Genomic DNA, 54516 nt, shown 5'->3' with positions numbered 1-54516 from the left:
GGCGGACGTGGGTCTGTCCAGCCAACGGCTCTGTCCCGTAATCGGTGGTGACGTTGAGTGTCCTGCTGTTGGAGCAGGATGCTTGGCGGAGGAGTGTGAACCCGGCTCGGCCGTGCATCTGCCTCATGATTCTCTTCGTCTTCGTGTTGACGCCTTCAGTGCGGCCGTTGTGGTACGGGAGCGCAAGGCCGGCGTCGACGGCGGCCCGGTCGAGTTCGAGGCCGTTGGCGAAGGCGTGCAGGTGGGGCAGGTCGGCGGCCCGGACTGCGGTGATCCACTTGGCGAGCCTGGCGTCGTTGCCCGCAGCCGGGGTGAGGAGGTCGGCGAACAGTCGGACGAAGTCGGCCAGTTCGGTCAGCTGAGGGCAGGCGGCGGTGAGTACGCCCAGGAGTTCGCTGTCCTTGTCGCGGAGGCTGTCGGGCCTGGTGAGCAGGAGGCGGGCGAAGCGTCGCGGGGTGATCACAGGCCGGTTGCCTTCGGCGCGGCCCTGGGTGATGTAGCGGTAGAGGAGGTTGAGACTGCCCGTGTAGCCCTGTTCCTTGATGTCGCGGAAGAGCTGGAGCACGGGGACGGCAGGGTCGGCGGCTCGTCATGGTCACAAGCGCGGATGTCGGTGACCGCGCCGCCGTCCAAGTCCTGCTGCACCAAGTCGCCGACGCCCACCACCTGCTGACCCTCATCTGGGCCGACGGAGGCTACACCGGCAGCCTCGTCGAATACTGCCTGGTCACACTCACCCTGGTCCTGGCGGTCGTCAAACGCAGCGACAACATGCGCGGCTTCGTGGTACTGCCCCAAACGGTGGATCGTCGAGCGTCTTTTCGCCCACCTGATGCGCACCCGCCGCCTGCCACGCGACTTCGAACGCCGCACCACCAGCGCCGAGGCGATGATCTACTGGTCGATGCCCCTGCTCATGACCCGCCGCCTGGCCCGCTCACGCCGCAGGCGAGCGTGAACCGGCCCGGCGCCGACTCGACTGCCCAGCCGCGCGCGACCAGGCGTTTCGCCTTCAACCTCAGCGCCTCCACCCGCGCCGGCACCACGTCCATGCCGAACAAAGCGGCCATCTCCTGGCAGGTCATCGACCCCTGCCTGAGCCGGGCACGGTCCGCGAGCCCCTTGAGGATGCGCTGGTAGTCCACCGACAACGCCGACCACGCAAGCCCTTCAGGCCACACCGGCACCTGCGACTTCGCCTTCGCCGCTTCCGGCGTTGACGATGCCTCCTCAACCTGCCCATCGGCGGTCGGTGCTGTCCGGTCGGTCTGGTCGTGGCCACGCTCGGTCTCGTCTGCCGGGGCAAGCACCTCACCCACCCGCGTGTGAGCGATGGCCCATTCCTTCCAGTCCCACTCGGCCACGGCCAGTTCAGCCTGGATGCGGTCGGCCTCCTCCCGCAGCTCGTCCACGCGACGGCGAGCGACGAGCTCACGCTGTTCCAGCAGCCCCACGACCGACGGCATCCATGACCTCCACAGCAGCGGCGACACGACAGACCAACCACTCCCACAGGATCGTCGACCCTATGCCCGACCAGCTAAAACGCCGTCCTCAAGCTCGGAAAGACAACAGCTTCTGACCACCACCGCCGCACCAAGTCCGTGCCGCACACAAGCGCCCATGCCCATTCACGGCAGCCTTCACCGCCGCACGAGGGTTCAGCCCGCCGCGTCCAGCGACACCCGAGAGGGCGCCATTGACAGCCGTCTCGACATGCTGCGCGAACAATTTCACCTATCCCGACCCGGCACGGCTCGCTGGAGGACGCGCCATCGGTGCTCAAGTTCAGCCAGAGCAGGTCAGCAAGGAGACACCTCGTACATGTACTTCCGAGCGCATCAGATGCCGAGATGTCCGCCATAGAACGGCACTGGACCACATTTGACACCCGGAATGCCCGGATATGCCGCATGGGTAGTGGACAGGGACGACGATACTTACAGCCCGAATTCGACCCGGATTCGACCCGAGCGGTTTGTTCAGAGAGCGGCAGACGAGTCGGGCTGTACGCCGGGTTCTGTTCTCCAGGGTCCTCGCGGCCCCTGGAGCGACGGCCATCCATCTAGGACCGGCGTTGCCGCCGGCCTCGTGCGGTCTACCCGCGGACTCGGGCGGGCAGCCCTCGATCGTCCGCGCAGAAGCCCTTCCGTATCCAGGAAAGGCTCCCTTTTGACCTTGCTCCGGGTGGGGTTTACCTAGCTGCCCAGGTCACCCTGGGCACTGGTGGTCTCTTACACCACCGTTTCACCCTTACCGGGGGCCGTACGGATACGGTCCCCGGCGGTTTGCTTTCTGTGGCACTGTCCCGCGGGTCACCCCGGGTGGCCGTTAGCCACCACCCTGCCCTGTGGAGCCCGGACGTTCCTCGGGGAGCACCCCGCCAGGGGGCCTCCACGCGGCCGTCCGCCCGGCTCGTCTGCCGTGTCGTCCATGGTACCGGGCGGGCCGACCGCTTTCGCAACGCCGGGAGCCGCGCTTCCATTCCGCCGGCGCGCCCTGGAGGGCGCGCCGGGAGGCTCAGAGGAAGTCCGCCGTCTCCAGCTCGAAGCCGAACGGCTCGGGCAGGGCGACGGGCTTGCCGAAGGGGAGCGTGCAGTGCTGGCGGTAGTCGTCGTTCTCCGGGTCGCCGAACAGCGTGACCGAGGCGGTGTCGCGGTCGACGAGCAGGTAGAACGGGACGCCGCCGCGGGCGTAGCAGCGGCGTTTGGCCTCGCGGTCGGTCCTGGGCTTGGTGGACGTCACCTGCAGGATCATGGCGACGCCGTCGCAGGGCATCCAGGAGTCGGCGCCCCGGTAGAGCCGCAGTTCCCTGGGGGCGAACGTGCCGTCCGGGATCACGTGGTCCTTCGGGCAGCCGCCTCCGCTCTTCAGTTTCAGCCCCTTGTTGCCGGAGAACTGCATGTCGGTGCTGGAGCGCCTGATCACCTGCTCGGCAATCAGGCTGATGCAGTCCTCGTGGTCCCCGTCCGGCGGCGGTGTCACGACGATCTCCCCCTGGATCAGTTCGGCCCGGAAGCCCTCCGGGGTGTCGAGGGACAGGAAGATCTCCAGCAGTCCCTCAGCAGGCGTGGTGGGCTCATGAGCCACGGCAGTCATGTCACGCCCCTCCCTCGGTCGCTCGCCACACGGGGACATCGCCGGATCACCTGGCCGTGAGATCGGGAACCGTTCCCTCGATCGTGGCACACGATCATGGCCGCCGTCAGGGACGTACGACGCGGCGAGCCGCTCGCTCGACCCTGTCGCGACGTCAACGTCTGTACTGGGGGCATGCGGATCGGAGAACTCGCCGCGGCCGTCGGCGTCACCACGCGGACCGTGCGGCACTACCACCACCTGGGCCTGCTGCCGGAGCCCGAGCGGCGCGCCAACGGCTACCGGCGGTACACGCTCCGCCACGCCGTCGCCCTGGCCCGGATCCGGCGGCTGACCGAGCTGGGGCTGGGCCTGGCGGAGGTGCGGGACGTGCTCGCCGACGACGCCGGCCGGGACCTCGCCGAGGTGCTCCAAGAGCTCGACACGGACCTGGCACGTCAGGAGGCCGCGATCCGGGACCGCCGGGCCCGGCTGCGCGCGCTGCTGGACGCCGGTGAGCTGCCCGCCGAGGGTCCGGTCTCCCCCGAGCTGGCCGCCCTGTTCGCGGAGACCGCCCACCTGTCCGACTCCCCCATGGCCGTCAAGGACCGCGAGGTGCTGGCGCTGCTGGAGACCTCCGCGGCCCCGGAGGACCGGGAGCGGCTGGTGGCCGCCCTGCAGACCGCCTTCGCCTCACCGGACGCGGCGGCACGGGCGCAGGAGGCGTACGCGCTGCTCGACGCGCTCGCCGACGCGGACGCCGCCGACCCGCGCGTGGAGGAGGCGGCCCGCGCGATCGCCGGCTGCGTCCCCCGGGAGATGCTCCCGGAGGCGGGCATCGACGACGACTACGGCTTCCTGCCCGCCCTCTACGCGGACTTCGCCCCGGCCCAGGCGGATGCGATCCGGCGGGCGCTGCGAATCCTCACGGAGGGACGGGGATGAGGCACGCAGGGGCGGGGGTGAGGGCGATGTGCGCCCTGGCGCGGCACGAACTGCGGTTGTTCACCAGCCTGGCGCTGTGGGTGGCGCGACGCACCCACGGTACGCAAGGCAAGCAGGGCTTCGGGTACGCCCGCGGGCAGGGCGCGGTCATGGCCGGGTTCGCGTTCGTCTGTGTGATCGAGATGACGATGTCCGTGCTGCTGCGGGACTGGCCGACCGTGCACGCGGTGGTGCTGTTCCTCGACGTGTACACGGTCCTCTTCGTCGTCGCCCTGCACGCGGCCTCGGTGGTCCGCCCGCATGTGCTGGACGCGGACGCCTTCCGCATCCGGCACGCCGTCCACGTCGATCTGCGCATCCCGCTGGAGGCGATCGCGTCCGTGCGCCGCGAGCTGCGGACGACGCACGAGCGGACCGGCGGCGAACTGGACGTCCCGGTCGGCTCCCGGACCTCCGTCACCCTCGAACTCGCCGCGCCCGTCACCCACGTCACCCTCCTCGGCAGGCGCCGGGAGGTGCGCGTCGTCCGCGTCCACGCCGACGCGGCCGACCGCCTGGTGGACGCGCTCACGCGGGCGCGAACCGCACCGTCGCCGCTGCCGGGTCGGCCCGGGTGAGCCGTACCCGCAGCCGTTCCCCCAGGGGCAGCGGGGCGGTGCCGCCCTCGATGCGGGCGACGACGGCCGGGGAGTCCACGTGGACGGTGCCGACGGTGGGCCGGTGCTCCTCGACGTCGATCACGCAGCCGTCGAAGAGGTCACCGACCCGGTCCTTCAGCAGCGCGGCCTCCACGACGTCGAGGCACTCCCGCTCGACGGTGCCCGCGCGGCGGGTGCCCTCGGCCATCTCCGCCGGCAGCGCGGTGAGCGCGGCGAGCACCCAGTCGGGCGGGTCCTGGCCGGCGACGGCCGCGAGGCAGATCTCGGCGGCGTAGCGGTCGGCGAGGCGGCGCAGCGGGGCCGTGCAGTGCGCGTAGGGCGCGGCGACGGCGGCGTGCGTGGTGATCTCCGGCAGCTTCCCGTCCCGGAAGACGGTGTAGCCGGCTCCGCGCAGCAGGGTCGTGCACTCCTGGAGGAAGGCCGCGTGGTGCGGTCGGTGCGGGTCGAGGGAGCGGACGAGAGCGGCGTACGAGACGTGGTGCGGCCAGTCGATGTGCAGGGCGTGGGCGGTACGTCGCAGCCGGGCGACCGCGCCGTCCGGGGCGGCCGGGAGGGTGCGCAGCACGCCCGTGCCGTGGGCGAGCATCAGCTCGGCCGCCGCCATGCCGGTCAGCAGGGAGATCTGGGCGTTCCAGCCGTCGGCGGGGAGCGGGGCCCGGTACGTCAGCTCGTACGTGTGGGTCGCTTCTGCACCCACCGGGTGCTCCACGACCTGCTGTTCGGTCACGTTGAGCGAGATGCCGCCCCGCTCGACCTCCAGCCGCTCCCGCAGCTGCCCGATGTCCTCCAGCAGCGCGACCGGCTCGTCGGCGGTCTTCTCGTCGATCTCCTTCTGTACGCCGGCGTAGTCGAGCCTGGCCCGGCTGCGGACCAGCGCGCGGCGGACGTCGACGGCGAGGGTCCGGCCGTCCGCGTCCAGGTCGATCGTCCACAGGGTGGCCGGGCGGGTCTGGCCGGGCAGCAGGCTGGCGGCGCCCTCGCTGATGACCGCGGGGTGCAGCGGGACCTTGCCGTCGGGGAAGTACAGGGTGGTCACCCGCCGGTGCGCCTCGGCGTCCAGCGGGCCGGACGGTACGACGAAGGCGGCGACGTCGGCGATGGCGTACCGGACGCGGTAGCCGGGGCCCTGCCGGGACAGGTGCATCGCCTGGTCCAGGTCGGTGGCGGCGGGCGGGTCGAGGGTGAAGAAGGGGATGTCGGTGGCGTCGTGGAGGGGGAGAGCGGGGTCCCGCGCCGCCCGTTCGGCCTCGGCCAGGACCTCCGGCGGGAAGCTCGCGGGCACGCCGAGGGCGGTGCGCAGCGCGGTGAGGGCGGCCCTCAGGGGCGCTTCGGGGGCGCCGGTCACGCGGATGTGGCGGCGGGGCATACAGCGAGCGTAGGGCGGGGGTGCCCGGGTGGCACGCCGTACGCTGTCGCGGAGCGCTACCGAAGGAGAGAACCGCGTGCTTGTCCTGCTGCCCCCATCCGAAGGCAAGGCCTCCTCCGGCCGCGGCGCCCCGCTCAAGCCGGAGTCGCTGTCGCTGCCGGGGCTCACCGCCGCCCGCGAGGCCGTCCTCGCCGAGCTGGTCGAGCTGTGCACGGGCGACGAGGACAAGGCACGCGAGGTGCTCGGGCTGAGCGAGGGCCAGCGCGGCGAGGTCGCCAAGAACGCCGGGCTGCGCACGGCCGGGGCGCGGCCCGCCGGGGAGATCTACACCGGTGTGCTCTACGACGCCCTCGACCTGGCCTCCCTCGACGCGGCCGCCAGGAAGCGCGCCGCACGCTCGCTGCTGGTCTTCTCGGGGTTGTGGGGCGCCGTCCGGGTGACCGACCGCATTCCCTCCTACCGCTGCTCGATGGGCGTGAAGCTGCCCGGGCTCGGGGCGCTGGGCGCGTACTGGCGTGCGCCGATGGCCGCGGTGCTGCCCGAGGCGGCCGGGGACGGGCTGGTGCTGGACCTGCGGTCCTCGGCGTACGCGGCGGCCTGGAAGCCGAAGGGGGAGGTCGCGGGGCGGACGGCGACCGTGCGGGTGCTGCACGCGCAGGTCGTGGACGGCGTGGAGAGGCGGTCGGTCGTCAGCCACTTCAACAAGGCGACGAAGGGCCGGATCGTCCGCAGCCTGCTGACTGCCGGGGCCGCCCCGAAGGACCCGGCGGAGCTGGTGGAGGCGCTGCGGGACCTCGGGTACGTGGTGGAGGCGGAGCCGCCCGCGAAGGCGGGGAAGGCGTGGGCGCTGGACGTGGTGGTGACGCAGATCCACTGACGCCCCACCCCTTGTGTTGCAGCATGCGCAACACTCTTTGCGCATGCTGCGTCGTATGGGCACGATGAGGCCATGACCTCACCGCTGCCCTCTTCTCCGCCTGCCCGGAGCGCCTCCGTCCTGGACCTCGCGCCCGTCGTGCCCGTCGTCGTCCTCGAGGACGCCGCCGACGCCGTACCGCTGGCGCGGGCCCTGGTGGCCGGCGGGCTGCCCGCGATCGAGGTGACCCTGCGGACGCCCGCCGCGCTCGACGCGATCCAAGCGATCGCCGGAGCCGTACCGGAGGCGGTGGTCGGCGCGGGCACGGTCATCACGCCGGGCCAGGTGACGGAATGCGCGGCCGCCGGGGCGCGGTTCCTGGTGAGCCCCGGCTGGACGGAGGCCCTGCTGGAGGCGATGCGGGCGTCCGGGGTGCCGTTCCTGCCGGGGGTGTCGACCACGTCGGAGGTCGTGGCGCTGCTGGAGAGGGGCGTACGGGAGATGAAGTTCTTCCCGGCCCAGGCGGCGGGCGGCACGGCGTACCTCAAGTCGCTGGCCGGTCCGCTCCCCCAGGCCCGCTTCTGCCCGACGGGAGGCATCGGCCCCGGCAACGCCCCGGAGTACCTGGCGCTGCCCAACGTCGGCTGCGTGGGCGGGACCTGGATGGTTCCGGCGGACGCCGTCGCCGCCGGGGACTGGGGGCGGATCGAGGCGCTGGCCCGCGCGGCGGCGGCGCTCAGGCGACGCGGATGACCACCTTGCCGAAGGCGGCGCCGCTCTCGTAGTGGCGGTAGGCCTGGTGGACCTCGTCGAAGCGGAAGACGCGGTCGAAGACCGGGCGGATGCCGTGCAGGCCGATCGCGCGGTTCATCTGCTCGACGTGGGTGCGGCTGCCCGACGAAGAGCCGCCGGATCGTCACCAGGCTGGAGGCGAGCGCGGCGGTCGTGCTGAGGCCGGCCGAGTCGCTGGAGTTGCCCCTCGGGAGCGCAACGCCCCGCTGCTGTCGGCCGGTTACGCGCCCGCGTTCCCCGAGTCACCGCTGGACGCGACCGATGTGCGGCCCGTACGGGAGGCGTTGGACGGCATCCTCGAAGGGCATCTGCCGTATCCGGCGGTGGTGGCGGGGCCGCGAGGTGAACTCGTCGCCGCGAACGCGGCGTTCGACGTGCCGGCGGAGGGCGGGGATCCGGAGCTGCTGGAGCCGCCGGTCAACCTGCTGCCGCTGGCGCTGCATCCGCGCGGGATGGCGCCGCGGATGGTGAACCTGGACGTGTGGGGACGGCACATCGTGGAGAACCTGCGGGCGCGCGCCGCCCGCACCCCCGACCCGCTCCTCGACGCGCTCGCCGAGGAGCCGGCCGGGTACGTGCCGCCGTGCGCGCCGGACGAGGACTGTCCCGGGTTCGCGGTGGCGCTGCGCCTGCGGTGCGCGGAGGGCGAGTTGCGGCTGCTGACCACGCTGACGTCGTCCGCCACGGCGGTCGACGTCACGCTCGCCGAGCTGCACCTGGAGGCGTTCCTGCCGGCCGACGCCCGGACGGCTCAGATCCTGCGGAAGCGGGCGGCTCAGCGCAGGTGAGAGGTGTCGTTGAGCAGCCGGACGCTCGCGTTGCCGTCCGCGTAGTACGCCACCGCCGACAGCGAGGCCGCCGACAGCTCCATGCGGAACAGGGACTCGGGCGGGGCACCGAGGGCGAGGCGGACGAACGTCTTGATCGGCGTGACGTGCGTGACGAGCAGGACGGTGCGGCCCGCGTGGGCCGCGATCAGCTTGTCCCGGGTGGCGGCGATCCGGGTGGCGGTCGCCGCGAAGCTCTCGCCGCCGCCGGTCGGTTCGGCCTCCGGCGAGGCCAGCCACGCGTTCAGGTCCTCCGGGTAGCGCTCGCGCACCTCGGCGAAGGTGAGCCCCTCCCAGGCGCCGAAGTCGGTCTCGCGGAGTCCCTCGTCGATCGTCACGTCGAGGCCGAGACGGTCGGCGACGATGCCCGCGGTCTCGCGGGTACGGGCGAGGGGCGAGGAGACGACGGCCTGGATCGTGCCGCGCCGGGCGAGAGCCGCCGCGACCCGCTCGGCCTGCTCCCGGCCCACGTCGGAGAGGGAGGGATCGGTGCCGCCGCTGCCGGAGAACCGCTTCTGCGGAGTCAGGGGCGTCTCACCGTGCCGCAGGAGTACGAAGGTGGCGGGAGCGCCGAGGTCCGCGGGGGCCCAGCCGGGGGTGGCGACAACGCGGGCGGCTCGTACGTCGGCGTCGGCCTTCGCAGCTGCGTCGCCGGGAAGCCCCGCCGCCCCGCGGCGGACAGCGGAAACCGGGGCGGAAGAGGGAGCGGCGGAGGAAGCGGAGGAGGCAGCAGCGGAAGGGGCAGGGACAGCAGAAGGAGCAGCGGCAGCGGAAGGAGCGGCCGAAGTGGGGGAAGCCGACGTGCCCCCGTCCATGGCCTCGTTCGCCAGGCGGTCCGCCCGCTTGTTCTGCTCCCGGGGAATCCACTCGTACGTCACCTGCCCGGGCGGGAACACCCGGGCCGCCTCCGCCGCGAGCGGCCTCAGGTCGGGGTGCTTGACCTTCCAGCGGCCCGACATCTGCTCGATGACGAGCTTGGAGTCCATGCGGACATGGACCGCGGCCGAGGGGTCCCGTTCATGTGCGGCGCGCAGGCCCGCCAGCAGGCCCCGGTACTCGGCCACGTTGTTGGTGGCGACGCCGAGGTACCCCGCGGTCTCCGCCAGGGTCTCCCCCGTCGCCGCGTCAGTCACGACCGCCCCGTACCCCGCGGGCCCCGGGTTGCCCCGCGACCCGCCGTCGGCCTCGACGATGAACTCCCGCACGCCGCAACGCCCCTTACAGGCCGGACTCGGCGGTGCGCACCAGGATGCGGCGGCAGTTCTCGCAGCGGACGACCGTGTCGGGGGCGGCCGCGCGGACCTCGTTGAGCTCGGTGATCGCCAGCTCCTGGCGGCAGCCCTGGCAGGTGCGCTGGTACAGCTTGGCCGCGCCGACGCCCTGGTGCTGCTCGCGCAGCTTGTCGTACAGCTTGAGCAGGTCCGCGGGCACGGAACCGGCGATGACCTCCCGCTCCTTGGTCACCGAGGCCGCCTCGCCGTCGATCCCCTCGAAGGCCGCGTCCCGGCGCGCGGTCGCGTCGTCGATCTTCGCCTGGACGGAGGCGACACGCTCGGTCAGCTCGGCGACCCGCTCCTGGGCGGACTCGCGGCGCTCCATGACCTCCAGGACGACGTCCTCGAGGTCGCCCTGCCGCTTGGCGAGCGAGGCGATCTCGTGCTGGAGGTTCGCCAGGTCCTTGGGGGACGTGACCGCCCCGGAGTCCAGGCGCTGCTGGTCGCGGGCGGCGCGCTGGCGCACCTGGTCCACGTCCTGCTCGGCCTTGGTCTGCTCGCGGGCGCAGTCGCTCTCCTCGGTCTGCGCGGCCACCAGCAGGTCGCGCAGCTGCGTGAGGTCCTTGGTCAGCGACTCGATCTCGGCGTGCTCGGGCAGCGACCTCCGCTTGTGCGCGAGCTGCTGCAGGCGGACGTCGAGGGCCTGGACGTCGAGGAGTCGGATCTGGTCGGCGGGCGCGGCGTTCAGTTGGGGGCTCCAAGGGTTTTGGTCGGGTTGGACGCCGCGTGGGCGGTCCAGGGGTCGGTGACCGTCTTCGAGACGTGGACGCGAAGGCCCCATCCGTACCGGTCGGAGATCTCGTCGAGCTGGGCGGCGGCCAGCTCGCACCAGGGCCACTCGGTGGCCCAGTGCGCCGCGTCGAGCAGCGCGAGCGGACTGTGGGCGCGGGCCTCGGACGCCGGGTGGTGGCGCAGGTCCGCGGTGAGGAAGGCATCGACGCCGGCGGCCCGGACGTCGTCGAAGAGGCTGTCGCCGGAGCCGCCGCTGACGGCGACCGTGTGGACGAGGGCCTCGGGATCGCCGGCGACGCGAATGCCCTGCGCGGTGGCGGGCAGCCGCTCGGCGGCGCGGGCGGCGAGCTCGCGGACGGTCAGCGGGTGGTCCAGCTCGCAGACACGGCCCACGCCCCGGCGGCCCTCCGGATCACTGGCGTCGGGCACCAGAGGCCGTACGACGCGGAGGTCCAGGGCACCCGCGAGGGCATCGGAGACACCGGGGTCGGCCTTGTCCGCGTTCGTGTGGGCCACGTGCAGCGCGATGTCGTTCTTGATGAGCGTGTGCACCACGCGGCCCTTGAAGGTGGAGGCCGCGACCGTCGTCGTACCGCGCAGGAAGAGCGGGTGGTGGGTGACCAGCAGGTCGGCGTCCAGCTTCACCGCCTCGTCGACGGTCTCCTGCACGGGGTCGACGGCGAACAGGACCCGGGTGACCTCCTGGTCGGGGTCGCCCACGACGGTGCCGACCGCGTCCCAGGCCTCGGCCCGCTCGGCGGGCCACAGGTTCTCCAGCGCGGCGATGACTTCAGACAGACGGGGCACGGGTGCAAGGCTACCTGGCTGGCCCGCGCGGCTGAACCGGCGCCGCCGCCCCGACCGCGGCTGCCCCGCCCAGCACATCCGTCCCCGTTTCCTCAGGCGAATCGCTCGGCGGCCACCCTTATGTGTGAAGCGGCCGCCCGGCGGTCTCACGTTTGTGCGTACGAAAACTAGCGTCGTCGCAGGAGGTGACCGAACGATGACGGCCTGTGCGATCGAGCCCATGGCGGAGAACGAGCACGGCGGTCCGCCGCAGGCAGGCTGCACGATCACGGTGGACGGCGCCTACGCTGCCCGTCTTGCACGCAGCGGCGACTCCTGGTACCCGGAGCGATGGACGCTGGACGGCCCCGAGCCGTACGCGGTGCCGCTGCCCGGCAACCAGCCCGAGGAGCCCGGCGCGGAGGTGCAGCCGATGGGCGACGGGCGGGTCCTCATCCGGCGCCTGGTGGCCGGGCGGCACGCCTTCTCGCTGCTGTACCCGACCGGCCCGGACACCGGCGAGCTGCCGCTCGGCGCGCTCGAGTGCCCGGACGGCACCCGGCTGCGGCTGCTGCCCCCGGCGCCGGGCGGCGAGCGGGCGTACGCGCTCGCCGTCGGCCGGCGCTCGACGTCGGTGTGGCTGGTGGCCGGCGGCGCCTTCGGGCCCGAGCACCTGGCCGAGATCCCGGGCCGCTGCTCGGGCGGGGTCTGGCTGGACCGCACGGGCCGGATGCTGGCCCTGGACCGGGAGGCCGGCGGGCGGGCCAAGGCGGTCGTGGTGGACCTGGGGCGCGGGGGCGAGGTCTCGCCGCTGCTGCAGATCGCGGCCGACAGCGACGACCGGCTGCTGCTCGCCGATCCCGACAGTGGGCTGCTGCTGATCCGCTCGGACGCGCCCTCGCCCGGGCAGGAACGGGTGGGCTGGGGCGTGCTGGGCAGCATGCTGCCGGTGCGCTTCCCGGAGTGCCTGCGGCTGCCCGACTGCGTGGTGACGCCGTTCGCGATCCAGCCGGGTCAGGTGCTGACGCCGGAGCACTGCGCGGTGGCGCTGCGCTTCGACGGCGCGTTCGGCAGCTGGGTCGGCGTGTGGCGCCCGGTCGAGCGGCAGGTGCACCATCTCCCGGCACCCGACGGGTGGTTGGCCGGAGCCGGGCTGTGGACGAGTGACGGGGTGCTTCTGCTGCCGTACGCCACGGGGGCGGTGCCGTGCGGGGTGGCGCGGTGGACGGCGCCGCCCCGGTCACCGGATGGGCCGGTCCGGCCTTCGTCGCCGGAGGAGCCGGCCCCGCCTCCGTCAGGTTGGGCGCCGTCCTCGGCCCCGGAGGCGCAGCCCTCGCAAGCGCTGCCCTCGTCCTCGTCCGACGTGCCGCGCGAACCCCCGGAACCGGAGTTTCCGGGACCCTGCGCACCCCGCCCCGTCCCGTTGCAGCAGGCCCCGCTGACGGGGCGTATGGCGAGGAGGTAACGAACTCGTGCCGGTTGGCGTGGCCGCCTGGATTTCGCCCGAGGTGTGCCGGTTACACTCGCCCCGCTGCACCGCGCAGCCGGCGTCGACGACGACCTCCTCGGTGAAGGTGCCGGTGCCGGCGAAGCCGAAGACGTCACCGGTGGGCCGCTTGAAGTTGGGGGTGCCGGCGTTCATGAACCCGGCCAGGCACAGTTCGGTCTGCCCCCGCTTGCAGGCGGGACACGTGCTGCAGGCCGGCAGCCGGCACACGACCACCCGGTCACCGGGCTTCAAGTGGGCCACGCTTGCGCCCACTTCGAGGATCTCGCCCGCCCCCTCGTGGCCCGGCACGAACGGCGCCGGCTGCGGCAGCACCCCGTTCATCGCGGACAGGTCCGAGTGGCACAGCCCCCTGGCCCACACCCGGATCCTCACCTTGCCGGGACCGAAGCCCACCGCCTCGACGTCGTCGAGGACCTCCAGCTTGTCCTGGCCGATCTCGTGCAGTACGGCTGCGCGCATGGTGCGGGCTCCCCTCGGAAAGGCTCGACGGTGCGACCGATGGCTCAGGTGTGTTCGACGACGGTGTCGGCGAGGACGGGCGCGTCGTCCCGTTCGACGGCGCTCACGGCCACCCGCACCCCGTCCTCCTGCCGCCACATGCGGATGCGCAGGGTCTCGCCCGGGTACACCACCCCGGCGAAGCGCGTGGCGTAGGAGCGCACGCGGGTCACGTCGCCGCCGAGCAGCGTGTCGACGACCGCCTTCAGCGTCATGCCGTACGTGCACAGCCCGTGCAGGATGGGCCGGTCGAAGCCGGCGAGCTTGGCGAACTCGGGGTCGGCGTGCAGCGGGTTGTAGTCGCCGGAGAGGCGGTAGAGGAGGGCCTGGTCCTCGCGGACCGGCCGTTCGACGATCCTGTCGGGTTCGCCGGTGGGCGGGTCCGGGCGGGCAAAGGGCCCGCGGTCGCCGCCCCAGCCGCCCTCGCCACGTACGAAGATCTGGGCGTCGTTGGTCCACAGCGGGCCGTCGGCGTCGGCGACCTCGGTGCGCATGACGAGGACGGCCGCCTTGCCCTTGTCGTGGACGGCGGCGATGCGTCCGGTGGCGGTCGCGGTGCCCTGCACCGGGATCGGGCGGTGCAGGGTGAGCGCCTGGCCGCCGTGCAGGACGCGCGCGAGGTCGACGTCGACGCCTGGCATGGACAGGCCGCTGATCACGCCGGGCGAGCCGGAGCCGGCGACGGTGGCGAAGCTCGGCAGGACGTGCAGCCGGGACTCCAGGGTGTAGCGCAGTTCGTCGGGGTCGGTCGCGGGGACGCCCGCGCCGATGCCGAGGTGATAGAGCTGGACGTCCTTGGGGCTCCAGGAGATCTCGCCGGTCCGGGGCTCGGCTGCGAGGGCCTTGGCTGCGTCGATGGGCATGGGGCTCCTGAGGGAAGTCCAAGACCTCGGTGCGGCCGTCCGCACCGTCGGCCGCACCGAGGTCGTCACGGGCCGATCTAGAACGCGTTCCAGTCCGGCGCCCCCTGTATAGCCCAGCAGTCGTCGGTTGTGAAGGCTCCTGACGCTGCGTCAGGTCGGTGCGCCGTGACATTTGTCCTGCCCGAGTCCGTACAAGCGCATCTGCCCGGCGGGCGCCCCGCCTCCGTAGCATCATGGCCATGACGGAAACGACTGGGACACCGCCCGCGGTGTCCTTCACGGGGGCAGTCAGGACCTTCGGCGCCGTACGCGCCGTCGACGGCGTCGACCTGGAGATCACGCAGGGCGAGACGGTGGCCCTCCTCGGCCGCAACGGCGCCGGCAAGTCCACGACGATCTCGCTGCTGCTCGGCCTCAACGAGCCCGACGCGGGCACGGTGGAACTGTTCGGCGCGCCGCCGGAGGAGGCGGTGCGCGCGGGCCTGGTCGGGGCCATGCTCCAGGAGGGGCGGGCGGTGCCCCGGGTCACGGTCCGCGAGCTGGTCGCCTTCGTGGGCGGCCGCTACCCCGACCCGCTGCCGGTCGAGCGGGCTTTGGAGTTCGCCGGGATCGCCGACCTGGCGGGGCGGCGCGTGGACCGGCTCTCGGGCGGCCAGACGCAGCGTGTGCGGTTCGCGGTCGCGCTCGCCGGGAACCCCTCGCTGCTGGTGCTCGACGAGCCCACGGCGGCGCTGGACGTCGAGGCGCGCCGCACTTTCTGGGACTCGATGCGGGCGTACGCCCGCGGCGGCCACACCGTCCTGTTCTCCACGCACTACCTGGAGGAGGCCGACGCGCACGCCGACCGGATCCTCGTCCTCGACCGCGGCCGGATCGTCGCGGACGGCACCGGTGAGGAGCTCAGGCGGGCGGCGGGCGGCAGCCTGGTCTGCCTCGACCTGGCCGGGCGCGGCACTCAGGGCCTGGAGCTGCTGCCGGGCGTGCGGTCGGTGGAGGTGCGCGGAGACCGGGCGCGGCTGCGTACCGACGACTCGGACGCGACCGTGATCGCGCTGGCCGAACTGGGCGCGATACGCGGCCTGGAGGTCACCCCGGCGTCGCTGGACGACGCGTTCCTGGCCCTGACGGCTCGCGACACGGAGACGGTGTGATGGGGGACTACCTTCGGCTCGAGGTGCGCCGGACGCTGCGCGACACGGGCTTCGTGATCGGCGGGATCGTGATGCCGGTGATGATGTACCTGCTGTTCACCAACCTCGGTGGCGGCGACGACGGCAGCTGGAAGACCGCCGCCATGGTCGGCATGGCCGCCTACGGCGCGGTCGGCTCCGCCCTCAACACCGGCGGCGGCGTCGCCGAGGACCGGACGACCGGCTGGCTGCGGCAGCTGCGCGTGACGCCGATGACCCCGCGCGAGGTGGTGCTCGGGCGAGCGCTGACCGGTGGGGTGACCGTGCTGCCGGCGATCGTCGCGGTGCTCGCGGCGGGCGGCCTGGTCAACGGCGTACGGCTGGCGGTCTGGCAGTGGGCGCTGACGGCGCTGCTGCTGTGGCTCGGCTCGATCCCCTTCACGCTGCTCGGGCTCGGCAACGGCTACCGGCTGACCGCGCAGACCACGGGCGTGGTGAACATGGTGTGCAACCTGGGGCTCGCGGTCCTCGGCGGCCTGTGGTTCCCGGTCACCCTCTTCCCCCACTGGCTGCGCACCCTGTCCGCGTACACGCCCACCAACCGGTTCGCCGAACTCGGGGTGTCGGTCGCCGACGGGCACGCCCCGGCGGCCGGCGCGATCCTCGTGCTGACGGCTTGGCTGCTGGTGTTCGGTTCGTACGCTGTGCTGTCGTACCGCCGAGGTGCGGAGACCATCTGAATCGGGGCAACAGGGACATGTCGTGGCGGTCGGCGCTCCGCGAGGCGCGGGAGCAGCAGCGGTACTACAAGGAGAACAAGGAACGGTTCAAGGCCGAGTGCAAGGCCGCCCGGAAGGCCGGGAAGGTGCCCGAGGACCCGGGCCCGCCGCCCAACGGCTTCAGCCTGCTGCCGTGGCTGCTCATGGGGATGGGCGCCTTCTCCAACATCTTCCAGGGCAGGACACCGAACCCGTGGGTCGGCGGCCTGGGCCTGCTCACCTTCAACTCGCTGTACATCTACGTGGCCTTCCGCGCCTTCGACAAGGACAAGCGCCGGGCGACGTCCACGCGGGTGGCGCTGGCCCTGATGGCACTCGTGACCTGCGGGCTCGCCATCGGCTACGGCGGCAACTGGCTGCTGTTCTTCCCGCTGCTCGGACTCGCCGCGGGCGCGGTCCTGCGCGGGCCGCACCTGCGCACCGTCGGCACGGCCGCCGCCGTGCTCGCGGGCGCCGTCTCCTGCGTCCGCGACGGCTGGACCGGTCTGAACATCGGCTACGCCACATGGATCTCCACGATGGTGACGGCCGCCATCCTGTCCCTCTCCGAGGCCGTACGCGAACTGCGTGCCGCCCGCGAGGAGCTGGCCCGCCGCGCGGTGGAGCAGGAACGCCTGCGCTTCTCCCGCGACCTGCACGACCTGCTCGGCCACACGCTGTCGGTGATCGTGGTGAAGTCGGAGGCGGCCCGGCGCCTGGCCCGCCGGGACCTGGAGGCCGCGCTGACGCAGGTGACGGACATCGAGTCCGTCGGCCGCCAGGCGCTGACCGAGATCCGCGAGGCGGTGACGGGCTACCGCGAGGGCTGCCTCAGCACGGAACTCGACCGTGCCCGCTCGGCGCTGATCGCCGCCGGCATCGAACCCGTCGTACGCCGGTCGGGGCCGCCCCTGGCGCCCGAGACGGAGGCCCTGCTCGGCTGGGTGGTGCGGGAGGCGGTCACCAACGCCGTACGGCACAGCGGAGCGGCCCGCTGCGAGATCACCGTCGACGGCACCACCGAACGCGTCCGCCTGAAGGTGGCCGACAACGGCGACGGCACCGCCTCCACACCGTCCCCTCCGGGCATCGGCGGCACCGGCCTGAAGGGCCTGACCGAACGCCTCGCGGCGGCGGGCGGCTCCCTGCGGGCCGGCCCGTCGCCGCGCGGCGGCTTCACGGTCACCGCCGAACTCCCCACGGAGTCGGAGTCGGCGGAGTGGTCCGCCGACGCGGTGGCTACGGCGCCCAGGGCGACGTGACCACCCAGCTCACGTCGTCCGTCCACGACGTGCTGCTGTCCCAGGTGTTCGAGCCTCCGCTGCTCGCGATGCAGACGTTGTAGTCGTAGTGCCGGATGTACTTCGTCGGGTAGTTGTACGACGCGAAGGACGTCCCCGTCCCGCTCCGGCCGGTCGTCGGACAGAACGTCGCGTCGGCCCGGAACTGCGCGGTGCCGTCCATGGGCTGCCGGTAGAGCCGGTAGTTGTAGTGGCGCAGGAAGTCCCCGGGGTAGTTGCGCGACTCGAAGGACACGCAGGAACTGCTCGCCAGGCCCCGGCGGACGATCCACGTGGCGTCGCTCTTGTCGAGGGCCGAACTGCTCGACGTCACCGACGAGATGACCGCCGCGTTGTCCTGGTGCCGGATGTAGTCGCCGCCGCAGCACGAGGTCGCCGGCGCAGCGAGATCTCCGAACCGGGCGTCAGCGAGCCGGTGCTGCCGGTCGCGCCGCCGTAGCCGACGGCGACGATGGTGGCCTGGACGGCGTCGTCGGCGGCCTCCGTCGGGATGCCCGAGGTCATCACGCCCTCGAAGAAGGACCCAACGTCGCGGCCGCCGCGTGCGGCGCGCCGACGGCGAGCGCGACGACAGCCGCCGGCGCCGAGAGCACGGACAGGAGGGCACTTCGGAGTCTGCGCAGCAAGGTGTACCCCTTCTCGTTCCTGGTAGGGCGGTGCGGGCACGTGGTCGAAATATCGGACACTGTTCGGACGAATGCCGAACATTTCCCGGGTCTGAAATGTCGAACGTTGCTGGAACGCGGAACGGCACAGGAATGACAAAGGCGAGCGCCGAATGCCGAGCCGATTGTTGGCCCGGCACGGGAGGCCGTCAAGACGCGCGGAGCCCAACTGTGACGAGTCTTTAACCTCGATTCGTCAGCGGGGTTGGGTCGCTGATCTGCTCGGCGGTTCGCCCGTAATGTCCTCGGGTCGTTCGAGGTGGGCTGTCGCGTGACGCCGCGGGTGCGCCGGGTTCCACGAGCCCGGAGTGCTGCCGGTCTTCTCCTTCCTGGTCCTTGTCGGGGCTGTGTCCGGTTGTCAGGTGACAGCCGGGAGGGTGGTGAGCCGCTGCCAGCAGGTGGTGAACGCTTCTGCCCAGGGCCAGGTCGCATCGATGCGCAGCCATCGGCGGCGGGCGTGGTCGGCGAGGCGGGCGGGCAGGTGGTAGAGGCGCAAGCGCATGGTGTCCGGCTCGGCGTCGGCCAGGCCCTCGATGTCGTGCAGGGCCAGTAGCCTCACCCACGCGTCGAGGTCGGCGGCGAGGTTCGCGGAGAGTGTCCATCCGCGATTCACTTCCCACGACTGCGAGGGCAGGTTGTCAAGTCCCATGGCCTTGTTCGTGCGCACCCGGTCCTCCACGGATGCGTGGGAGCGGTGCAGTACGTCCAGGAACTGGGCGTGGTTGGAGCCGGCGATGCCCCACATGTGGCGGATGTTGGTCGCGGTGATGCAGTAGCGCCAGCCGGTCTGCTTCTCGAACGCAGTCAGCTTCTTCAGGTGCCGCCGGGTCGGCTTGACGCGGCGCACGATCAGCCGCATGCCCTCGGGCCAGCCCTCGCGGGTGTTCAGCCCGGTCAGCTCCGCGACGAAGTAGCCCTCCTGGAGGCTGCCGTCCTGGTGCACGGAAGTCTCCCAGGCCGCCTCGGGCAGGCGGGCGATGGCCCGCTCATCTTCATCAGTGATCGTCCAGCCGACCGTGTAGCGGACCGTGCGCCGGGTGGTGTTCAACGCTTCCAGGTGTTCCAGCAGCCCATGCGTGGCCCCGGCCCCGTCCACCCGGACGCAAATCTTGGCGGCCGACGATCCGGGGATCTGGGCCAGGGTATCGCTGAGCACGGCGATGTGGTCGGCCACCGTGTTCGCCCCGGCATTGCCCGACCTCAGCAGCATGGCCAGGGACTCGCTGGTGTTCGCGCACCACGCGGCCAGCGGATGAAACCCGAACGTCTTCTTGAACGTGACCGCTGCCCCGGCCTTCTTCGAGGCGGAGGTGATGATGGTGGCGTCGAGGTCGATGACGATCCAGCCGGTAAGCCGCTTGCCAGCCACGACCAGCCAGGGGAAGCCGCCCGGCCGCAGATGCAGCAGACTCCACACGTGCCGGCGCACCCGCGCCCGCACCTTCGCGATTTTCGCCAGGGTGGCCTCGTCGAGCGCGGCCAGTGTGCGGCGAGCGGTCGAGTCCGAGGCCGCGGGCCCGAACAGCGGCCGGTGGTGAAGCTGGAGCTGCTCGGCCTCCGACAGGTTCGCCGCTCCGAGCACGATCGCGACCGCCAGGTGCACCAGCACCCCTGCCCGGTCCCGCCATCCCGCCACCGTGCTGGACGGCAGCACCTTCGCCAGCGCCCCCGTCAGCCCGGTCCGGTCAGCGCACCGGCGCAGCAGCACCGCCCCGGCATGCCCGATCAGCCTCTTCCCATCAGCCACCACCGACAGCCGACGGTCCCACCCTGTACGCTCACTCACCAGAAAGGTGCCCTGACTCCTGCAGCGGATATGACTTCGACACTCGCATCCTTGCAGGTCAGCGGCACCTTTCTGCTACCGGACCGTCAGATGACCCAATTCCGCTGAATACCCAGGGTTAATACGCTTGGGCCGTGAACGAGATGCCCCGGGACCACCGGCCCGCCAAGTCCATCCGCGTCCTGCTCGCCGAGGACCAGGGAATGATGCGCGGCGCCCTCGCCCTGCTGCTCGGCTTGGAGCAGGACATGGAAGTCGTCGCCCAGGTCTCGGCGGGCGACGCGATCGTGGACGCCGCGCTGACCCACCGCCCCGACGTGGCCCTGCTGGACATCGAGCTGCCCGGCAGGAGCGGTCTGGACGCCGCCGCCGACCTGCGCGACCAGGTGCCCGACTGCCGCGTGCTGATCCTGACCACCTTCGGCCGGCCCGGCTATCTGCGCCGGGCCATGGAGGCGGGCGCGGCGGGCTTCCTGGTCAAGGACGGGCCGGTGGAGGAGCTGGCCGCCGCGATCCGCCGGGTGCTCACCGGGGAGACGGTGGTCGACCCGGCGCTCGCCGCGGCCGCCCTCAGCGCCGGCCCCAACCCTCTCACCGCCCGCGAGTGCGACGTGCTGAAGGCCTCGACTGACGGGGCGACCGTCGCCGACATCGCCGCCAAGCTGCACCTGTCGGAGTCCACCGTCCGCAACTACCTCTCCTCGGCCATCGGCAAGACCGGCACCCGCAACCGCATGGAGGCGATGCGGGAAGCACGGCAGCAGGGGTGGCTGTAGGCGTCGTCCTACGGCGTCGTCCTACGGCGTCGTCCTACGGTTGCGCGGGCTCCCGGCGAAACAGCGCCGTCCACAGGAAGTCCTCCCCGAAGTACGGCTTGCGATCCCCTTGGCCGCGTTACTCTTCACCGCGCCCACCGAGCAGCCCATCGCCTCGGCCGCCTGGGTTTCGGTCAGGTTCTCCCAGTAGCGCAGCACCACCGCCTCCCGCTGCCGTGGGGGCAGTTGGGCGAGCGCCGTCAGCAGAGCCCTGCGGTCGTCGGCCTGGGAGATGCGGTCGCCGCTGTCGGCCACCTCGTGCACCAGGCCCGAGTCGTCCCTCGGCGCGAGGAACTCCTTCAGGCGTCTGCGATGCCTGCGCGCATGCGCGTTGATCATCACGCGTCGTACGTATGCCTCCGGGTCGTCGGCCGAGCCGACCCTGCGCCAGGCCGCATAGACCTGCTCGAGCGTCGACTGGACCAGGTCCTCCGCGGCGTGCTGCTCCCCCGTGAGGAGAAATGCCGTACGCATCAGCCGCGGCCAGCGGCCGATGACGAAGCTCTGGAACTCCGCGTCCCGAGCCTGCTTCCGATCCCCCATGGGCACCTCCTAGACATTCAAAGGAGTCCATGGACCGCCTGGACCGTTGCCTCGCACCGGAAGAAATTCCCCGAGCCCCGAGCCCCGAGCCCAGGACCAAGGACCCCGGAGCCCGATCCCTGCCCCCGATCCCGCCGCCCGACCCCGGAGCCCGACCCCGGAGCCCGACCCCGGAGCCCAATCCCGGCGCCCAATCCCGGCGCCCGACCCCGCCGCCCGACCCCGCCGCCCGATCCCGCCGCCCGATCCCGGCCCCGAGGACAGGAGACGCCCCCGCACCTGACGGCAGATCAGATCCTTTCGGGAAGGTCAAGAATTCGTTAGTACGCCAAAGCATCGGAATAGTTGCCTCGGCGTACGGGGTTTACCCAGCACTTGTCCCGCACGGATGATCACCGACCCCACCTTTCCGGCCCGGAGGCCTCACTCAATGACGCTCACGACGACCGACCAGCCCACCCGGAGTGCGAGCGGGGCCGTCGTCCCGGTGCTCGCCTTCGCGGGCATCGTTGTCGCGGTGATGCAGACGCTGCTCGTCCCGGTGATCAAGGACCTGCCGCTGCTGCTGGACACGGCGCCCAGCAACGCCACCTGGGTCCTGACCTCGACCCTGCTCTCGGGCGCCGTGGCCACGCCGATCATGGGCCGCCTCGGCGATCTGTACGGCAAGCGCCGCATGCTGATCGCCAGCCTCGCGGTGATGGTGGTCGGCGCCCTGGTCAGCGCCGTCACCAGCCAGCTGCTCACGATGATCGCGGGCCGTACGCTCCAGGGCTTCGCCATGGGCGCGATCCCGCTCGGCATCGGCCTGATGCGGGACATGCTGCCCCGCGAGAAGCTCGGCTCGGCGATGGCCCTGATGAGCTCCTCGATCGGCGTCGGCGGCGGCCTCGCCCTGCCCGCCGCGGCCCTGGTCGCCCAGCACACGAACTGGCACGCCCTCTTCTACGGCGCCGCCGTCCTCGGTGCCCTCTCGATCCTCCTCACCCTCCTCGTCGTACCGGAGTCCCCGATGCACGCCGAGGGCTCCTTCGACCTGCTGGGCGCGCTGGGCCTGTCCACCGGCCTGGTCCTGCTCCTCCTGCCCATCACCAAGGGCAGCGACTGGGGCTGGTCGTCCGGCACCACGCTCGCCCTGTTCGGCGCGTCCGTCGTCGTCCTGCTGCTGTGGGGCCTGCTGGAGCTGCGCGTCGCGGCCCCGCTGGTCGACCTGCGCACCACCGCCCGCCGCGAGGTCCTGCTGACCAACCTCGCCTCGATCATGGTCGGCGTCAGCTTCTACGTCGTCTCGCTCGTCCTGCCCCAACTGCTCCAGCTGCCCTCCGCCACCGGCTACGGCCTCGGCCAGTCGATGGTGGTCGCCGGCCTGTGCGTGGCGCCGCTGGGCCTGACGATGATGTTCACGGCGCCGGTCTACGCCCGCCTGTCCGCCCGCTACGGCCCGAAGGTCACCCTCATCGTCGGTCTGCTGGTCATCGCGATCGGCTACGGCGGCGGCCTCGGCCTGATGGACGCGGCCTGGCAGACCGTCGTCACGTCGGTGGTCCTGGGCGCCGGCATCGGCCTCGCGTACTCGTCGTTGCCCGCGCTGATCGTCGGCGCGGTCCCGGCCTCGGAGACGGGGGCGGCCAACGGCCTCAACACCCTGATGCGGTCCATCGGTACGTCGGTGTCGAGCGCCGTGATCGGCATGGTGCTGGCCAACACGGCCCACCACGTGCACGGCCTCACGATCCCGACCATGCACGGCTTCCGCATCTCCTTCCTGATCGCGACGGCCGCGGTCGCGCTCGGCCTGCTCCTGGCTCTGTGCCTGCCCCGGCAGGCCCGGTCGGCCAAGCCGCAGCTGCGCGCGAGCAGCGAGGAGGACGCCAACCTGGAGCGCGCCAACGAGGTGCGGTGGGGGTCCCCCCTGCTCGAGCGCAGCCGAGAGCTCGGGGGAGGTTTCCGCGGCCGCGTCCTGGACGCCGACGGCGCCCCGGTCGCCCGCGCCAAGGTCACACTGATCGACCGCCGCGGCCGCCAGGCGGGCGCCACGCTCTCCGCGGAGGACGGCAGCTACGCCCTCGCCGTCCCGGCCGAGGGCCCGTACGTGCTGGCCGCACGCGCCGCCGGCCACGGCCCGCTCGCCTCCGCGGCGACCCACGCGGGCGACGACCGCCCGGTCGACGTGGACCTGGCGCTGCCGGGCGACACGGTCACCGCCTGAGGCCGGCCCCTGGCGATCCGACTGAGATCCACACCACCGCACCCCCTGTCGCCCGGCCGGCAGGGGGTGCGGCAGCATGGGCGCCCAGGCATTCGTACGACCGAAAGGACCCCCATGCCCGCGGCACCCAAGCCGGAGATCCTGGCCGCGTTCGAGGCCGCGAAGGGGTTCATGCCCACGCACGAGGGGCTCGCGCTGTATGCGGCCGCCGTCGAGGCCGGGCGGCTCGGACTGCCACTGCTGGAGGTCGGCACGTACTGCGGGCGCTCGACGATCCTGCTCGCCGACGCGGCCCGGCAGGCCGGGGTCACGGCCCTGACCGTCGACCACCACCGCGGCAGCGAGGAGCAGCAGCCCGGCTGGGACTACCACGACCCCGAGACGGTCGACCCGGAGATCGGCCTGATGGACACGCTGCCCACCTTCCGGCGCACGCTGCACAGGGCGGGCCTGGAGGAGCACGTGGTGGCGCTCGTCGGCCGCTCCCCCCGGATCGCCGCCGTCTGGAACACCCCGCTGGGCCTCGTCTTCATCGACGGCGGCCACACCGACGAGCACGCGGGCGCCGACTACGAGGGCTGGGCGCCCCATGTGGCCGAAGGCGGCCTCCTCGTCATTCACGACGTGTTCCCGGACCCGGCGGACGAGTTCACCGGCCAGGCCCCCTACCGCATCTACCTCCGGGCCCTCGAGTCCGGCGCGTTCACCGAGGTCTCGGTGACCGACTCCCTCCGCACCCTGAAGCGAACGGGAGCGGGGACCTGAACCCGCGGTTAGAGTCGCAGACGTGTCGTACGTAGGCCCGGACTTCGATCCCCCGCAGCCCCGCCGCTCCCGGCGCGGCCCGCTGACCGTCGCCCTCGCCGCGCTGGTGCCCGGCGCGCTGCTCGGCTGGCTCGTGTACGAGGCGGTGGGCGCCCCGAGCGACTCGGGCGGCGGCGCGGGCCGGGCGGCGGTACGGTCGGCGACCAGCGCCCCCTGGTCCGCGCCGGCCGCCTCCTCCCCCTCCGGCGCCGACGGCAAGCAGCCGAGCACCTCCCCGACGCCCTCCACCTCCGCGCCCACCGCCTCCGGCCCCCTGAAGGGCAAGGTCGTCGTCATCGACCCGGGCCACAATCCCGGCAACTTCCGGCACACGGCCGAGATCAACCGCACGGTGGACATCGGCACGAACCGGAAGGAGTGCGACACAACGGGCACGTCCACCAACTCCGGTTACACCGAGGCCCGTTTCACGCTGGACGTGACACACCGGCTGCGCGCGCTCCTCCAACAGCAGGGCGCCACGGTGAAGCTGACCCACGACGGCGACTCACCGCCCTGGGGTCCATGCGTGGACGAGCGGGCCCGGATCGGCAACGCCGCGCACGCCGACGCGGCCATCTCGATCCACGCCGACGGCGCGGCGAAGGGCGACCGCGGCTTCCACGTCATCCTCCCGGCGTCCGTCCACGCCGGCGCCGCCGACACCCGCCCGATCGTCGACGCCTCCCGCGACCTCGGCGAGCGCGTCGCGGGCAACTTCGTCCGCGTCACGGGTGAAGCCCCCTCCAACTACATCGGCGACGGCACCGGTCTCGTCACGCGTAAGGACCTGGGCGGTCTCAATCTGTCAACGGTTCCTAAGGTGTTCATCGAGTGCGGCAACATGCGCGATAGCAGGGACGCGGCGCTGCTGACCAGCGGTGCCTGGCGGCAGAAAGCGGCGCAAGGGATCTCTGAGGGAATCGTGAGTTTCCTGCGCGGGTCGTGATCAGCGGACTGATCCCGGCGGACAGCCTCGCCGGACGGACGATAGTGTCATCCGTATGATGAGGGGCCACCCCCGCGCTTCCCACCCGGGCCTGACGGCGACATGGTGACAGCGACGCCTCTACCGACGACGAGACGACCTATTCGAAGGACCTGAAGTGAATATCCGCTCCCTCACTCGGGGCGACGGCGTGGTGATCGGAGCAGCGGTGTTGCTGTTCATCGCGTCGTTCCTCGACACCTACGACAGCTTCGTCAACAGCAACGCCTGGGACGGGCTCGGTCTGGGCCTCGGCGTCTACATGGGCGGAGTCACCGGCGCCGCGCTGATCGTCGTCAACCGGTGCCTGCCGCAGCCCCGCAAGATGGCGGGTCTGGATCTGGGAACGGTGGGAGCGGCGTTCACGATCCTCGCGGCCTGGATCCTGTTCTGGGACCTGGTCGACGTCCCCAGCCAGGTCAGCGCCGGCTCCGGCCTCATCCTCGGCTTCATCGCGGCCCTCGTCCTCGCCGCCGCCGCCATCGCCACTCCCCTGGTCCCCGCCCTCCAGGCCGCCCTCATCCCCGCCCCCAAGCCGGCCGCTCCGCAGCCCTACGGGGCCCAGCCGCCGGGCAGTTACGGCTACCCGGGCGCCCAGCAGCAGCCGTACGGTGCGCAGCCGCAGCAGACGCAGCCCTTCGCCGGACAGCCGCAGCAGGCTCAGCAGGCCCAGCAGCCGTCGGCGCCCTTCTCGCCGTTCTGGTTCGCCGTGCCGGCGCCGCGTCCGCTGTACGCGGAGAACGGCTCGCCCACGCCGATCGCCGAACTGGCGCCGGGCACCTGGTACCTGGCCGTTGAGCAGCGCGGCCCGGGTCTGCTGACCGAGATGCAGGACGGCCGCCGGGGCGTGCTGCAGGACGCGTCCAACATCCAGCGCGGCTGACCCCGCCCAACAGCCCTGCGGTCCCTCGCCCTTCCGGGCGGGGGGCCGTTGTCGTACAGTCGCAGCCCGCACTTGACGCAACGTCAGACAGCAGCAAGGCGCCATGCGGCTCGGTCTGGCACTCGGCTACTGGGGCCGCGGCCCGTCCCCGGACCACGTGCCGCTGGCGCGGGAGGCCGAACGGCTCGGCTACGACTCCGTGTGGACGGCCGAGTCCTGGGGGTCGGACGCCTTCACGCCGCTGACCTGGATCGCGGCGCAGACGACAAGGATCAGGCTGAGCACGGCGGTTGCCCAGATGGCGGCCCGGCCGCCGACCACGACCGCCATGCATGCGCTCACCCTGGACCATCTCTCCGGCGGGCGCATGATGCTGGGCCTCGGGCTGTCCGGCCCGCAGGTCGTCGAGGGCTGGTACGGGCGGCCGTTCCCGAAGTCGCTGCTGACCGCGACCCGGGAGTACGTCGACGTCGTACGGCAGGTGCTGCGCCGTGAGGCGCCGGTGGAACTGGACGGCCGCTTCCACGCCCACCCCTACCGGGGCGCGGACGGCACCGGCCTCGGCAAGCCGCTGAAGCCGATCACCCACCCCCTCCGCGCCGGCCTGCCGGTCCTCCTGGGCGCCGAGGGGCCGAAGAACGTGGCGCAGACGGCCCGGATCGCGGACGGCTGGCTCCCGCTGTACTGGTCACCGGGCCGCCCCGACGTGTACGGGCCCGCCCTGGCCGACCTGCCCGAGGGCTTCCTGGTCGCCCCCATGACGCAGGTGCGCGTCTGTGACGACGTGTCGGAAGGCCCGCTGCCGGTCAAGGCCATGCTCGGCTTCTACATCGGCGGCATGGGCCACGCGGCCCGCAACTTCCACGCCGACCTGATGGCACGCATGGGGTACGAGGAGGACGCCCGCCGCGTCCAGGAACTCTTCCTGTCCGGCCGCCGGGAGGAGGCCGTACGCGCCGTGCCGGACAGCTTCGCCGACGAGATCTCCCTGGTCGGCCCGCGCGAACGCATCGCCGCGCGGCTGGAGTTGTGGCGCAAGGGCCCGGTGACGGACCTGCTGGCCCTCGCGCCGGATCCGCACACCCTGCGGGTGCTGGCGGAGTTGAACTCCTAGGAACCGCCGCTCAGCTGGGAGGCCGACGGCACCTTGTCCTTGACCGGCGCACCGGCGCTGCTTCCGGCGCCCTTCACCTTGTTGATGATGTCGTCGTAACTGCCGACCACCGAGTCGGTGGAGTCGCCCTTGCGCAGCTTGGAGGGCAGGTACTTCAGGGCGTCGATGCCCGCGGTGAGCGGGGCGAGCGCCTTGGAGAGCGTCGGGTCGCCCTCGGCGTTGCGCACCGCGGCCTTGAGCCGGTTGTACGCGAACGCGCCCGCGAGGCCCGCCTTGACGAGCGCCAGCTTGCGGCCCTTCGCGCCCTTCTTGAACTTGCCCGCCTTGTACGGCTTCACGATCCACTGATAGGTGGCTCCGGCCGCGAGAGCCGCGTTCGCCACGAAGCGGGTCTTGGCGAACTTCTGCTTCTCCGCGGACGTGCTGGGACTGGGCGTGGCGGCCGCGACGGCGACGACCGGGGTGCGCTGCGGGGTGTGCTGGCTGCCGGCCCAGGCGGTGGTGCTGGCGAGCAGGGCGCAACAGAGGGTGAGCGCCACGGCGAGGCGCCGTATGGGTACGGTCACGGTGTCCTCCCGGTGAACAGGCGAGTGGGTCTCCCGCCAGCGTCGCCCCGGCCCGGGCACCGCGCCACTTGGGGCACTTGGGGTACTCCCCGGGTCACGCCCCGTACGCGTTCCAGGTTTCAATCACGATTCCGGGGCCAGACGGAAAGCATTTCCCCTCGATATCGCACTGGTTCCAACTCCGCCGGAACGGTCATCGCGGTGGTCGCGGACGTGATGGCCTTCATTTTCGGACGTGGATACTGATGTACCTGCTGGACGCGAACCGGGCCAACGACCTGGTCCAGTTCGTCCACGACGCGGCCAACTGGCTAGCCGGCTGGTCCCGCGACCAGGGGGGTCTGGGGGGCACCCCCAGAAAATGCAGCACCTTCGACAAGGCCTGGGCCCGCGTGGTCGCCGGCTACGGTCTGGCCGCCGTGGTCTACCTGTTCCTCGGCCACGCCCTCGCCAACCACATGCACCGGCACTGACCCGGCTCCGAACGCCGGCCCGGCTGACCCCTGTGATGCGTCCACGACGCGGCCAACTGGCTAGCCGGCTGGTCCCGTGACCAGGGGGGTCTGGGGGGCGCCCCCAGAAAATGCAGCACCTTCGACAAGGCCTGGGCCCGCGTGGTCGCCGGCTACGGTCTGGCCGCCGTGGTCTACCTGTTCCTCGGCCACGCCCTCGCCAACCACATGCACCGGCACTGACCCGGCTCCGTCGGCCACGCCGTCCCGACGGCATGCACCGGGCACTGAGAGCTCAGGCGCAGCAGTCCGGCTCCAGTCCCCTGGGCAGGCGGTCGCCGGCGAAGACCGTGCAGGTGGCCTCGTGGCCGCCGAGGGCGGCGACGGCGAGGAGGAGGGACCCGGCGGTCCAGGTGGTCAGTTCGCGCGGCCAGATGGCCTCGTCCTCGAAGACGTAGCCCGTCCAGTACAGGCCGCTCTCCGGATCGCGCAGGTGCTGGATGGACTGCAGGATGTCCAGGGCTCGGTCGGACTCGCCCACCGCCCACAGGGCCAGGGCCAGTTCGGCCGACTCGCCGCCCGTCACCCAGGGGTTGGGTACGACGCAGCGCACCCCGAGGCCGGGGACGACGAAGCGGTCCCAGTCGGCCTCGATGCGCTCCTTCGCCTCCGCGCCCGTCAGCGCCCCGCCCAGCACCGGGTAGTACCAGTCCATCGAGTAGCGGTCCTTGTCCAGGAACCGCTCCGGGTGCCTGCGGATCGCATGCCGCAGCGCGCCCACCGCCAACTCCCAGTCCGGCTGCGGCTCTTCCCGCTGCTCGGCGATCGCCAGCGCACAGCACAGTGCGTGGTGGATCGAGGAACACCCCGTCAGCAGCGCGTCCGCCGTGTCCGTGCCGTCGTCCTCCCGCTTCCAGCCGATCTGCCCGCCCGGCTGCTGCAGCCGCAGCACGAACTCGATCGCCGCGTACACCACCGGCCACATGCGGTCCAGGAACGTGTCGTCGCCCGTCGAGAGGTAGTGGTGCCAGACCCCTACGGCTATGTAGGCGACGAAGTTCGTCTCCCGGCCCCGGTCGGTGGCGTCGTCGTGGGCCCCGTCCGCGTACGCCGAGTACCAGGAGCCGTCCTCCTGCTGATGCCGCGCCAGCCACGCGTACGCCCGCTCCGCCGCTTCGTGTTCGCCGGCCGCGTCCAGCGCCATCGCCGCCTCGACGTGGTCCCACGGGTCGAGGTGGTGCCCGCGGAACCACGGGATCGCGCCGTCCTCCCGCTGCACGCCGAGGATGCCGCGCACGGTCGCGGCAGCCTGCTCGGCGGTGAGGACCCCGGGCAGGACGAGGTGTTCTGTCCGGGGAGTCGTCACTTGGCGGCCGCCTCGGAAGCCTCGGGAAGACGAGGCAGGTGTGGCTTGGTCGCGTACGCCACGAAGCTCTTGCCGATCAGCGGGTTCAGCGCCTGCTCGGCCACCCGCGTGGCCAGCGGCTTCTTCATGATGTCCCAGACCAGCAGCTTGTGGTACGCCCGCACCGGCAGCGCCTTGTCGTTGTCGACGCCGAACGCGCACTTCAGCCACCAGTACGGCGAGTGCAGCGCGTGCGCGTGGTGCGTGCCGTACGGCTTCAGTCCCGCCTCCCGGATCTTCGCGAGCAGCTCGTCCGCCTTGTAGATGCGGATGTGGCCGCCCTCGACCTCGTGGTAGGCGTCGGACAGGGCCCAGCAGACCTTCTCCGGGCCGTAGCGCGGCACGGTGATGGCGATCCGTCCGCCCGGCTTCAACACCCGCACCATCTCGGCGAGTACGCCCTTGTCGTCGGGGATGTGCTCCATGACCTCGGAGATGATGACGACGTCGAAGGACTCGTCGGGGAACGGCAGCGCCAGCGCGTCGCCCTCCATCGCCGTGGCGGTGGCGCCCGCCGGCGCCTCGCCCGCCTCCTTCATCGCCGCGAACCACTTGGCGACCTCGCGGATCTCCTCGCCGTTCCGGTCGAGGGCCACGACCTGCGCGCCGCGCCGGTAGCACTCGAACGCGTGCCGGCCGGCACCGCAGCCGAGGTCCAGTACGCGGTCGCCCGGGGCGAGCGGGAACCGGGAGAAGTCGACGGTCAGCACGTGGCCCTGCTTTCGCGGTTGGAATCGACGTCGGTCACTGTCGCCGTGCCGACCACTGCCGGCCCGGCACTCGATGAGGCCGCGGAGCGGCCGGGAGTCGTGGCCGCGGAGCGGCTCAAGGTGTCGGCCGCGGAGCGGCTCAGGGCGTCGGCCGCGGAGCGGCCGGGGGGCGCCGCCGCGGGGCGGCGGACACCCGGGCCCGTGGAGCCGGCGATGGCCTCGCGGTACCGGGCCACCGTTCCCTCGGCGGCCCGCGCCCACGTGAAGTGACGCAGCACCCGCTCCCGCCCGGCACGACCGAGCCGTACCCGCAACTCCGGGTCGCCCAGCAGTCGGCCCAGCCCGGCGGCCAGCGCGCCGGCGTCGCCGGGCGGCACCGCCAGGCACGTCTCCCCGTCGCGCCCCGCGACCTCGGGGATTGCGCCGCCGGTCGTGGCGACCAGCGGCGTGCCGGTGGCCATCGCCTCCGCCGCCGGCAGGGAGAAGCCCTCGTACAGCGACGGCACGCACGCGACCTCGGCCGAGCGGACCAGGTCGACCAGTTCGGCGTCCGAGATGCCCTTGACGAACTCCACGGCGCCCTCGAGGCCGTACCGCTCGACCGCCTGGGCGACCGGCCCCTGGGTGGGCCGCTTGCCGACGACGACGAGGTGCGCTGCCGGGTGTTCCGTCCGTACCTTCGCCAGCGCCTCGACGAGGAAGACCAGGCCCTTCAGCGGCACGTCGGCGCTGGAGGTGGTCACGATGCGGCCCGGCACCTGCGGCACCGAGGGGTCGGGCGAGAACAGGTCGGTGTCGGCGCCGATGTGGACGACGTGGATGCGGTCCGGGCGGACGCCGAGGCGGTCGACGATCTCCTGACGGGACGTTCCGGAGACGGTGAGCACGGACGGCAGGCGGCGCGCGACGCGCTTCTGCATGCGGGTGAAGGCGTACCAGCGCCGTACGGACCACCGCCGCTGCCATCCCTCGGCGGCGTCGAGCTCCAACTGGCGGTCCACGGTGATGGGGTGGTGGATGGTGGTCACCAGCGGGGCGCCCACGTCTCCCAGCAGCCCGTATCCGAGCGTCTGGTTGTCGTGCACGACGTCGAACTCGCCGCGCCGGGCGCGCAGATGGCGGCGGGCGCGCAGCGAGAACGTCAGCGGCTCGGGGAAGCCGCCGGTCCACATGGTGGCGACCTCCAGCGCGTCGATCCAGTCGCGGTACTCGTCGCGCTGCGGGGTGCGGAACGGGTCCGGCTGGCGGTAGAGGTCGAGGCTCGGCAGCTCGGTCAGGCTCAGGCCGTCGTAGCCCTCGTCGAGCACGGGGTAGGGCTGGGCGCCGATCACCTCGACGCGGTGGCCGAGGCGGGCCAGCTCGCGCGAGAGGTGGCGCACGTAGACGCCCTGGCCGCCGCAGAACGGGTTTCCCTTGTACGTGAGGAGCGCGATGTTGAGCGGTCGCTCGCCGTCGGCGGCGGGGTCCTCCTGGGGACCCGCCTGACTGGCCTCAGCGGTCACTCTGGGCCCCCTTCTCCCTGCACTGTCACGCGAGATTACGCCGGGACGATAATCTAGAACAAGTTTCAGACTTGATCGTTCAGGAGGCTCCGAATCTACCGGCAGGTAGCGGTGCTGTGAGCAGTGGATCAGGTGATTCGCGCCACGGCGGACGTCCTGCCATGCTGTCTGACCGCCCGCCCTCACCGACTGTCACGGAACGGTGCCCATGCCTGCGGAAGCCAAGGTGGAAGCCAGTACCGCGCGGCCCTCCCCCACCAGCTCCCTTCGAGCGGGGGGACCCCCACCGCCGCCCCTCACCGAGCGGCAGGAGGCCCGGCGCCGCCGCATCCTGCACGCGAGCGCGCAGCTGGCCAGCCGGGGCGGCTTCGACGCGGTGCAGATGCGGGAGGTCGCGGAGTCCTCGCAGGTCGCGCTCGGCACGCTCTACCGGTACTTCCCGTCCAAGGTGCACCTGCTGGTCGCCACGATGCAGGACCAGCTGGAGCGCATGCACGGCACGCTGCGCAAGAAGCCACCGGTGGGCGAGACGGCGGCGGAGCGGGTGGCGGAGACGCTGATGCGGGCCTTCCGGGCGCTGCAGCGCGAGCCGCACCTGGCCGACGCGATGGTCCGCGCGCTGACGTTCGCGGACCGCAGCGTGAGCCCCGAGGTCGACCAGGTCTCCCGCCAGACCACCGCGATCATCCTGGACGCGATGAGCCTGGAGAACCCCACCCCCGACCAGCTCTCCGCCGTCCGCGTCATCGAGCACACCTGGCACTCGGCCCTGATCACCTGGCTCTCGGGCCGCGCCTCCATCGCCCAGGTCAAGATCGACATAGAGACGGTGTGCCGCCTGATCGACCTGACGGCTCCCGGGGGCGACGCCTAGGACCGCACGAGGCCGCCCGTGGGGCCCGGCCTAAAGAGTCAGCTGCCCGCTCAGCCCGGCCGCACAGAACAACAGCGTCGCAGCACCGGCCACCACCTGAGCCCCCACACTCACCCGTTAGCCCAGCCGGTACAGACCTGCCGCCGACACCAGCACCGCCCCCGCGAACACCGCCACGTACGCGAACACCGGCGTCGTCGACACATGCGGATCCGGCTCGAACATGCCGATGACCTCCTCCGTGTGCGGGGAGATCACCTCGATGACGTCCTTGCCCAGGGGGTCGGTCAACTCCCCGCCGATGAACAGCTGTCCGTGTTCCACGAGCTCGGTCATGGCCGACTGCCTCCTGCCAAGCTGACGGATTCTGGGTTTCTGACGCTGTTTCAGAACTGATATCAGTTCTAGTTATAGTGGGCAATGGCCCGTGGGGGCGGAGGACGGATGACGAACAGCCAGGACGGGGAACCCATGACGCAGGTGTCCGACCACGGCGGAGGCGTACGGTCCGTCGCGGTCCCCATTCCGGACAATCCCCTCGGCCACACACTGGTCTACGTCGTGGACACCGACCGGGGCCCGGTGCTGATCGACACCGGCTGGGACGACCCCGCTTCCTGGGACACCCTCACCGAGGGCCTGGCGGTGTGCGGCACCGCGGCCGACGAGATCCACGGAGTGGTCATCACCCATCACCACCCCGACCACCACGGTCTGTCGCAGCGGGTCCGGGAGGCGTCCGGCGCATGGATCGCGATGCACGCGGCGGACATCGCGGTCGTACGCCGGACCCGTGAGGCCCGTCCCGAGCGCTGGTTCGGCTACATGACGGCCAAGCTCACGGCGGCCGGCGCCCTCGAGGAGCACGTGGCCCCGTTGCGCAGCCCCCGCGCCCGGAGCCTCCCCGGCCTCTCCCCCGCACTGCCCGACCGCGAGATCGTCCCCGGCGAACTCCTCGGCCTCCCCGGCCGCCGCCTGCGCGCGATCTGGACGCCGGGCCACACGCCGGGCCACGTCTGCCTGCACCTGGAGGAGGAGCACCCCGCCCGACTCCCGGGCCACGGCCGTCTGTTCTCCGGCGACCACCTGCTCCCGGACATCACCCCGCACATCGGCCTGTACGAGGACCCCGACGACGCCACGGTGACCGACCCGCTCGGCGACTACCTCGACTCCCTGGAACGCGTCGGCCGCCTGGCCCCCGCGGAGGTGCTGCCCGCCCACCAGCACGCCTTCACGGACGCCCCGGCCCGGGTACGGGAGTTGCTGACCCACCACGAGCAACGCCTGACCGGCCTGCTGGCCCTCCTGGCGGAACCGCTCACCCCCTGGCAGCTGGCGGAACGCATGGAGTGGAACCGTCCCTGGTCCGACATCCCCCACGGCTCACGGAACATCGCCGTCTCGGAGGCGGAGGCCCACCTGCGCCGCCTGGTGAAACTGGGCCGGGCGGAGGCGCTACCGGGAACGGACCCGGTGACGTACGTGGCGGTGTAATCCGATCGCGCCCGGCTGAGGCCACCTGGTACCAACGCCGCGTGGATCTTCTGGAGCACCTCCTCGCCTTCGCGCACTGCCCGCCCCTGCCGGCCCGCACGACCGTCGTCTCACGGCTGGTGCGTGAGGGCGTGCTGGTCGAGGTGGACGCGGTGGCCCTCGTCGGCTGAGCGCAGGTCCCCCTCAGGGTCTTTCCTACGGGCCGGTAGAGTGGCCGCGTCGTCATCACGCCCGTACGGGGGGAAGCCGGTGCAATTCCGGCGCTGACCCGCAACCGTGAGCCGTCCGTTGAGGGCGGTGAGCCGGACTGCCCCGCACGGGAGCGTGACCGGCTCACGTGCGTCGGCAGCCCGCCGGCGTACGGCACCGTCGAGGTCTACGGAGCCGAGCCGCCCGGGGTGTGTCCCGTGCTGTCCGGCTCCCCGCAGGGAGAGCCGAAGGGGTGCGCCGGTGTCGGGACGGCGAACGCGCCAAGGCCCGAAGGGCTGAGCACGCTCGCCGCCCCGACCCCGGCTGCCGCGCCCCGGAGGCGAACCGAACAACAAGGGAGAGGCACCCGCCGATCATGAACGTTCGCCGCAGCGCCGCGGCCCTGGCCACCATCGCCGTGATCGGCTCCGCGGCGCCCGCCGTCGCCGCCGGCCCGTCCCCGTCCGCGTCGCCGTCGACGGCCGTCCCCTCCGGGCTGTACGGCAGCACCGACCCCCAGTACGACGGCGTCTGGCGCCAGTCCCTCGCGCTGCTCGCCCAGCACACGGTGGGCGTCCGGCCCGCCGCCAAGGCCGTGGACTGGCTGGCCGGGCAGCAGTGCGCGAACGGCGCCTTCGCCGCCTTCCGCGCCGACCCCGCCAAGGCCTGCGACGCCAAGGTCATGGTCGACACCAACAGCACGGCCGCCGCCGTCCAGGCCCTCGCCGCGCTCGGCGGCCACGACGCTGCGACCGGCAAGGCGGTGTCCTGGCTGAAGTCCGTGCAGAACAAGGACGGCGGCTGGGGGTACGAGCCCGGCGGGGCCAGCGACACGAACTCCACGTCCGTCGTCGTCGGCGCGCTGGCCGCCGTCGGCGAGAAGCCCGCGGAGGTTGTGAAGGACGGCAAGTCGCCCTACGACGCCCTGCTGAAGCTCGCCCTGCCGTGCTCCGGCGACGGTGCGGGCGCCTTCGCCTACCAGCCGGACAAGAAGGGCAAGCTCGCCGCCAACGCGGACGCGACGGCGGCGGGTGTGGTCGGCGCGCTCGGCCGGGGCATGGTGGTGAAGGCCGCGGGCAAGGCCGGCGGCGCCCGCTGCACCGACTCCGGGAAGCCGACCCCGGCGCAGGCCGCGGCCAACGGGGCGTCGTACCTGGCGCACGCGGTCGCCAAGGACGGCTACCTGACGTCCGTGCTCCCCGGCGCCGCCGACCAGCCCGACTACGGCAACACCGCCGACGCGGTCGTCGCGCTCGCCGCCCAGGGCGGTGCCGGGCAGGCGCGCAAGCCCCTGCAGTGGCTAAAGAAGCACTCCGAGGCCTGGGCCAAGCAGAGCGGTCCCGCCGCCTACGCCCAGCTGATCTTCGCGGCCCACGCGACGGGCACCGACCCGCGCGACTTCGGGGGCGTGGACCTGGTCACGCAGCTCAACGCCACCGGCCCGGCGCCGCAGGCGGCCGAGCAGTCCGCCAAGGACGCCAAGGACGCCAAGGACGCCAAGGACGCCAAGGACAGCGACAAGCACAACAACTCCGGGTTCGGCGTCTGGTGGTTCGTCGGCATCTGCCTCGTCGCCGGTATGGGCGTCGGGTTCCTGCTCAGCGGCCGCACCAAGAGGCAGCAGCCGTGATACGCCGCCGGGCACTCGCGTTGCTGTTCCTGGCCGCGGTCGTCCTGTCGGCGGGCGTGGGCCAGGCGCAGGCCGTCGGCTACCGGTACTGGTCCTTCTGGGAACGCAACGGCGACCACTGGACGTACGCCACACAGGGTCCGTCGACGGCCCGGCCCTCCGACGGTGACGTCCAGGGCTTCCGGTTCGCGGTGAGCGAGGACTCCCAGGACGCGACGAAGCCGCGCGGCACGGCCGACTTCGCGACCATCTGCGCGAAGACGCCGGCCCGGCCCGGCACGAAGCGGGTGGCGCTGGTCGTCGACTTCGGCACCCGGGCGGATGCCCCGTCCGGCGAAACCCCGCCGACGCCGCGCACGGCCTGCGCGCGGGTGTCCGCCGACGCGACGACGGCGGAGGCCCTGGCGGCGGTCGCCAAGCCCCTGAGGTACGACACGAACGCCCTGCTGTGCGCGATCGCCGGGTATCCGGAGAGGGGATGCGGGGAGCAGGTGACGGCGGAGAAGAAGCCGACGGCGGGCACGAGCAAGCCGCACCACGGCCCTTCGGTCGGGCTCGTCGCAGGTGCGGCCGCGGTGGCCGTCCTGGCCGCGGCAGCGGTGTGGCAGGCACGCCGGCGCAGGCATGCGTAAGGCACCCGGTGTCGGAGCCGGCGCGGGGCGGGCCGGCTCGCCCGCGCCGCCCGGGTGCCTCCCCCGAGCTCTTCGAGCAGGGGGTACCCCGAGCGCCCACCCGTGCCGCCCCCAGGGGTACCTCCCGGGCCGCCAAGGCACTGGGGGAGGCACGACTGCCCGCAGCTGCGTGGGAGTCCACGCCGGAGCCTGGTGGCTCTGGTCCCTCGCACTCGGTACCGCCGCCACCCGTACCACCAACCCCCTCCTCCTCGCCCTCCTCCTCACGGTGTCCGCCTACGTCGTGGTGACCTGCCGCCCCCACACCCCCACCGCCCGCTCCTACGCCGCCTTCGTCAAGCTCGCCCTCGCCGTCCTGCTCATCCGCCTCGCCTTCGCCACCCTCCTCGGCTCCCCCATCCCCGGCACGCACGTGATCGTCACCCTCCCCGAAGTCCCGCTCCCGCACTGGGCGCAGGGCATCCGCCTCGGCGGCAGGGTCACCGCCGAGGCACTCGTCTTCGCCCTCTACGACGGCCTGAAACTGGCCACTCTGCTCATCTGCGTCGGCTCCGCGAACGCCCTCGCCGCCCCCGCCCGCCTCCTGAAGTCCCTCCCCGGCGCCCTGTACGAGACCGGCGTCGCCATGGTCGTCGCCCTCACCTTCGCCCCGCACCTCGTCGCCGACGTGCAACGCCTGCGCGCCGCCCGCCGCCTGCGCGGCCGCCCCGACCGGGGCATACGCGGCCTGCTGCACGTCGGACTGCCGGTCCTGGAGGGTGCGCTGGAGCGCTCGGTCGCCCTGGCCGCCGCGATGGACGCCCGCGGCTACGGCCGTACCGCCGAGGTCCCGCCCGCCGTCCGCCGCACCACCGCCGTTCTCACCCTCGGCGGCCTGCTAGGCATCTGCGCCGGAACGTACGGACTGCTCACCGCCGAGGGCGGCACCTACGGCCTCCCGGTGCTGCTCGCGGGAGTCGCCGCCGCCCTCGCCGGACTCGTGCTGGGCGGCCGCCGCTCCCCGCGCACCCGCTATCGCCCCGACACCTGGAACCTCCGCTCCTGCCTGGTCGCCGGATCCGGCACGGCGGTCGCGGCCCTGCTGACCCTCGCCGCCGCCCGGGATCCCGAGGCCCTGCACCCCGGCGTCGTTCCCCTCGTCGCCCCCTCCCTGCCCCTGTGGCCCGCGGCGGCGGTACTGCTCGGCCTGCTCCCGGCCTTCGTCGCCCCCGCCCCCAAGGAGCCGTCATGAGCGGCGGTACTCCTCGGCCTGCTCCCGGCCTTCGTCGCCCCCGCCCCCAAGGAGCCGTCATGATCCGCTTCGAGGACGTCTCGGTGACGTACGACGGCGTCGCCGAACCCACCGTCCGGGGCGTCGACTTCGAGGTCCCCGAAGGCGAACTCGTCCTGCTCGTCGGCCCGTCCGGCGTCGGCAAGTCCACCGTCCTCGGCGCGGTGAGCGGACTCGTCCCGCACTTCACCGGCGGCACCCTGCGCGGCCGCGTCACGGTGGCCGGCCGGGACACCCGCACCCACAAGCCGCGTGAGCTCGCCGACGTCGTCGGCACCGTCGGCCAGGATCCGCTGTCCCACTTCGTGACGGACACCGTCGAGGACGAACTCGCTTACGGGATGGAGTCGTTGGGGCTGCCCCCGGACGTGATGCGGCGGCGCGTCGAGGAGACCCTCGATCTGCTCGGCCTGGCCGACCTGCGCGCCCGCCCCATCGCCACCCTCTCCGGCGGCCAGCAGCAGCGGGTCGCGATCGGGTCGGTCCTCACCCCGCACCCGAAGGTCCTGGTCCTCGACGAGCCGACCTCCGCCCTCGACCCGGCCGCCGCCGAGGAGGTCCTCGCCGTCCTCCAGCGGCTCGTGCACGACCTCGGCACTACGGTCCTCATGGCCGAACACCGCCTGGAACGCGTCGTCCAGTACGCCGACCAGGTCGTCCTCCTGCCCTCCCCGGGCGCCGCCCCGGTCCTCGGCACCCCGGCGGAGGTCATGGCCGTCTCGCCGGTGTGCCCGCCGGTGGTGGACCTGGGGCGGCTGGCGGGCTGGTCCCCGCTGCCGCTCACCGTCCGGGACGCCCGTCGGCGGGCCGCGGACCTCCGTGACCGGCTGACCGGACGGGAGCCCACGCCCACCGCACCGGCGCCCACCACGACACCCCCCGCGCCCCACGCGGTGGCGACCACACCCCGCCGGCGTCTCCGCAGGCGCCCCACGCCCGAGGCCACGGCGACGACCCCGCCCGTCGCCGAAGTGCACTCCCTCGCCGTCCGCCGCGGCCGCGTCGACGCCCTCCGGCACGTCGACCTGACCATCGCCCCGGGCGAGACCGTCGCCCTCATGGGACGCAACGGCGCCGGAAAGTCCACCCTCCTCGGCGCGCTCGTCGGGCTGGTCGAACCCTCCGCCGGACGGGTCCGGGTCGGCGGGGCGGTCCCCCACCGCACACCGCCCCGCGACCTGGTGCGCCGCGTCGGCCTCGTCCCGCAGGAGCCGCGCGACCTGCTGTACGCCGACACGGTCGCCGCCGAGTGCCTGGCCGCCGACCGCGATGCCCAGGCCGCGCCCGGCACCTGCCGCGCCCTGGTCTTGGAGCTGCTGCCCGGCATCACCGACGGCGCCCATCCCCGCGACCTGTCGGAGGGCCAGCGGCTCACGCTGGCGCTCGCCGTCGTCCTCACCGCCCGCCCGCCGCTCCTCCTGCTGGACGAGCCGACCCGGGGCCTGGACTACGCGGCGAAGACCCGTCTCGTCACCGTCCTGCGCGCCCTGGCCGCCGAGGGCCACGCCATCGTGCTCGCCACGCACGACGTGGAGCTGGCCGCCGAACTCGCCCACCGGGTGGTCCTTCTGGCCGACGGTGAGGTGATCGCCGACGGGCCGACGGCCGACGTGGTCGTCTCCTCCCCGTCGTTCGCCCCGCAGGTCACCAAGATCCTCGCCCCGCAGCAGTGGCTGACCGTGGCCCAGGTGCGCGAGGCCCTGGCATGACCGGCCTCCAGCGGGCGCCCCGCACGCAACGGACGGCCCGCGCCCGGCGGCAGGCGCGCCCCGTCCGCCTCGGCCCCCGCTCCCTCGCCGCCCTCGCCCTGGTCAGCCTCGTCGGTGTGGTCGCCTTCACCTGGCCCTTCCTGGCTCCGCCCACCTCACAGCTCACCGCCCACGCGCAGGACGCCCCCTGGCTCTTCGCGGGCCTGCTCGTCCTGCTCGTCGCCGTCGTCGCCGCCACGATCTCCGAGTCCGGGCTCGGTCCGAAGGCCGTCGCCATGCTCGGCGTGCTGGCCGCGACGGGTGCCGCCCTGCGCCCGATCGGGGCGGGCACCGCCGGCATCGAGCCGATGTTCTTCCTGATGGTGCTGAGCGGCCGCGTCCTGGGGCCGGGCTTCGGGTTCGTGCTCGGCTCGGTCACCATGTTCGCCTCGGCCCTGCTCACGGGCGGGGTGGGCCCCTGGATGCCGTTCCAGATGCTGGCCATGGGGTGGTTCACCATGGGCGCGGGCCTGCTGCCGGGCCCCGACCGCCTGTGCGGCCGCGTGGAACTCCTGCTGCTGGCCCTCTACGGCTTCCTCGCCGCCTTCGCCTACGGCACTGTCATGAACCTCGCGGGCTGGCCCTTCATGGGGACCCTCGCCTCCTCCATCGCCTTCGACCCGCATGCCGCGGTCCCCGCCAACCTGGCCCGCTTCGTCGCGTACTGCCTGGCCACCTCGCTCGGGTGGGACCTCGGCCGGGCCGCCGTCACCGTCGCGCTGACCCTCCTCCTCGGGCCGGCGCTCCTCAGGGCGCTGCGCCGGGCCACCCGCCGGGCCGCCTTCGAGACCCCGGTCACATTCGACGCTCCCGCTCCGTGATCCCTCGTGCGTCGATGGTGACGAACCCGGTGAACCGGCGCACATGACCTGGATCACCTACGACCCGCGGTCGCAGGCGCCGACGCATGGCATGTACGCGTCTTTACCGGCGCCGACCTGGGCATTGAGAGCCGCTCACACATGCGACCTTCCCCCGGATGCGACCACAACTAGTAAAAGGGGTGTTTGCGGACGGATTTCCCGCCTGCTTGTCTGGACGCCGTCGCCAGGCGCCGACGAGCCCCCACGGGCCACGGAGCCGACGCACGCCTCCTCCGCGCCCCGCGTGGTTCCGGCCTGCTCGCGACCCGCCTGCTCGCCCACGCCGAAGTCCGACTCGCCCGCAACGACACGACCGCGGCCCGGTCCGCCGACCGGGCCGCCGCCCTGTTCGGCGCGGCCCGTATGCCGCTCTACGAGGCCTCCGCCCGCATCACGGCCGGCACCGCGCTCGCCGCGAACGGCCGTGTCGGCGAAGCTCTTCGCCAACTCGACCAGGCGGCAGAACATTCAGCCGCCTGCGGCGCCACCGCCCTGCTCGGTCTGGCCGACAGCGAGCGCAACCGGATCACTCCGCAGGGCCGTTGACCGGCCTCGTGGTAGCGGGCCGGGCGTCTTCCGCACGCGGCGAGTCCCCGCAGGATCCGCCAACCGGTCTGCTTTTCTGGTGCCCATGGCAGCGGACACGAAGGCGGACGACCCCGAGGCGCGGGGACTGCGCCTGGTGGCGGTGCTGTTGGGGCTGACCGTCGTCAGCGGACTGATCGACGCGGTGAGCTATCTCGGCCTCGGACACGTCTTCACGGCCAACATGACCGGCAACGTGGTGGTGCTGGGCTTCGCCGCCGCCGGGGCGCCGGGCTTCTCCGTACCCCACACGGCGACCTCGCTGGTGTCGTTCCTGATCGGCGCGATGGCCGGCGGCCGAGTCTCGGCGCGGTACGGCAGCGGCACGCGCCGCACCTGGGCCCGGGTGACGCTCGCCGCCGAGGCGGTGCTGGTCGGGGCGTCGGCAGCGGTCGCCTTCGTCGTGCCGGACGCCACCGGCACGACGTACACCCTGATCGCCCTCACGGCCTTCGCGATGGGCCTGCGCAACGCCACGGTCCGCAAGCTGGGCGTGCCCGACCTGACGACGACCGTCCTGACGATGACGCTGACCGGCCTCGCCTCCGACTCCCGTGCCGGCGGCGGCTCGAGCCGACGCTCCCCGCGCCGCACGGCCTCCGTGATCGCGATGTTGGCGGGCGCTCTGCTGGGCGCGTGGCTGGTGATCCACCGCGACCTGGGCACTCCCCTGCTGATCGCGGCGGTGGCGGCGGGCGTGCTGGCGGCGGTGACGTCCGGACGGGAGTGACCTCGTCAGACGCCCGCCGCGACGCACTCGAACCACACGGTCTTCCCGCCGCCGGGCCGGGGATCCACCCCCCACGTGTCCACCATCGCGTCCAGCAGGACGAGCCCGCGGCCACTCTCCGCATCCGCCGACAGGCCGGCCGACACGGCGGGCAGTCGCGGTGACCCGTCCGCGACCTCCACGCGCACGCCCGCCGTCTGCCGCAGCACCAGCAGTGTGCAGCGCCGGTCCGGGACATGGCGTACGACGTTGGCGACCAGTTCGGTCACGGCCAGCTCCACCGCGTCCGTAAGCTCAGCCAGCTCCCGCTCGTGCAGACACGAGCGGACGATACGGCGGATGTGCCGCGCCGAGTACTCGCCGACGGTGAGACGCATGCGGTACTGGGCGGTGCGGAGGCCCAGGAGGAAGGGGGGAATGTAGTCGTTCACACCACGAGGCCGGCCTGGCATGACTACGCTCGGCTACGGATCGGATACAACACGTCCCGCAGTGGACAGGGTTGCACGAGAGGGGCCGTGCGTGACCCACATCAACACCCTCGACCCGGGCGCCTCACCGCTCGTCTACTACGGCTTCGAACTGCGCCGGCACCGGGAAACGGCCGGCCTGACGCAGCGGCAGCTCGGGGACATCATCAATTACACCGGTTCGCTCGTCGGTCAGATCGAGACGGCCAGGTAGCTGCCGACGCAGGAGTTCAGCGAGCGGGCGGATGCGGCGCTGGGGACGGGCGGGTTACTGTCGCGGCTCGTCGAGCTGGTGATGCGGAGTCAACTTCCGACGTGGTTCAGGCAGGTGGCCGAGTTGCAGGCGCGGGCCGCCGAGATCTACTCCTTCGAGACCTACATGGTGCCGGGCCTCCTCCAGACCAGGGCCTACGCGCGAGCCGTACTCGGAGCACTCGACCAAGCCGATCTCGACGACCGCACCGCCGTACGACTGGCCCGGCAGCGCATCTTCGAGAAGGAGGAACCGCCGGTCTTCTGGGCCGTCCTCAGTGAAAGCCGCGTTGTGTCAGGGGATTGGCCACCGGGAGGTCATGCGGGAGCAACTCGCCCACCTGTTGTGCTTCGCGGACAACCCCAGGGTCAAAGTCCAGATCCTGCCGTTCTCGGCCGGAGCACACGCGGGTCTGCAAGGCTCATTCGACGTCTACCGCCTCGCGAGCGACCCGACCATCGTCTACACCGAGGGCTACGGCAGCGGGCACCCGACCGCGAATCCGGACACCGTCAAAGACTGCTCGCTCCGTTACGATCATCTTCAAGCCGCCGCTCTCTCCCTCAAGCCTTCGGCGACGCTGATCCGGCGCGCGATGGAGGAACGCTATGGAGAGCAACGAGACTCTGACGGAGATCCAGTGGCGTAAGTCCAGCTACAGCGGCGACCAGGGCGGCAACTGCGTCGAGTGCGCGCCGCTGGGCGTGGCGTAAGTCCAGCTACAGCAGCGACCAGGGCGGCGAGTGCGTAGAAACACCCGACCAGTGGGACCTGTACAAGCGGGAGCGGCCCTCGACCGCCGCCGAGGAGATCGTGCGGTGGGCGACCCCGGTGGTCTCCTTCCAGCGCACGGCGGCCCAGGACACCGAACTCGGCGGCCGGCAGATCAAGAAGGGCGACCGGGTGGGCCTCTTCTACGCCTCCGCCAACCACGACCCGGAGGTCTTCGGCAACCCGGACGCCTTCGACATCACCCGCGACCCCAACCCCCACCTCGGCTTCGGCGGCGGCGGCCCGCACTACTGCCTCGGCAAGTCCCTGGCCGTGCTGGAGATCGACCTCATCTTCAACGCGGTCGCGGACGCGATGCCGGACCTGAAGCCCGCCTGCGATCCGCGGCGCCTGCGCTCGGCGTGGATCAACGGGGTGAAGGAACTCCCGGTCACCACCACCTGAGGTGCTCGGGCCGGCGGTTCCCGGCGCCGTCGGCCCGTCCCGGGGGAGGCAGGAGCACTTCCACCCCTACGCCCCGCCCCTGCCTCTCCGGGCGGTGACGGTGTGCGGCGGGGGCCGGGCGACGGCCGGGCCCGGCACACCGGCCGCGCGTGACGAGACGATCCGCTTCGGACGTGCGCTGGTAGTAAACCCTGCTGCCCTCCCGCATCCGGTTCAGCAGCCCCACCCGGTGCAGGCGGAGCAGGTGGTACGACACCGTCGAGGCGCTCATGTGCTGCCGTTCGGCAAGTTCCGTGGTGGTCCGCGGACTGCCCAGGTCCGTCAGCAGCACCAGCCGGGCCTGCCCGATCACCTCCCCCAGCGGATCCACGAGCGAGGGCCGGCCCCGCCATGGCGTAGAGCACATACCGGTCGACGTACCAGGGCTTCACCAGGGACACCGTCATCAGCGGCCCGGTCGGGGCCACCAGCAGCGGCAGGGCCAGCGACACCAGGGTCGTCCGGCCGGTGTTCCGGCCGCCCGTGGGCGCGCGCAGGAGGAAACGGCCCAGCAGCGCACCTGCGGCCGCGACCGCCGCGAACTGCAGCCACATCGCGAGGCTCGGACGTCCGAGCCAGCCCAGCTGCTGGTCGGCCTGTCCCGCGCTCACCACCACCAGGGGCAGCAGGCTCACCAGCACCCCGGCCGACGCGACGCCCCAGCGCCACCACACCCGGCGCGGCACGAAAAACGCAGGCTTGTGGCCGACGCCCGTCAGCGGACGGCGAGTTCGGCTCTCGGTTCTCGCTCCAGGTCGGGCACGGCGGCCGCGCGCGGCCCCGACAGAAGGTAGGTCAGCGCGAAGCCCGCGCAGACCACGGCCGCACCGCCGACCGCGTCGAGCACCCAGTGGTTGGCGGTCGCCACGATCGCGGAGACCGTGAACAGCGGGTGCAGCAGCCCCAGGGCCTTCATCCACCACTTCGGCGCCACGACGGCGATCACGATGCCGCACCACAGGGACCAGCCGAAGTGGAGGGACGGCATCGCGGCGTACTGGTTGGTGACCGCGGTCATGGCGCCGTAGTCCGGCTTCGCGAAGTCCTGGACGCCGTGCACGGTGTCGATGAAGCCGAAGCCCGGCATGAGCCGGGGCGGGGCCAGCGGGTAGAGCCAGAAGCCGAGCAGGCCGAGGAGGGTGGCGAAGCCCAGCGCGGTGCGCGCCCACCGGTAGTCCACCGGCCGCCGGACGTAGAGGACGGCGAGGATGGTCAGCGGCACCACGAAGTGGAAGCTCTCGTAGTAGAAACTCAGGAAGTGGTTCAGCCACGGCAGCCCGACCACCGTGTGGTTGGCCCAGTGCTCGATGTCGATGGACAGGGCGCTCTCGACGGAGTGGATCTGGTGGCCGTGCGCCTCGGCGGTGGCCCGGTCGCCCTGGACGGTCAGCCGCACCGAGGAGTAGGCGGCGTAGGTGACACGGATCAGCAGCAGTTCCAGGAGCAGGTTCGGGCGGGTGAGGACCCGGCGCAGGAACGGTACGAGGGGCCGGAAGCGGGCCGGGACCGGGGCCGCGTACTCCGTCGGGACGGGTGCGCCGTAGTACTCGGAGGTGCGGGACAGGAACGGCACCGCCGTCGCGGCGGCGACGGCGGCCAGCAGGACGACGTTGTCGCGCAGCGGGTTCATGGCCGGATTGTTCGGCAGCATCATCTTGCCCGGGAGCGTCATCACCACGACCACGGCCACCGGCCACACGTACCGGTCGGAGGCCCGTCTGCCGACCCGGCCGACGACCGCGAGCAGTACCCACAGCAACTGGTGCTGCCAGGTGGTGGGCGACACGGCGATCGCGGCGCAGCCGGTGATCGCGACGGCCAGCAGCAGCTGCCCGTCCCGGGCGTGGCGCACGGCCCGGCGCAGGCCGAGGGCGGCGACGGCCGCGCCGAGCGTCAGGAACAGGGCTATCTCCGCGGGGCCGGTCAGCCCCAGCCGCAGCAGGGCGCCGTGCAGGGACTGGTTGCCGAGCGCGTCGGCCCGGCCGCCGAGACCGACGCCCGCCATGTGGTGGACCCAGTAGGTGTACGAGTCGTGCGGCATCGCGGCCCAGGCGAGCGCGGTGCACGCGGCGAACGTCACGCCGGTGGACAGTGCGGCCCGGCGGCGGTCGGTGAACCACAGCAGCGGCACGAACAGCAGCACGGTGGGCTGCAGGGCGGCCGCGAGGCCTATCAGGGCGCCACCGGCGCGCTGCCCGCGCACGACGAAGCAGCCGAGCAGCACGAGCAGGACCGGGATGATGCTGGTCTGGCCGAGCCAGAGCGTGTTGCGCACCGGCAGCGACAGCATGAGCAGGCTGATCGCGACGGGCGCGGCCAGCAGCGAGGTGCGACGGCTGACGGGCTGTGGCAGGGCGCGCGCGGCGATCAGGCCTAGGGCGACCACCAGCAGCAGCGTGCCGAAGGTCCAGCCCCAGCCGAGGGCCTGTTCGGCGGCATTGGTCAGCGGCTTGAGGACGAGGCCGGCGAAGGGGGTGCCGGTGAACTGTGTCGAGTCGTACAGCGACCCCTTGACGTGCAGGACGCCGTTCGGTCCGACCCAGGTCTCCAGGTCCGTCAGCCGCTCCCCGCGCGGGGTGGCGAGGACCACGGCCACCTGTCGTACGGCGAGGACCCCGGCGATCAGCCAGAGGCCCAGCCTGGCCGCGCCCAGGCGGTCCCTGGTCGCGTCGCCGGCCGCTGCTCCGAATGCCCCCGCCGGTCGCCCGCTGTGCTCCGCATTCGCCACGCCCCGTCGGCCTCCCGCCCCGTGTTCCCCGCGCGTCCCGTGCGCCGGGATCCCTTTGCGAACCCTATGAGGCTCGCACCGCCCCCGGAGAGAGACGCAGGCAACCCCCGCTTCACCTGTCGTCCGCTCGCCTTTTGTCCGGGTGACGATAGTGCGGGGGCGGTGCGGTTGCGCCTTCGGGGCGCGAGAAGGATCACAGCGCGATCCCGGCGAAAGCGCTCGGGGGCGGGCATACCTACCTGCATATCGGGCATTTAGGTGCAGCAGGCAACGACCTGTGTACCGTACGTAAAGGGAGCAAGCCGCCGTATGGTCGTTTCTCGGCCCGCCGTGAGCGGGTCGTTCAAGGCCCGCCGTCACCGCCGCCGCGTGGGCCGCGTCCCTGTCCCCGTCGAAAGGTAGGCGAGCGAACTCTTGTCGGCCGCCACAGTCGCCGCTCCCCGGCCCACGTCCGTTCCCAAGACCCCTGCCGCCACCGCCACCGACCCCGCACTCGTCAGGCGCGCCGTGAAGGCCGCCGCGCTGGGCAACGCGATGGAATGGTTCGACTTCGGTGTCTACAGCTACATCGCGGTGACCCTGGGCAAGGTCTTCTTCCCCTCCGGCAACCCGACCGCGCAGTTGCTGTCCACGTTCGGCGCCTTTGCCGCAGCCTTCCTGGTCCGCCCGCTCGGCGGCATGGTCTTCGGCCCGCTCGGCGACCGCATCGGACGCCAGAAGGTCCTCGCCGTCACGATGATCATGATGGCTGTGGGCACCTTCGCGATCGGCCTGATCCCGTCGTACGCGACGATCGGCGTAGGGGCCCCGCTGCTCCTGCTGCTGGCCCGTCTGGTGCAGGGCTTCTCCACCGGCGGCGAGTACGCGGGCGCGACCACCTTCATCGCCGAGTACGCCCCGGACAAGCGGCGCGGCTTCCTCGGCAGCTGGCTGGAGTTCGGCACGCTGGCGGGTTACATCGGCGGCGCGGGCCTGGTGACCCTGATGACGGCCCTGCTGTCCTCGGACGACCTGACGTCCTGGGGCTGGCGGATCCCGTTCCTGATCGCCGGCCCCATGGGCATCATCGGCCTCTACCTGCGGCTGCGCCTGGAGGAGACCCCGGCCTTCGCGGCGGAGCTCGAGAAGGCCGAGGCGAACCGTCCGAAGGTGCCGCTGCGGGAGATGATCGCGGGCCAGTGGAAGGCGCTGCTGCTGTGCATGGGCCTGGTTCTGATCTTCAACGTCGCGGACTACATGCTGCTGTCGTACATGCCGAGCTACCTGACCAGTGAGCTCAAGTACGACGAGACGCACGGCCTGCTCGTCGTGCTCGGCGTGATGGCCCTGATGATGATCGTGCAGCCCTTCGTCGGCGCGCTGACCGACCGCGTCGGCCGCCGCCCGGTGATCGCGGCCGGCTGCGCGGGCTTCCTGTTCCTGTCGGTCCCGGCCCTGCTCCTGATCCGCCAGGGCAGCCTGGTCGCGGTCGCCCTCGGCATGGGCGCGCTGGGCCTCCTCCTGGTCTGCTTCACGGCAGCCATGCCGGCGGCGCTGCCGGCCCTGTTCCCGACCCGGGTGCGCTACGGCTCCCTGTCGATCGGCTTCAACGTCTCGGTCTCCCTCTTCGGCGGCACGACGCCGCTGGCGGTGACGGCCCTGATCGGCGCGACCGGAAACGTGATGATGCCCGCGTACTACATGATGGCCGCGTCGGTGATCGGCGGTGCGGCGGTGTGGTTCATGGCCGAGTCGGCGGGCCGCCCGCTGCCCGGTTCGGCACCGGCGGTGGAGCTCCGCGAAGACGCCGTCCGGCGTTGACGAGGTGGCGGCCGCCGCGGTGACCGGGTGCACCGCCCGCAGCTACGCGCGGACCCGCACCGCCTGGAACCACGCCCTCCGTCCCACCGTCCGATCCTCTGCCGGTAGCATGACGGAGGGCGTTGGTACAGGGTCGGCCACTTGCGACAGCAACCCGCTCGCCGGTCTCGCCAAGGACACGCCTTTCCTCACCGCGTCGACTCCTCACCGCGTCGACTCCTCACCACGTCGACTCCTCACCACGTCGACTCCTCACCGCGTCGACTCCTCACCGCGTCGACCAGGAGTTCCCCCAGCCGTCCCGCATCTCCGGCCCCACCCTGCGCCGGGCGGCGGCCGACCCGGCGTACCAGCAGGTGCCACGAGGACCGGCTGCGCGAGGTGGCCGGAATCCCGGCGTGGCTGCTGACGACCGGCGGCGGCCCGGCGCTCGCCGTCGCGGTCCTGACCGCGCTTGCGGTACGACGCTCCCGAGCCCGACGCCCGGTCGTGCCCCCGCCGCCGGTCCACGCCCCTCCCCCGATCGGCTGAAGGTCGCTGACACGGCCCGTGCATCCGGCTATATTCGTTAGCGCAGCTAGTTAGCGCATCTAACTAGACATACGAAAGGCTTGGGTTCATGAGCGACTCGCAGCTCTGGGACGACGTCGACGCCTATTTCACCACTTTGCTCTCCCCGGAGGACGAAGCGCTGCAGGCCGCGCTGCGCGACAGCGACGCGGAGGGTCTGCCGCACATCAACGTTGCGCCGAACCAGGGCAAGCTGCTGCAACTCCTCGCCGAGATCCAGGGTGCCCGCACCATCCTGGAGATCGGCACGCTCGGCGGCTACAGCACCATCTGGCTCGCCCGCGCACTCCCGGCCGAGGGGCGCCTGGTCACCCTCGAGTACGACGCCCACCACGCGGACGTCGCCCGCCGCAACCTCGCGCGCGCCGGCCTGGACCGGGTCACCGAGGTGCGGGTGGGCCCGGCCCTGGAGTCGCTGCCCAAGCTCGCCGACGAGAACCCGCCCCCCTTCGACCTGGTCTTCATCGACGCCGACAAGGTCAACAACCCGCACTACGTGGAATGGGCCCTCAAGCTGACCCGCACGGGCAGCCTGATCATCGTGGACAACGTCGTGCGCGGCGGCCGCGTCACCGACCCGGCCAGCACCGACCCGAGCGTGCGCGCCACCCGCGCCGCGCTCGAGCTCATCGCCGAGCACCCGAGGCTGAAGGGCACGGCGATCCAGACGGTGGGCAGCAAGGGGTACGACGGCTTCGCGCTGGCACGGGTGCTGGCGTAGGCCGGGCGACAGATCCAGCCCCGGCCGTCACACCTCGTGGTAGAAGCCGACATTGATGCCGCGCGGGCCGGTGCGGTCCTGGACGACGATCTCGCCGGAGCCGCCCCGGGGCAGCGGGACGGTCCCGCCGTAGGCGATCGGCTGGGCGTACTCCCCGATCGTCAGGCGGACCTCGGACGACGGGTCCGGCTGCGAGCCGCGCAGCCAGGTGACCTGCCAGGTGCCGTCGGGTCCGCACTGGAACTCCAGGTGGACCCGGGAGACGAACAGCCAGTCGTCGGGCGTCACCAGGCGGCACACGGCCCGGTCCCGGCCCACCCGCAGCACGGCTCCCGGTTCGCTGGGCGCGTCGGCCATGAGCATGCCGGCCGTGGCGCTTGCGTCCGTCCCGGAGACGGATGCCATGGTGAGTTCGAGCACGTGCGCTCCTCGAGGTTCGGGGCGCCCGAGCCGCTGCCTCGTGCTCAGCTGCGCCAATGTCATTGCCGGCGCGTCTGGTTGGCACACCGCGGCGGCATGATAAATCGCCCGGCCCGGGGACGTCCGGCACAATGGACTCATGACCGAGCGAAAGCCACCGGGTGTGCCGTTCGAGTCCTGGGTCGACAAGCAGATCCGTGACGCGCAGACGCGCGGCGAGTTCGACCGGTTGCCGGGGGCGGGCAAGCCGCTGCCGGAGGACACGGCGTACGACGAACTGTGGTGGGTCAGGCGGAAGATGGCCCGCGAGGGCCTGTCGGTCCTGCCGCCGACGCTCGCGCTGCGCAAGGAGGCCGAGGACGCTCTCGCGGCGGCCTACGCGGCACCCTCGGAGCGGATCGTCCGGAAGATCATCGCGGAGATCAACGCCAAGATCCTCGACATGATGCTCAAGCCGCCGCCCGGCCCCCCGCTGGGCCTCAAGCGGTACGACGTCGAAGAGGTCGTACGGGAGTGGCGTGCGCGGCGGGAGGGCCGGACGGCGGCGGAGTAGTACGGCGGTCGGTGGAGCGGTAGGGGCGGGCGGTTGAGCGGCGGAGCAGCCGGTCCGCCAGCTCGCGGTAGTCCCGCAGCACCAGTCGGAGTTGCTCGGTGTCGGCGGTCGCCGCGGACCTGCCGTCGTCGGCGGTCTGCCAGGACGCGCGCAGGGTACGCCGCCGCCGCGTCACCGCATCCGCGAACCGCGAGGCCAGTTCCTCCACCACTCGGTCCGCCTCCTCCACGGCGTCCCGGGGCCCGTCGACGAACCCAGTGACAGCCTCCCGCAACCGCGCGCCGAACTTGTCGCACTCGTCATGCTGCAGCAGTGGGGACGCCGAGGCACGGTCACCTGCGGGCGCCGGGCTGCCGCCGCCCGCGTCGGTCCGGCGGCCCGGCGCCGTGTCGCCGCCGAGCGCGGTGCCGTGGCCCACCACAGGGTCGCGCCCGGTCGTCCCGCCGCCGGTCGCCGTGCCGAGCCCGGTCGTCCCGCCGCCGGTCGCCGTGCCGAGCCCGGCGAGCGTCTCCAGGTCCGCACCCGCGTCACGTCCGGCAGAGGTCGCTCCACCGCTCGGCGCACCGCCCCGCGGCCGTCTCACGACCGGTCACCGCACCACGAGCCGCGGCCGTCTCACGACCAGTCGCGCCGCGACCCGCGGCCGTCTCACGACCGGTCACCGCACCGCGGCCCGAGGCCGTCTCGCGGTCGGCAGTCGCTTCGTCACCGATCACCGCTGCACGGCCCGTCACCGTCTCACGGCCCGTCACCGTCTCACGGCCCACAGCCGCCTCCCCACCGGCCACCGCTGCACGGCTCCCGGCCGTCTCCCGACCCGTCGGCCTCTCCTCGTCCGGCACCCGCTGGGCGCCCCGCTCCGGTGTCACGTCGGCCATGTCGCTCAACTCTCCTTTGCCTTACCAGCAGGAGGAGACCCGGCCGAGCCCGGGATCGACCAGCGTGGTGCCGTCAACGGCGTAGCGCAGACCGGGCGTTGCGGCGCGGAAGTCGGTGACGAGGTCGACGAGGCCCTGCGGGCCGTGCACCGTGTCGGTGTCCGCCGCCCGGTCGGGGTCGTTGCCGAAGCGGATGCGGAAGTCGGGGGCGAGGAAGTTCACCGGGTCGCTGAGGTCGCCGTTCCACAGCGCGGTCCAGCGTTCGAAGAGGGCGATGCCGGGCCGCCGGGGTGAGGGTGTCGGTGCCCACGAGGGTCATGACTGCTGCCTTTCGTCGTACGTGTTCGGAACGGGCACCAGCCTCCGCCCCGCTCACGACACCCCCCTGTCGGTGATTGCCGTCACATTCCGAGCTCGGCCAGGGGCACCAGGTCCGAGCCGAGCGTGTCGAGTTCTGCCAGGTCGACGGCGCGGTCCGGGACCCGCTCGTCGAGTCCCTCGACGGCCCGGATGCGGTCCAGGCGGAAGCCGCGCGGCGCCCCGCGCAGCCGGCACCAGGCCGCCAGGTACCAGTGCTCGTCGCCGCCGAGGAAGCCGAGCGGTTCGACGTCCCGCGCGGTGAGGGCGCCCACGGCGTCGGCGTACTCCAGGCGCAGCACCCGCCCCGCCGACAGAGCCTCCCGCAGCGGCCCGGGGACCACCGGCTCGGCGGGCCGTGCCGGACGCGCGGCCGGTACGAGCAGCTGGACGCGGCCCGCCATCTCGGCCGCCGCGGCCCGCTTGCGCCCCGGCATCACCGCCAGCACCTTGTGCAACGCGCTGCGCGCGTCGGCGGCGAACGGCGTCCCGGCGAGCGCGTGCAGCCCCACCGCCAGGGCCGTCGCCTCGGCCGGGGTGATGGTCAGCGGCGGCAGCGTGCGCTCCTTGTCTAGGACGTACCCGCCGGTGCGGCCCGGCTCGGCGTGGATCGGTACCCCGGACTGCTGCAGCGCCGCCAGGTCCCGCTCGATCGTACGGACGCTGACCTCGAAGCGCCGGGCGAGCGCGCGGGCGCTGCGCGGCCGGGGTGCGGTGCCCGCTGCGCGCAGGCGCACGACGGGGAGCTGTCCGCTCCCCGGGGCGCCCCGCACTCCGGGCAGACGTGCCCCTTCGGCTCTTCCACGCGTCCGTCCCTCCCGTGCGAACTCCAAGGATTATGCAGATCCTCCACACACCATCTCCCCGAAGCCCCCCCCGGAATGGCGGCGTCCAACAGGACTCAACAGGCCATAACTGGTCACACCGATCACGATGGAAGATGTCACGAGAGCCTCGGGAGGTCTCCATGGCCTGGGATGCGCACGGCAGGACGGGGATGGCGGAGAATGTGCAGGACGCACAGCCGTCGTCCGCACCGCCGCCGCCGGCGTCCGCGCCGCCGCCGCAGCAGCATGGCGGCGCTGCCGCGGAACACGTGTCGGGCAACGTCCTCGTCTCGATCGGCGCCCTGCTCCTCGGCCTGTTGCTGGCCGCCCTCGACCAGACGATCGTGTCGACCGCGCTGCCCACCATCGTCAGCGATCTCGGCGGCCTGGAGCACCTGTCCTGGGTGGTCACCGCATACCTGCTGGCGTCGACCGCCGCGACCCCGCTCTGGGGGAAGCTGGGTGACCAGTACGGACGCAAGAAGCTGTTCCAGGCCGCGATCGTGATCTTCCTGATCGGCTCAGCGCTGTGCGGCATGGCGCAGAACATGCCCGAGCTGATCGGCTTCCGGGCCCTGCAGGGCCTCGGCGGCGGCGGGCTGATCGTGCTGTCGATGGCGATCGTCGGCGACGTCGTCCCGCCCCGCGAACGCGGCCGCTACCAGGGGCTGTTCGGCGCCGTCTTCGGGGCGACCAGCGTGCTCGGGCCACTGCTCGGCGGGCTGTTCACCGAGCACCTGAGCTGGCGCTGGGTCTTCTACGTCAACCTGCCCGTCGGCGTCGTCGCCCTCGCCGTGATCGCGGCCACCCTGCACATCCCGCGCAAGGCGCAGCGGCACGTCATCGACTACCTCGGCACGTTCCTGATCGCCTCGGTCGCCACCTGCCTCGTCCTGGTCGCCTCCCTCGGCGGCACCAGCTGGGGCTGGGGCTCACCGCAGATCATCGGCCTCGCCGTGCTGGGCGTCGCCCTGGCGGCCGTGTTCGTGGCCGTGGAACAGAAGGCGGCCGAGCCCGTCCTCCCCCTGAACCTCTTCCGCATCCGCACCTTCACCCTCTCCGCGGTCATCAGCTTCATCGTCGGCTTCGCGATGTTCGGCGCAATGACCTACCTGCCGACCTTCCTGCAGGTCGTCCACGGCGTGTCCCCGACCATGTCCGGCGTGCACATGCTGCCGATGGTGTTCGGCATGCTGCTGGCCTCGACCGGCTCCGGGCAGATCGTCAGCCGCACCGGCCGCTGGAAGGTGTTCCCCATCGCGGGCACCGCCGTCACCACGATCGGCCTGCTGCTGCTCCACCGGCTCGACGAGCACAGCTCCACCGCCGCGATGAGCGGCTGCTTCTTCGTCTTCGGTCTGGGGCTCGGCCTGGTCATGCAGGTGCTGGTCCTCATCGTGCAGAACGCCGTCAGCTACGAGGAGCTGGGCGTCGCCACCTCCGGCGCCACCTTCTTCCGCTCCATCGGCGCCTCCTTCGGCGTCGCCATCTTCGGCACGATCTTCGCGAGCCGCCTCGGCGACAAGCTCGCCGCCGCCTTCGGTGGCGCCCGGCTGCCGGCCGGGGCGTCGGCGGACGCCCTCAAGTCCGACCCGCGGGGCATCGCCACGCTGCCGCCCGCGCTGCGCCCGGCGGCCCTGCACGCGTACGCCTCCTCCATCACCGACGTCTTCCTGTACGCCGCGCCCGTCGCCGTCCTCGGCTTTGTGCTGGCCTGGTTCCTGAAGGAGGACAAGCTGCGCGGCTCCGTCACGGCGCCGGACGTCACGGAGACGCTCGCCACCAACCCGGTCGAGCGGTCCTCGTACGACGAGGTGTGCCGTGCGCTGTCCACGCTCGGCAGCCGCGAGGGGCGGCGCGAGATCTACCGGAAGATCACCGAGCGGGCG

General features: G+C 72.4%; 53 protein-coding genes, 1 other RNA gene, 8 pseudogenes and 1 riboswitch (1 of these 63 only partly in view). Of the genes and pseudogenes, 35 read left to right on the top strand and 27 right to left on the bottom strand.

All coding sequences use genetic code 11. The features are described from left to right. Nucleotides 1–85: 85 nt before the first annotated feature. Nucleotides 86–589, bottom strand: a pseudogene (locus ABZV31_RS01695) (transposase); the annotation flags it as partial. A 155-nt stretch (nt 590–744) separates the two neighbouring features. Here ABZV31_RS01695 and ABZV31_RS01690 point away from each other — a divergent pair. Continuing rightward, nucleotides 745–868 (top strand): annotated as a pseudogene (locus tag ABZV31_RS01690) (IS5/IS1182 family transposase); the annotation flags it as partial. A gap of 46 nt (nt 869–914) precedes the next feature. Here ABZV31_RS01690 and ABZV31_RS01685 read toward each other — a convergent pair. From ABZV31_RS01685 to ABZV31_RS01675, 3 genes are all read right to left on the bottom strand, one after another. Then, nucleotides 915–1466 carry a hypothetical protein gene (locus tag ABZV31_RS01685; protein WP_355886636.1) on the bottom strand — a complete coding sequence of 184 codons (552 nt, stop codon included), beginning with the start codon at nt 1464–1466 and terminating at the stop codon, nt 915–917. A 527-nt stretch (nt 1467–1993) separates the two neighbouring features. After that, nucleotides 1994–2418: RNase P RNA component class A (rnpB, locus tag ABZV31_RS01680), an RNA gene on the bottom strand. A 102-nt stretch (nt 2419–2520) separates the two neighbouring features. Then, the gene (locus ABZV31_RS01675; protein WP_355886633.1) at nt 2521–3099 is read right to left on the bottom strand and encodes a Uma2 family endonuclease; all 579 of its coding nucleotides are present in this window, start codon (nt 3097–3099) and stop codon (nt 2521–2523) included. Nucleotides 3100–3273: 174 nt separating this feature from the next. On the opposite strand from ABZV31_RS01675, the gene ABZV31_RS01670 reads away from it, so the two are divergent. Continuing rightward, nucleotides 3274–4023 carry a MerR family transcriptional regulator gene (locus ABZV31_RS01670; protein ID WP_355886631.1) on the top strand — a complete coding sequence of 250 codons (750 nt, stop codon included), beginning with the start codon at nt 3274–3276 and terminating at the stop codon, nt 4021–4023. Continuing rightward, entirely contained in the window at nt 4020–4640 is a 621-nt protein-coding gene (locus ABZV31_RS01665; RefSeq protein WP_355886628.1) for a hypothetical protein, read from the top strand. The genes ABZV31_RS01670 and ABZV31_RS01665 overlap by 4 nt, the downstream gene beginning before the upstream one ends. On the opposite strand, the gene ABZV31_RS01660 is transcribed toward ABZV31_RS01665, so the two are convergent. Beyond that, nucleotides 4591–6048, bottom strand: coding sequence for an RNB domain-containing ribonuclease (locus tag ABZV31_RS01660; protein WP_355886626.1), 1458 nt, complete (start codon nt 6046–6048; stop codon nt 4591–4593). The genes ABZV31_RS01665 and ABZV31_RS01660 overlap by 50 nt on opposite strands. Before the next feature lie 76 nt (nt 6049–6124). Between ABZV31_RS01660 and yaaA the strand changes: the two genes are divergently transcribed. Then, entirely contained in the window at nt 6125–6925 is an 801-nt protein-coding gene (gene yaaA / locus ABZV31_RS01655) for a peroxide stress protein YaaA (protein ID WP_355886624.1), read from the top strand. A 72-nt stretch (nt 6926–6997) separates the two neighbouring features. Further along, entirely contained in the window at nt 6998–7657 is a 660-nt protein-coding gene (gene eda, locus ABZV31_RS01650; protein WP_355886622.1) for a bifunctional 4-hydroxy-2-oxoglutarate aldolase/2-dehydro-3-deoxy-phosphogluconate aldolase, read from the top strand. On the opposite strand, the gene ABZV31_RS01645 is transcribed toward eda, so the two are convergent. Further along, nucleotides 7641–7775: a zinc-binding dehydrogenase gene (locus tag ABZV31_RS01645; RefSeq protein WP_355886619.1), complete on the bottom strand. Its 135-nt coding sequence runs from the start codon at nt 7773–7775 to the stop codon at nt 7641–7643. The two genes, eda and ABZV31_RS01645, sit on opposite strands and share 17 nt — an antisense overlap. Nucleotides 7776–7788: 13 nt before the next feature. Between ABZV31_RS01645 and ABZV31_RS01640 the strand changes: the two genes are divergently transcribed. Further along, nucleotides 7789–8484, top strand: a complete 696-nt coding sequence (locus tag ABZV31_RS01640) for a transcriptional regulator (RefSeq protein ID WP_355886616.1) — start codon at nt 7789–7791, stop codon at nt 8482–8484. On the opposite strand, the gene ABZV31_RS01635 is transcribed toward ABZV31_RS01640, so the two are convergent. From ABZV31_RS01635 to ABZV31_RS01625, 3 genes are read right to left on the bottom strand one after another with little or no spacing between them, the layout of a single operon-like run. Continuing rightward, nucleotides 8472–9728 carry a bifunctional RNase H/acid phosphatase gene (locus tag ABZV31_RS01635; RefSeq protein ID WP_355886613.1) on the bottom strand — a complete coding sequence of 419 codons (1257 nt, stop codon included), beginning with the start codon at nt 9726–9728 and terminating at the stop codon, nt 8472–8474. The two genes, ABZV31_RS01640 and ABZV31_RS01635, sit on opposite strands and share 13 nt — an antisense overlap. A 13-nt stretch (nt 9729–9741) precedes the next feature. Beyond that, entirely contained in the window at nt 9742–10485 is a 744-nt protein-coding gene (locus ABZV31_RS01630) for a C4-type zinc ribbon domain-containing protein (RefSeq protein ID WP_355887552.1), read from the bottom strand. Further along, entirely contained in the window at nt 10482–11336 is an 855-nt protein-coding gene (locus tag ABZV31_RS01625) for a Nif3-like dinuclear metal center hexameric protein (protein WP_355886611.1), read from the bottom strand. The genes ABZV31_RS01630 and ABZV31_RS01625 overlap by 4 nt, the downstream gene beginning before the upstream one ends. 196 nt (nt 11337–11532) lie before the next feature. On the opposite strand from ABZV31_RS01625, the gene ABZV31_RS01620 reads away from it, so the two are divergent. Then, nucleotides 11533–12780, top strand: a complete 1248-nt coding sequence (locus tag ABZV31_RS01620; RefSeq protein ID WP_355886608.1) for a hypothetical protein — start codon at nt 11533–11535, stop codon at nt 12778–12780. A gap of 69 nt (nt 12781–12849) precedes the next feature. Here ABZV31_RS01620 and ABZV31_RS01615 read toward each other — a convergent pair. Then, a pseudogene (locus ABZV31_RS01615) lies at nt 12850–13284 on the bottom strand (alcohol dehydrogenase catalytic domain-containing protein); the annotation flags it as partial. Nucleotides 13285–13328: 44 nt separating this feature from the next. Then, nucleotides 13329–14186, bottom strand: a complete 858-nt coding sequence (locus ABZV31_RS01610) for a MaoC/PaaZ C-terminal domain-containing protein (protein WP_355886606.1) — start codon at nt 14184–14186, stop codon at nt 13329–13331. Between the two features lie 239 nt (nt 14187–14425). Here ABZV31_RS01610 and ABZV31_RS01605 point away from each other — a divergent pair, with 239 nt between their 5' ends. Genes ABZV31_RS01605 through ABZV31_RS01595 form a run of 3 tightly spaced genes read left to right on the top strand, consistent with a single transcriptional unit; the run spans nt 14426 to nt 17336 of the window. Further along, a complete protein-coding gene (locus tag ABZV31_RS01605) occupies nt 14426–15337 on the top strand; it encodes an ABC transporter ATP-binding protein (protein ID WP_355886604.1) in 912 nt (303 codons plus the stop codon). Continuing rightward, nucleotides 15337–16056: an ABC transporter permease gene (locus ABZV31_RS01600; RefSeq protein WP_355886602.1), complete on the top strand. Its 720-nt coding sequence runs from the start codon at nt 15337–15339 to the stop codon at nt 16054–16056. The genes ABZV31_RS01605 and ABZV31_RS01600 overlap by 1 nt, the downstream gene beginning before the upstream one ends. 17 nt (nt 16057–16073) lie before the next feature. Then, the gene (locus tag ABZV31_RS01595) at nt 16074–17336 is read left to right on the top strand and encodes a sensor histidine kinase (protein ID WP_355886600.1); all 1263 of its coding nucleotides are present in this window, start codon (nt 16074–16076) and stop codon (nt 17334–17336) included. Here ABZV31_RS01595 and ABZV31_RS01590 read toward each other — a convergent pair. The 3 genes from ABZV31_RS01590 to ABZV31_RS01580 all read right to left on the bottom strand — a co-directional run bounded on the left by ABZV31_RS01590 (nt 17314) and on the right by ABZV31_RS01580 (nt 19826). Beyond that, nucleotides 17314–17688 (bottom strand): AbfB domain-containing protein, encoded by a 375-nt coding sequence (locus ABZV31_RS01590; protein ID WP_355886599.1) that lies wholly within the window; start codon nt 17686–17688, stop codon nt 17314–17316. The genes ABZV31_RS01595 and ABZV31_RS01590 overlap by 23 nt on opposite strands. Further along, nucleotides 17685–17879, bottom strand: coding sequence for a hypothetical protein (locus tag ABZV31_RS01585; protein WP_355886597.1), 195 nt, complete (start codon nt 17877–17879; stop codon nt 17685–17687). The genes ABZV31_RS01590 and ABZV31_RS01585 overlap by 4 nt, the downstream gene beginning before the upstream one ends. Before the next feature lie 519 nt (nt 17880–18398). Then, on the bottom strand, nt 18399–19826 hold the full coding sequence (locus tag ABZV31_RS01580) for an IS1380 family transposase (RefSeq protein ID WP_355886594.1): 1428 nt from the start codon (nt 19824–19826) through the stop codon (nt 18399–18401). Nucleotides 19827–19969: 143 nt separating this feature from the next. Between ABZV31_RS01580 and ABZV31_RS01575 the strand changes: the two genes are divergently transcribed. Then, nucleotides 19970–20602: a response regulator transcription factor gene (locus ABZV31_RS01575; protein WP_355887549.1), complete on the top strand. Its 633-nt coding sequence runs from the start codon at nt 19970–19972 to the stop codon at nt 20600–20602. A 21-nt stretch (nt 20603–20623) separates the two neighbouring features. Here ABZV31_RS01575 and ABZV31_RS01570 read toward each other — a convergent pair whose 3' ends face one another. Beyond that, nucleotides 20624–21184: a SigE family RNA polymerase sigma factor gene (locus ABZV31_RS01570; protein WP_355886591.1), complete on the bottom strand. Its 561-nt coding sequence runs from the start codon at nt 21182–21184 to the stop codon at nt 20624–20626. A gap of 430 nt (nt 21185–21614) precedes the next feature. Here ABZV31_RS01570 and ABZV31_RS01565 point away from each other — a divergent pair, with 430 nt between their 5' ends. The 5 genes from ABZV31_RS01565 to ABZV31_RS01545 all read left to right on the top strand — a co-directional run bounded on the left by ABZV31_RS01565 (nt 21615) and on the right by ABZV31_RS01545 (nt 27182). After that, nucleotides 21615–23393, top strand: a complete 1779-nt coding sequence (locus ABZV31_RS01565) for an MFS transporter (RefSeq protein ID WP_355886588.1) — start codon at nt 21615–21617, stop codon at nt 23391–23393. Nucleotides 23394–23507: 114 nt separating this feature from the next. Next, nucleotides 23508–24158 carry a class I SAM-dependent methyltransferase gene (locus ABZV31_RS01560; protein WP_355886585.1) on the top strand — a complete coding sequence of 217 codons (651 nt, stop codon included), beginning with the start codon at nt 23508–23510 and terminating at the stop codon, nt 24156–24158. Between the two features lie 22 nt (nt 24159–24180). Beyond that, a complete protein-coding gene (locus ABZV31_RS01555) occupies nt 24181–25146 on the top strand; it encodes an N-acetylmuramoyl-L-alanine amidase (RefSeq protein WP_355886582.1) in 966 nt (321 codons plus the stop codon). Nucleotides 25147–25303: 157 nt separating this feature from the next. Continuing rightward, a complete protein-coding gene (locus ABZV31_RS01550; RefSeq protein WP_355886579.1) occupies nt 25304–26068 on the top strand; it encodes a hypothetical protein in 765 nt (254 codons plus the stop codon). A 103-nt stretch (nt 26069–26171) separates the two neighbouring features. After that, nucleotides 26172–27182 (top strand): LLM class F420-dependent oxidoreductase, encoded by a 1011-nt coding sequence (locus tag ABZV31_RS01545; protein WP_355886577.1) that lies wholly within the window; start codon nt 26172–26174, stop codon nt 27180–27182. Here the strand turns inward: ABZV31_RS01545 and ABZV31_RS01540 are convergent. Continuing rightward, complete coding sequence (locus ABZV31_RS01540; RefSeq protein WP_355886575.1) at nt 27179–27748, bottom strand: hypothetical protein; 570 nt, start codon at nt 27746–27748, stop codon at nt 27179–27181. The genes ABZV31_RS01545 and ABZV31_RS01540 overlap by 4 nt on opposite strands. 150 nt (nt 27749–27898) lie before the next feature. Here ABZV31_RS01540 and ABZV31_RS01535 point away from each other — a divergent pair. Beyond that, nucleotides 27899–28221, top strand: a pseudogene (locus ABZV31_RS01535) (hypothetical protein). 39 nt (nt 28222–28260) lie between these two features. Next, nucleotides 28261–28443: pseudogene (locus ABZV31_RS01530) on the top strand (hypothetical protein); the annotation flags it as partial. A 52-nt stretch (nt 28444–28495) separates the two neighbouring features. Here ABZV31_RS01530 and ABZV31_RS01525 read toward each other — a convergent pair. From ABZV31_RS01525 to ABZV31_RS01515, 3 genes are read right to left on the bottom strand one after another with little or no spacing between them, the layout of a single operon-like run. Continuing rightward, nucleotides 28496–29566 carry a prenyltransferase/squalene oxidase repeat-containing protein gene (locus ABZV31_RS01525; RefSeq protein WP_355886573.1) on the bottom strand — a complete coding sequence of 357 codons (1071 nt, stop codon included), beginning with the start codon at nt 29564–29566 and terminating at the stop codon, nt 28496–28498. Continuing rightward, complete coding sequence (locus tag ABZV31_RS01520) at nt 29563–30315, bottom strand: class I SAM-dependent methyltransferase (protein ID WP_355886571.1); 753 nt, start codon at nt 30313–30315, stop codon at nt 29563–29565. Before ABZV31_RS01520 ends, ABZV31_RS01525 begins: the two co-directional genes overlap by 4 nt. Beyond that, the gene (locus ABZV31_RS01515; protein ID WP_355886568.1) at nt 30309–31817 is read right to left on the bottom strand and encodes a glycosyltransferase family 4 protein; all 1509 of its coding nucleotides are present in this window, start codon (nt 31815–31817) and stop codon (nt 30309–30311) included. Before ABZV31_RS01515 ends, ABZV31_RS01520 begins: the two co-directional genes overlap by 7 nt. 208 nt (nt 31818–32025) lie before the next feature. Here ABZV31_RS01515 and ABZV31_RS01510 point away from each other — a divergent pair, with 208 nt between their 5' ends. After that, nucleotides 32026–32691 (top strand): TetR family transcriptional regulator, encoded by a 666-nt coding sequence (locus ABZV31_RS01510; protein ID WP_355886565.1) that lies wholly within the window; start codon nt 32026–32028, stop codon nt 32689–32691. A 117-nt stretch (nt 32692–32808) separates the two neighbouring features. Here ABZV31_RS01510 and ABZV31_RS01505 read toward each other — a convergent pair whose 3' ends face one another. Then, entirely contained in the window at nt 32809–33027 is a 219-nt protein-coding gene (locus tag ABZV31_RS01505) for a hypothetical protein (RefSeq protein ID WP_355887610.1), read from the bottom strand. A 135-nt stretch (nt 33028–33162) separates the two neighbouring features. Between ABZV31_RS01505 and ABZV31_RS01500 the strand changes: the two genes are divergently transcribed. The 9 genes from ABZV31_RS01500 (at nt 33163) to ABZV31_RS01460 (ending at nt 41835) form a co-directional block, all read left to right on the top strand. After that, nucleotides 33163–34188: an MBL fold metallo-hydrolase gene (locus ABZV31_RS01500; RefSeq protein WP_355887546.1), complete on the top strand. Its 1026-nt coding sequence runs from the start codon at nt 33163–33165 to the stop codon at nt 34186–34188. A gap of 41 nt (nt 34189–34229) precedes the next feature. Next, entirely contained in the window at nt 34230–34358 is a 129-nt protein-coding gene (locus ABZV31_RS01495; protein ID WP_355886563.1) for a hypothetical protein, read from the top strand. A 69-nt stretch (nt 34359–34427) separates the two neighbouring features. Then, nucleotides 34428–34501, top strand: a riboswitch (cobalamin riboswitch). Between the two features lie 252 nt (nt 34502–34753). Further along, nucleotides 34754–36007 carry a prenyltransferase/squalene oxidase repeat-containing protein gene (locus tag ABZV31_RS01490; protein ID WP_355886561.1) on the top strand — a complete coding sequence of 418 codons (1254 nt, stop codon included), beginning with the start codon at nt 34754–34756 and terminating at the stop codon, nt 36005–36007. Further along, a complete protein-coding gene (locus tag ABZV31_RS01485) occupies nt 36004–36639 on the top strand; it encodes an SCO2322 family protein (protein WP_355886558.1) in 636 nt (211 codons plus the stop codon). Before ABZV31_RS01490 ends, ABZV31_RS01485 begins: the two co-directional genes overlap by 4 nt. Before the next feature lie 169 nt (nt 36640–36808). After that, a complete protein-coding gene (locus tag ABZV31_RS01480; RefSeq protein WP_355886556.1) occupies nt 36809–37870 on the top strand; it encodes a CbiQ family ECF transporter T component in 1062 nt (353 codons plus the stop codon). A gap of 59 nt (nt 37871–37929) precedes the next feature. Next, nucleotides 37930–39618, top strand: coding sequence for an ATP-binding cassette domain-containing protein (locus ABZV31_RS01475; RefSeq protein WP_355886554.1), 1689 nt, complete (start codon nt 37930–37932; stop codon nt 39616–39618). After that, the gene (locus ABZV31_RS01470) at nt 39615–40478 is read left to right on the top strand and encodes an ECF transporter S component (RefSeq protein WP_355886553.1); all 864 of its coding nucleotides are present in this window, start codon (nt 39615–39617) and stop codon (nt 40476–40478) included. The genes ABZV31_RS01475 and ABZV31_RS01470 overlap by 4 nt, the downstream gene beginning before the upstream one ends. Before the next feature lie 186 nt (nt 40479–40664). Then, on the top strand, nt 40665–41066 hold the full coding sequence (locus tag ABZV31_RS01465; protein ID WP_355886550.1) for a hypothetical protein: 402 nt from the start codon (nt 40665–40667) through the stop codon (nt 41064–41066). Between the two features lie 85 nt (nt 41067–41151). Beyond that, complete coding sequence (locus ABZV31_RS01460; RefSeq protein WP_355886547.1) at nt 41152–41835, top strand: YoaK family protein; 684 nt, start codon at nt 41152–41154, stop codon at nt 41833–41835. 5 nt (nt 41836–41840) lie between these two features. On the opposite strand, the gene ABZV31_RS01455 is transcribed toward ABZV31_RS01460, so the two are convergent. Beyond that, nucleotides 41841–42266, bottom strand: coding sequence for an ATP-binding protein (locus ABZV31_RS01455; protein WP_355886544.1), 426 nt, complete (start codon nt 42264–42266; stop codon nt 41841–41843). Nucleotides 42267–42357: 91 nt separating this feature from the next. Here ABZV31_RS01455 and ABZV31_RS01450 point away from each other — a divergent pair. From ABZV31_RS01450 to ABZV31_RS01440, 3 pseudogenes are all read left to right on the top strand, one after another. Then, nucleotides 42358–43207, top strand: a pseudogene (locus ABZV31_RS01450) (helix-turn-helix transcriptional regulator). After that, nucleotides 43167–43311: pseudogene (locus ABZV31_RS01445) on the top strand (DUF397 domain-containing protein); the annotation flags it as partial. The pseudogenes ABZV31_RS01450 and ABZV31_RS01445, both read left to right, overlap by 41 nt. 3 nt (nt 43312–43314) lie before the next feature. After that, nucleotides 43315–43734 (top strand): annotated as a pseudogene (locus tag ABZV31_RS01440) (cytochrome P450); the annotation flags it as partial. Here ABZV31_RS01440 and ABZV31_RS01435 read toward each other — a convergent pair. Continuing rightward, nucleotides 43721–44086 carry a helix-turn-helix domain-containing protein gene (locus ABZV31_RS01435; protein ID WP_355886541.1) on the bottom strand — a complete coding sequence of 122 codons (366 nt, stop codon included), beginning with the start codon at nt 44084–44086 and terminating at the stop codon, nt 43721–43723. The pseudogene ABZV31_RS01440 and the gene ABZV31_RS01435 sit on opposite strands and share 14 nt — an antisense overlap. A gap of 402 nt (nt 44087–44488) precedes the next feature. Further along, nucleotides 44489–46501 carry a bifunctional glycosyltransferase 87/phosphatase PAP2 family protein gene (locus ABZV31_RS01430; protein ID WP_355886538.1) on the bottom strand — a complete coding sequence of 671 codons (2013 nt, stop codon included), beginning with the start codon at nt 46499–46501 and terminating at the stop codon, nt 44489–44491. A gap of 414 nt (nt 46502–46915) precedes the next feature. Here ABZV31_RS01430 and proP point away from each other — a divergent pair, with 414 nt between their 5' ends. Both proP and ABZV31_RS01420 read left to right on the top strand, forming a co-directional pair. Continuing rightward, nucleotides 46916–48301: a glycine betaine/L-proline transporter ProP gene (gene proP, locus ABZV31_RS01425; protein ID WP_355886535.1), complete on the top strand. Its 1386-nt coding sequence runs from the start codon at nt 46916–46918 to the stop codon at nt 48299–48301. A 619-nt stretch (nt 48302–48920) separates the two neighbouring features. Next, complete coding sequence (locus ABZV31_RS01420; protein WP_355886532.1) at nt 48921–49592, top strand: O-methyltransferase; 672 nt, start codon at nt 48921–48923, stop codon at nt 49590–49592. A gap of 27 nt (nt 49593–49619) precedes the next feature. On the opposite strand, the gene ABZV31_RS01415 is transcribed toward ABZV31_RS01420, so the two are convergent. Further along, nucleotides 49620–50012, bottom strand: coding sequence for a hypothetical protein (locus tag ABZV31_RS01415; protein ID WP_355886529.1), 393 nt, complete (start codon nt 50010–50012; stop codon nt 49620–49622). 139 nt (nt 50013–50151) lie between these two features. Between ABZV31_RS01415 and ABZV31_RS01410 the strand changes: the two genes are divergently transcribed. Beyond that, complete coding sequence (locus tag ABZV31_RS01410) at nt 50152–50565, top strand: DUF1992 domain-containing protein (RefSeq protein ID WP_355886527.1); 414 nt, start codon at nt 50152–50154, stop codon at nt 50563–50565. Here the strand turns inward: ABZV31_RS01410 and ABZV31_RS01405 are convergent. From ABZV31_RS01405 to ABZV31_RS01395, 3 genes are all read right to left on the bottom strand, one after another. Continuing rightward, nucleotides 50492–51148 carry a hypothetical protein gene (locus tag ABZV31_RS01405; RefSeq protein WP_355886525.1) on the bottom strand — a complete coding sequence of 219 codons (657 nt, stop codon included), beginning with the start codon at nt 51146–51148 and terminating at the stop codon, nt 50492–50494. The two genes, ABZV31_RS01410 and ABZV31_RS01405, sit on opposite strands and share 74 nt — an antisense overlap. 316 nt (nt 51149–51464) lie before the next feature. Further along, complete coding sequence (locus ABZV31_RS01400; protein WP_355886522.1) at nt 51465–51665, bottom strand: hypothetical protein; 201 nt, start codon at nt 51663–51665, stop codon at nt 51465–51467. Nucleotides 51666–51844: 179 nt separating this feature from the next. Then, the gene (locus tag ABZV31_RS01395; RefSeq protein WP_355886519.1) at nt 51845–52537 is read right to left on the bottom strand and encodes a YafY family protein; all 693 of its coding nucleotides are present in this window, start codon (nt 52535–52537) and stop codon (nt 51845–51847) included. Nucleotides 52538–52767: 230 nt separating this feature from the next. On the opposite strand from ABZV31_RS01395, the gene ABZV31_RS01390 reads away from it, so the two are divergent. Next, nucleotides 52768–54516, top strand: the 5' portion of a protein-coding gene (locus ABZV31_RS01390; RefSeq protein WP_355886516.1) for an MFS transporter. The gene runs 372 nt beyond the window's last position; only the first 1749 of its 2121 coding nucleotides appear in the window; it begins with the start codon at nt 52768–52770; its stop codon lies beyond the right edge, outside the window.

It is taken from the genome of Streptomyces sp. NPDC005202 (assembly GCF_040608235.1).
Classification (GTDB): Bacteria; Actinomycetota; Actinomycetes; order Streptomycetales; family Streptomycetaceae; genus Streptomyces.
The sequence above is the reverse complement of the archived record's forward strand: the minus strand, read 5'-3'. Positions and strand labels throughout refer to the sequence as shown.

Excerpts from the sequence above, each read along its gene's own strand:
- ABZV31_RS01420 (WP_355886532.1), top strand. The coding sequence starts at position 48,921 with ATGAGCGACTCGCAGCTCTGGGACGACGTCGACGCCTATTTCACCACT.
- ABZV31_RS01500 (WP_355887546.1), top strand. The coding sequence starts at position 33,163 with ATGACGCAGGTGTCCGACCACGGCGGAGGCGTACGGTCCGTCGCGGTC.
- ABZV31_RS01570 (WP_355886591.1), bottom strand. The coding sequence starts at position 21,184 with ATGGGGGATCGGAAGCAGGCTCGGGACGCGGAGTTCCAGAGCTTCGTC.
- ABZV31_RS01675 (WP_355886633.1), bottom strand. The coding sequence starts at position 3,099 with ATGACTGCCGTGGCTCATGAGCCCACCACGCCTGCTGAGGGACTGCTG.
- ABZV31_RS01685 (WP_355886636.1), bottom strand. The coding sequence starts at position 1,466 with ATGCCGTCGGTCGTGGGGCTGCTGGAACAGCGTGAGCTCGTCGCTCGC.
- ABZV31_RS01645 (WP_355886619.1), bottom strand. The coding sequence starts at position 7,775 with ATGAACCGCGCGATCGGCCTGCACGGCATCCGCCCGGTCTTCGACCGC.
- ABZV31_RS01600 (WP_355886602.1), top strand. The coding sequence starts at position 15,337 with ATGGGGGACTACCTTCGGCTCGAGGTGCGCCGGACGCTGCGCGACACG.
- ABZV31_RS01620 (WP_355886608.1), top strand. The coding sequence starts at position 11,533 with ATGACGGCCTGTGCGATCGAGCCCATGGCGGAGAACGAGCACGGCGGT.
- ABZV31_RS01510 (WP_355886565.1), top strand. The coding sequence starts at position 32,026 with ATGCCTGCGGAAGCCAAGGTGGAAGCCAGTACCGCGCGGCCCTCCCCC.
- ABZV31_RS01470 (WP_355886553.1), top strand. The coding sequence starts at position 39,615 with ATGACCGGCCTCCAGCGGGCGCCCCGCACGCAACGGACGGCCCGCGCC.
- ABZV31_RS01560 (WP_355886585.1), top strand. The coding sequence starts at position 23,508 with ATGCCCGCGGCACCCAAGCCGGAGATCCTGGCCGCGTTCGAGGCCGCG.
- ABZV31_RS01460 (WP_355886547.1), top strand. The coding sequence starts at position 41,152 with ATGGCAGCGGACACGAAGGCGGACGACCCCGAGGCGCGGGGACTGCGC.
- ABZV31_RS01670 (WP_355886631.1), top strand. The coding sequence starts at position 3,274 with ATGCGGATCGGAGAACTCGCCGCGGCCGTCGGCGTCACCACGCGGACC.
- ABZV31_RS01665 (WP_355886628.1), top strand. The coding sequence starts at position 4,020 with ATGAGGCACGCAGGGGCGGGGGTGAGGGCGATGTGCGCCCTGGCGCGG.
- ABZV31_RS01475 (WP_355886554.1), top strand. The coding sequence starts at position 37,930 with ATGATCCGCTTCGAGGACGTCTCGGTGACGTACGACGGCGTCGCCGAA.
- ABZV31_RS01545 (WP_355886577.1), top strand. The coding sequence starts at position 26,172 with ATGCGGCTCGGTCTGGCACTCGGCTACTGGGGCCGCGGCCCGTCCCCG.
- ABZV31_RS01660 (WP_355886626.1), bottom strand. The coding sequence starts at position 6,048 with ATGCCCCGCCGCCACATCCGCGTGACCGGCGCCCCCGAAGCGCCCCTG.
- ABZV31_RS01505 (WP_355887610.1), bottom strand. The coding sequence starts at position 33,027 with ATGACCGAGCTCGTGGAACACGGACAGCTGTTCATCGGCGGGGAGTTG.
- ABZV31_RS01595 (WP_355886600.1), top strand. The coding sequence starts at position 16,074 with ATGTCGTGGCGGTCGGCGCTCCGCGAGGCGCGGGAGCAGCAGCGGTAC.
- ABZV31_RS01610 (WP_355886606.1), bottom strand. The coding sequence starts at position 14,186 with ATGCCCATCGACGCAGCCAAGGCCCTCGCAGCCGAGCCCCGGACCGGC.
- ABZV31_RS01575 (WP_355887549.1), top strand. The coding sequence starts at position 19,970 with ATGCCCCGGGACCACCGGCCCGCCAAGTCCATCCGCGTCCTGCTCGCC.
- ABZV31_RS01585 (WP_355886597.1), bottom strand. The coding sequence starts at position 17,879 with ATGACCTCGGGCATCCCGACGGAGGCCGCCGACGACGCCGTCCAGGCC.
- eda (WP_355886622.1), top strand. The coding sequence starts at position 6,998 with ATGACCTCACCGCTGCCCTCTTCTCCGCCTGCCCGGAGCGCCTCCGTC.
- ABZV31_RS01565 (WP_355886588.1), top strand. The coding sequence starts at position 21,615 with ATGACGCTCACGACGACCGACCAGCCCACCCGGAGTGCGAGCGGGGCC.
- ABZV31_RS01490 (WP_355886561.1), top strand. The coding sequence starts at position 34,754 with ATGAACGTTCGCCGCAGCGCCGCGGCCCTGGCCACCATCGCCGTGATC.
- ABZV31_RS01605 (WP_355886604.1), top strand. The coding sequence starts at position 14,426 with ATGACGGAAACGACTGGGACACCGCCCGCGGTGTCCTTCACGGGGGCA.
- ABZV31_RS01410 (WP_355886527.1), top strand. The coding sequence starts at position 50,152 with ATGACCGAGCGAAAGCCACCGGGTGTGCCGTTCGAGTCCTGGGTCGAC.